Genomic DNA, 56,213 nt, shown 5'->3' with positions numbered 1-56,213 from the left:
AGACCGTCGCCGAGTTCGACGCGCTGCGGACGTCGACGACCGCCGCTGCGCCTCCTGGTGTCGACGAGCGGAGGCCTGTCGCGACCGTCCGCGTGACGGTGATCGCGTCGTTCGAGTGGTAGAGCGAGATGGCCCGGTCGACACAACGGTCGAGCACCGACCCGCTGACCACCACGTCGCGGGTCAGGTAGAGCAGCACCCCGGCCTCGGTGCCGCCGCCGTGCCCCCGGACGACGTTGTCGGTGACGAAGCCGGTCGCGCGTTCGGCGGCGTCGCCGACGGTCGAGCCGGCCCCTTTGACGACGATGCCAGCCCCGGGGGTGTCGAGGGTGATGCGCTCGACCGTGTTGCCGGCGACGACGAAGGCCGTCGGAGCGTGTCGGTACGACAGGTCGACCTCGTCACGACACGGCACGATCGAGATGCCCACGCGGCAGTCGCGCACCTTGTTGTCGCGGACGACGATGCGGTCGCCGGCGTGGGTGTCGATGCCCTCCCACGAGCGGACGCCGGTGACGACGTTGCCCTCGATCGTCAGTCGCGCCGAGCGACCGGTGACGGTCAGGGGCAGGGTGTCGTCGCGCGTCACGATGATGCCGTAGCTGTTGACGTAGGGCGACGGTTGGTGCACGTCGCTCACCGTGCACGCGCGCACGGCCCCGTCGACGCAGGTGCGCAGCAGCACTCCGGCATAGCCGACGTCGCCGATCTCGAGCCCGTGCACGACCAGGCCGCTCGTGTGCTCGGCTCTCACCCCGTCGTGCGCGAGCCCCGACAGGTGACCGCCGACCAGTCGTACGTCGTCGAGCGGGCGCTCGGCGGTGCCGACGACATCGATGCCGCGCCCCGCACCGGCCCGTCGACCACCGGGCCCCCGGACCACGGCGCCGACGACGTCGACGGCCGACGACGTCACGCGGACGACGCTGATGTCGGCCGTGGTGTCGAGGGCGCCTTCGCCGACGAACCGCAGGGTCATCGGTCGATCGAGTTCGAGGGGACGCGTGCGTCGCCACGGGCGGGTGACGACCAGTTCGCCGCCCGTCGGCACGAGAGCCAGCGCCTCGTCGAGGTCGGTGACGCCCGTGTCGTCGACGACCGTGTCGGGTGACGAGGTCACCTCGACGGCCCGGGCCGAGGAGGCGCGGATCGACGACCCGAGGCCCCCGAGGCTCGCCACGGCCCCCGTCACCAGCAGGCGTCGCCGGTCGAACGTCGGAGGCGTGGATCGACCGATCACCGCCCCGGCATGAGACATGTGGGCATGAGGCATGAAAGCACTATAGCTCAGCGTGGGCTGGTACCGGCGGTCGGGGAGCGGAGCGCCGGCGTCCCGCCCCCGCCGCGTCACCTCAGCTCGAATCGCCGCCCGGTCGGTACCACCCGGAGCGCGGGGCCACGGCGAGGACCAACGTGCCCAGGGCCAGGCCGTGCGAGAGCATCGCGGTGGTCAACGACGTGTTCGTCAGGGTGATGCTCGGCATGAGCATCACCATGGCCGCGGCCGTCAGGGGCAGCCCCCTGGCGGCCCAGTCGACGAATCGGAGGAAGGCCAGCAGCACGAGTCCGATGCCGATCACGCCGACGTGGCCGAAGTTGGCGAACCCGTCGGCGAAGAGGTTCGCGTTGGCTGCCACCGAGCCCCCGGGTTGCAGGTACTGCCCCACCTCGAGGGCGATGGACCGGTCGTAGGGCGAGTCGACCCACCAACGCAAGAAGCTCCGCCCGAACATCGCCGGCGGATTCTCGTCGAAGAAGTCGACGTAGACGCTCGTCAGCAGGCCGGGGGTGATCAAGAACCTCCGGGCGAAGAGAGACGTCCAGAGCAGTCCGCCCTGGAGTTCGTCGGCCAAGGCGGCGACGACCATGAGGACGACGGGGCCGACGACGTAGGCGAGACCGGTGCCACGGACGCGTCCGCGCCTGACGTGCGTCGCGAGCGCGATCACGAGGACGGCGGGGAACGAGAAGAGGATCGTCTTGAACCCGGTGCCCGAGTACAGCGCGAGCTGCCCGAGCACGCCGACGGCGATCAACGGCACGTTGCGGCGCGTCGTGCCGCGGGCCATGATCGCGGTGTTGACGACGTTGGCCTGGCTGCTGAGCAGGTAGCCGAGCAGGCCGTACGCCTGTGTCTCTTCTCGGTAGGCCGCCCGCACGTCGTAGACGTCGTCGAGGGCGACGAACGTCAGGGAGATGCCGGTCGTCGCAGCCATGACCCCGTAGGTCAGGGCCGAGTGCAGCCCGCAGATGCTCCAGAATGCCGTGCCGGGGGGCAGGCGCCGACGCGGGTCCGCCCCGGGGCGGGGTGCGAACGGGCTCGGCGAGGCGCCTCCTTTCGCGGCCTCGCGGGCATCGAGCAGACGGGTGCCGACGGTCGCGAGGCCGAAGCCCGCGGCGATCGTGGCACTCGCACCCAATGCCTCGGAGGCGCTGAGGTACCCGGTGTAGGCGCCCATCAGGACGGCCGGGGCCACTCCGACGACGAAGAGCACCCACAACACGACGTGCGAGACCCGCGCGGGTCGGCGCGGCAGCGTGACGGCGACCGCGCAGGCGAGCGCGGTGGTCGCGATCGTCAGCTGAGGAGGCGCGGCGCGGTACGTGAAGCCCGCGTAGGCGAACTGCACCGTGACGAGCTGCGCGTAGACCCAGTGCAGCGACAGCGCGTACACGACGGTGCCGGCGGAGATCATCAGGAGGTGCGCGACGAGACGACTCATCGTCTCGGACCGGTTCGAGGGCGACGAGAACGGAGACGGCGGGAGGTTCGCGGAGGACGACGACGCACGCCGGGTCGCCGGCGCGGGACGGGACCCACGCGCCGTCGTCATCGTGGCGCTCATGATCGCGCCCCGAGGACGGTGGGTGTCGGGCCGTCGCGCACCATCGCGGCATCGGTCGCTGCGTCGAAGGCGTCCGCGAGCCGAGCGGTGAGCAGGTCGAAGTCGTAGTGCGCGAGGACGTGTGCCCGCCCCCGGGCGCCCCTCTCGGCGCGCTCGGCCGGGGTCATCGCCGCGACGGCGGTGAAGGCGTCGGCGAGCCCGTCGACGTCCCCTCCGTCGACCCGCAGGCCCGCCCCCGAGTCGGTCACGGGGTCGTTCGGGACGGAGGCACCGAGCACGACCGGCTTGGCCAGCAGAAGGTACTCGAAGAACTTGTTGAGCGAGGTGCCGTGCCGGTACAGGTCGAGCGGCAGCAGGTTGGCCACGAGGCAGTCGGCGCGGCGGCCGATGGCCCGGGCCCGACGCTGCGACACCTGGCCCTCGAAGACCACGCGGTCGACATGGCGCCCGGCCGCGGCACGGCGTTCGAGGACCGGCCGCTCAGGGCCGGCTCCGACGAGGCGGAGCACGAGGTGCTCGCCGCCCGGCCGGCTCGCCGCCCGGTCGAAGGCGTCGACGACAGGGCCGAGGGCGTTCGCCGGGCCCATCGACCCGAGGTAGGTGATCTCGAACGGGGCGTCCGTCGAGAGCGACGACCGGGCACGGGCGACGGCCGTCGTGGGGTCGGCTCCGGCTGCCATGTCTCTCGTGTCGCCGTCTCCGTCGTGGTCGAGCTCGGGCGAGACGCCGTTCGGAACCCAGGTGAAGGGTGCGTGCAGGCCACGACCGGCGAGGTAGCGCCCGGCACCTTCGAGCGGAGACACGACGTGTGCCGCTCGGATCGTGCAGAGGCGCTCGAGCAGGGCGAGCACCCTCGTCACGGGTGACCGTCGACCGATCGCCCCGAACTGCACGAGCGTCTCGGGCCAGAGGTCGCGCGGCTCGTAGACGAACGGCACGCCCAGGCGGCGGGCCAGCACCGACCCCGCCCAGGCGGCCGGCGGGTGCACCGACGACCCCACGACGAGGTCGGGCCGGGGCAGGTCGCGCAGGCTCCCGGGCAGCAGGACCAGTGCGGTGAAGAGCAGGACGTCGAGGACCCTGGCGGCTCGGAACCGGGCGTACGAGACGCCCCGCAGCCAGACGAAGTCGTGGGTCGGACCGCGCCACCGCCGACGGAGCCGCCCGGGGCCGAAGCCCTGGCGGCCGCTCGGATGGTCGGTGCTCGCGGCGATCAGCACCGCCCGCCAGCCGTGATCGGTCAGGCGTCGGGCGAACTGCTCGTGTCGACCGCTGCGGCCGTCCCGCTCGTGGTTCGTGGCGTAGTGGTTCACCACCCAGACGATGCGTTCGCTCATCGGGCGGGCACCCCTCGCACGACGACGTCGTCGGTGACGTCGTGGACCACGCAGGCGCCGGCCCCGACGACGCTGCGCGCACCGACCGTCAGCTGCTGCAGCACCGTCGCCCCGGCGCCGATCATCGTGTCGGCACCGATGCGGACCGCGCCCGAGACGACGGCACCGGGGTTGATGCTGACGTGGTCGCCGACGACCACGTCGTGTCCGACGACGGCATTGGACAGCAGGTGATCGTGACGACCGAGCCGCACGTGCGTCGAGACGCGGACGCCGGCGCAGACGATCGTGCCGTCACCGATGAGCACGTCCGAGCCGAGCGTCGCCGCGGGGTGCACGAGAGCAGGGGCGGGTGCGGCCACCCTCACGAGGCGGGCGGCGAGACGGCGGCGCAGGGTGGGGTCGCCGACGGCGACGACCCAGGGAGTCGTCGAGCCGGACGACAGCCACCCGTCGAGGTCACCGAGGTGGGCGACCCCCGACCGGGCGAGTCGGTCGAGGTCGGCGGACGACGGGCCGTCGTCGACGACTCCCACCACCTCTCGCCCCGCCGCGCGGGCCACGTCGATCGTCTCGCGGCCCATTCCGCCGGCGCCGACGACGACCAGGCCGTCGGTCACGCCGCGACCCCGTCCGCGAGGGCGTCGACGCCGACGGATGCGCCGGGCCGGTCGGCGGCCTCGGCCGAGGTGCTCGATCCGTCGAACGGACGGCAGGTGACCTGGCCGGCATCGGTCACGCCGGTGCGGCGCAGGACGCAGCCGATCGTCCGCAGGACGATCTGCAGGTCGAGCAGGGGGCCACGCCGGTCGACGTAGTCGACGTCGAGGCGCAGTCGTTCGTCCCAGTCGAGCCCGTTGCGGCCGCTGACCTGCGCCAGGCCGGTCAGGCCGGGTCGCACGTCGTGCCGCCGGGACTGCTCGGAGTCGTAGAGCGGGAGGTAGCGCATCAGCAGTGGGCGAGGGCCCACCAGGCTGAGTCGTCCGGTCAGCACCCCGACCAGGCTGGGCAGCTCGTCGAGGCTGGTCGAGCGAAGCAGTCGCCCGAACGGCGTCAAGCGGTCGGCGTCGGTCACCAGGCCGGCCGCGGGGTCGACGTCGCGCATCGTCCGGAACTTGACGAGGGTGAACGGCTCACCGTGCAGACCGGGTCGCGTCTGACGGAAGAGCACCGGCCGACCGAGCCGCACGGCGACGGCGACGGCGACGCCCAGCACGACCGGCGAGAGCAGGACGAGGGCCGAGGAGGCGCAGGCCACGTCGACCATGCGCTTGGCCGTCTCGTACACGGCTCGCGCCTGCGGGCTGGGGTTCGGAACGGGGCGGCGGCTCGGCCTCATCGGGTTCTCCTCGGATTGTCGTGTGTAAAATGTTACGCGGTCGCTTCTCGGAAGAGAAGAGCAGCGCATGATATTTTTGTGCTGGCATTGAATGACGACATGTCGTATTCTGGTCATGACCCGAACCGGAGGACCAGATGCGACCGACAAGCCCTGCCCAGCCCGACCCGAGCCGAGAGGCGACCGACAGCACCGACGCGAGGCGCGCCTCCTGTGCTCCGACGGCCGACGTCGACGCAGCCGCGGTCGTCGGTGCCGGCACCCGCGTCTGGCACCTCGCACAGATCCGCGAGGGGGCACGCCTCGGCGACGACTGCATCGTCGGCCGCGGTGCCTACCTCGGTGCCGGGGTCGTGGTCGGCGACCGGTGCAAGATCCAGAACGACGCCCTCGTCTACGAGCCGGCCGAGCTGGGCGACGGCGTGTTCGTCGGCCCCGCCGTCGTCCTGACCAACGACCGCACCCCGCGAGCCGTCACGCCCGACGGTGCCCTGAAGGGCGCGTCCGACTGGGTGCCGGTCGGCATCCGGGTGGGCGACGGCGCCTCGATCGGGGCGCGTGCCGTCTGCGTCGCCCCCGTCACGATCGGTCGGTGGGCCATGGTCGCCGCCGGCGCCGTCGTCACGCGCGACGTGCCCGACCACGCTCTCGTCGCCGGCGTCCCCGCGCGCCGCATCGGCTGGGTGGGGCGTGCCGGTGCCCCCCTCGTCGCCGACGGCGACCTCTTCGTCTGCCCCGTCACGGGCACCCGCCACCGCGTCCACGGCGACGCCCTCCGAGAGGAAGACAGATGACTGCCACAACCCCCACGACCACGGGCGCGCCGCCCATCCCGGCGGCCCGACCGCTGATCGGCGACGACGAACGCCGTGCCGTCGACGCCGTCATGGCCAGCGGCATGCTCGCGCAGGGCCCCGAGGTCGCCGCCTTCGAACGCGAGTTCTCGGCCGAGCTGCTCGCCGACCGGCCCGCCGTCGCCGTGAACTCGGGCACCACGGCCCTGCACCTCGGGCTGCTCGCGGCGGGCATCGGGCCCGGCGACGAGGTGATCGTGCCGTCGTTCACCTTCGCGGCCACGGCGAACGCCGTCTGCCTCGTGGGGGCCACCCCGGTCTTCGCCGACATCGAGCCCCGGCACTACTGCCTCGACGTCGAGTCGGTGCGGTCTGCCCTGACCCCCCGGACGCGAGCCGTCATGCCGGTGCACCTCTACGGCCACCCGGCCGACATGACCGCCCTCACCGAGCTGGCCGACGAGCACGACCTGCTGGTGATCGAGGACGCGGCCCAAGCGCACGGCGCGACCTGGGCGGGGCGCCCGGTCGGCACGTTCGGCGTCGCGGGCGCGTTCAGCCTCTACCCCACCAAGAACATGACCTCGGGCGAGGGGGGCATGATCTCGGTCGTCGAACCCGAGGTCGAACGGCTGCTGCGGCTGCTGCGCAACCAGGGCATGGAACAGCGCTACGCCAACGAGGTCGTCGGGTTCAACGTCCGCATGACCGACCTGCACGCCGCCATCGGTCGGGTCCAGCTGCGCAAGCTGGCCGGCTGGACCGAGCGCCGGCGCGTCGCCGCGTCGCGCTTGTCCGCCGGCATCACGTCGCTCGAGACGCCGACGGTCGCGGCCGGGGCCACCCACGTGTTCCACCAGTACACGGTGCGGGTCCCCGACGACCGGGCGGGCTTCGCACGGGCGCTCGAGCTCGAGCACGGCGTGGGCACGGGCGTCTACTACCCGACCCCCGTGCACCGTCTGCCCTCGTTCGGCCTGGAGGTCGACCTTCCCGAGACCGAGCGTGCCGCCCGCGAGGTCCTCTCGCTGCCGGTGCACCCGTCGGTCACCGACGACGAGCTCGACCGCATCGTCGCCGCGGTCGAGACCGTCGCGGGAGCCGGCCGATGAGCGCCGCGCGACCCGTGCGCACCGGACTGATCGGCCTCGGCATGATGGGGCGTCACCACGCCCGCGTCCTGCGCCAGGTCGAGGGCGTCGAGTTGGTCGCCGTCGCCGACGCGTGCGGCGACCCCCACGGCGTCGCCGGCGACCGACCCTTCGTCGACGACGTCGAGGGCTTGCTGCGACTCGGCATCGACGCGGCGGTCGTCGCCGTCCCGACCGCCTACCACGAGGCCGTCGGCCTTCAGCTCGCCGAGGCCGGGGTGCACGTCCTGATCGAGAAGCCCGTCGCGCACGACGCCGCCGCGGGCGCCCGACTCGTCGACGCCTTCGAGACGCGCGGGCTCGTCGGGGCCGTCGGTCACATCGAGCGGTACAACCCGGCGTTGCAGTCGCTGCGGGCACGTCTCGAGGCCGGAGACGCGGGCGACGTCTACCAGATCGCCACGCGTCGCCAGGGGCCCTTCCCCTCGCGCATCGCCGACGTCGGCGTGGTGAAAGACCTGGCCACCCACGACATCGATCTGACCGCCTGGCTCGCCCGCAGCCCGTTCCGCAGCGTCTACGGGCAAGCCGCACACAAGAGCGGCCGGCCGCACGAAGACCTCGTCGCCTTCTCGGGCCGACTCGACGACGGCACCGTGACCAGCCACCTGGTCAACTGGCTCTCGCCGTTCAAAGAGCGGCTGACCGTCGTCACCGGGTGGCGCGGCTCGTTCGTCGCCGACACGCTGACGGCCGACCTGACCTTCTACGAGAACGCCACCGTCGACACCGCCTGGGACGCCGTCTCGGCGTTCCGAGGCGTCGCCGAGGGCTCGATGACGCGCTTCGCCCTGACCAAGCGCGAGCCCCTCGTGCTCGAGCACGAGGCCTTCCGTGACGCCGTCCGCGGCCAGGGGCCCGTCCGGGTCGTCACCCTCCGCGACGGTCTCGACACGCTCCGCGTCGCCGAGGCGGCCATCGAGTCCGCCGCGACGGGCCTGCCCGTCGACCCCCGCGCCTCCCTGATCCGGGTCTGACGGGCGCGACCCGTCCCCTCGCCGTCCGGCCCGACCCCCTTCCCTCCACGACCCCACACAGAGCAGGAACCCATGAACATCACCGTCATCGGACTCGGCAAGATCGGCCTCCCCCTGGCCGTGCAGTACGCCTCCTCGGGCCACACCGTCGTCGGCGTCGACGTCTCGTCGGCCGTCGTCGAACAGGTCGCCGCGGGCGTCGAACCCTTCCCCGGCGAGCACGACCTGGGCCGGCGCCTGCGCGACGTGGTCGCGTCGGGTGCCCTGCGGGCCACGACCGACTACGCCGACGCCGTGCCGGGCTGCGACGTCGCCGTGGTGGTCGTGCCCCTCTTCGTCGACGACGAGGCCCGACCCGACTTCGGCTGGATGGACCAGGCGACCGAGTCGCTCGCGGCGCAGCTCACCCCGGGCACGCTCGTCGCCTACGAGACCACGCTGCCGGTCGGCACCACCCGGTCGCGCTGGGCGCCCCGACTCGAGGCGGGCAGCGGCCTGCGCGAGGGCGTCGACTTCCACGTGGCGTTCTCGCCCGAGCGCGTGCTGACCGGTCGGGTGTTCGCCGATCTTCGCCGCTACCCCAAGCTGGTCGGGGCCCTGTCGCCCGAGGGGGCGCGCCGCGCGGTCGAGTTCTACGAGTCGGTGCTGCAGTTCGACGCCCGTGACGACCTCGACCGCCCCAACGGCGTCTGGGACCTCGGTTCGGCCGAGGCCGCCGAGATGGCGAAGCTCGCCGAGACGACCTACCGCGACGTCAACATCGGGCTCGCCAACGAGTTCGCGCGGTACGCCGAGACGGTCGGCGTCGACGTCGCCCAGGTGATCGAGGCGTGCAACTCGCAGCCGTTCAGCCACATCCACCAGCCCGGCATCGCGGTGGGCGGCCACTGCATCCCGGTGTACCCGCGTCTCTACCTCTGGAACGACCCCGACGCCGAGACCGTCCGCGTGGCCCGCGCCCGCAACGCGGCCATGCCGACGCACGCCGCCGGGTTGCTGCGTCGGGTGCACGGGCGACTCGCCGGCCAGACGGTCGTCGTCCTCGGCGCCGCCTATCGCGGCGGAGTGAAGGAGACGGCCTTCTCGGGGGTGTTCGACACCGTGGCCGCGGTGGCCAAGTGCGGGGCGCGCGTCCTCGTGCACGACCCGCTCCACGACGACGCCGAGCTCGCCGCACTCGGCTTCGAGGCGTACCACCGGGGCGAGCCGGCCGACGCCGTCATCGTGCAGGCCGACCACGCCGAGTACCGCACGTGGCGCGACTCCGACGTGCCGGGCGTGCGGTCGGTCGTCGACGGCCGACGTGTGCTCGACACCGCGCGCTGGCCGTCGGCCTTCGTCACCGCGATCGGCGACGGGACCATCACCGCGCGGCTCGAGCAGGCCGCCACCGCAGCGTCGGCGTGACCGCTGCCGAGTCGTCCGACGCCGTCGAGGCGTCCGACCCGCGACCCGGGGTGAGGCGCCGTCTGCGCGGTCGACTCGCACGGCCGGCCTCGCGCGTGCTGCTCGGCAGCGTGGTCGGTCAGGGTGCGGTGCTCGCGGCGTCCCCCCTGATCACCCGGTTCTACGGCCCGGGCGACCTCGGAGCGCTCGCCGTGGTGACGGCGCTCTCGAGCATCGTCGGGGCGGTCGCGCCGCTGGGTTGGGATCGCGCCGTCGTCGTGCCTCGGGCCGAAGGCGCCGCCCGGGCGGTCGTGCTGCTCGCCGTGATGAGCGTCGTGACCATCAGCGCGATCGCCGGGGTCGTCGCGTACGCCGGGCGACACGTCTGGGCGGAGGCGACGGGCACCCCGCTGCTCGTCGACGCCTGGTGGGTCTGCCCGGTCACCGTGCTCGCCGTCGCCCTGCAGCGCGTGGTGACGAGCAGCCTGGCCCGGCGCCGCGACTACGTGGCCCTCGGTCGTCGTTCGGCGCTGCAAGGTCTCGGGCAGGTGGCCTGCAACCTCGCCCTCGCGCCGCTCGGGGGATCGTGGGGGCTCGTGCTCGGGCTCGCGGTCGGCCGGGCCACCGCGCTGGTCGGCACCCGTCGCCGCCACGCCCCGGAACACTTGAGACCCCCTCACGCGACCGTCCGACCTCCGGGCCGTCGTCGGGTCCGGGGGCGTCTCGTGGGGGCCGTGGTGTCGCGTTACCGGCGCTTCCCGCTGGTCAGCACATGGTCCGGCCTGATCAACGTGATGGGGCAGCAGGCTCCGATGCTGCTGCTCGCCGCCCTGCACGGCTCACCGTCGATCGGGGCTCTGGCCCTGACCATGCGGGTGCTCGGCAGCCCGGTCGGCATCGTCGCCGACGCCGTCGCGTTGCAGGTCGACGGGCAGACGGGCGCGATCGTGCGACGTCGTGCGGGGGGCGTCGAAGCCTCGGTGCGTCGTGTGCTGCTGCCCCTCGCCGCTCTGGCGGTGGTCGGGCTCGTCGTCTGCGTCCTGGCGGCCCCCGTGACGTTCCCGGTCGTGTTCGGCGAGGCCTGGTCCGGGGCGGCGACCTCGGCGATGCTGTTGGCGCCCGCCTTCGGGGCGCAACTGGTCGCGTCCCCGGTGTCGCGCCTCCTGCCCCTCCTCGAACGGCAGGGCACCCAGCTCGCCTGGGACCTCGCGCGTCTCGTGGCCACCTCCGGGGCGATCGTCGGCTCGAGCCTCGCCGGTGCGACCGTGACGACGTCGATCGCCGTCTGGTCGAGTGCGTCCGTCGTCTCGTACGCGGTGATGCTCGGGCTCGTCGTCCGGGCCGCCCGGTGCGCCGACCGGCCCAGGGCGGCACACTGAGGTGATGCACACCTGGATCAAGATCTGCGGGCTGTCGACCCCCGAGTCGGTCGATGCCGCGGTGGCGGCGAGCGTCGACGCCGTGGGCTTCGTCCTCGCCGCCGGCAGCCCCCGCACGGTCGACGCCCGGACGGCCGCCCACCTCGTCGACGGGGTGCCCCCGACCGTCGAGACCGTCGGCGTGTTCCGCGGACAGCCGGTCGCCGAGGTGCTCGAGCTCGCTCGTGCCTCGGGGGTGACGACGGTCCAGCTGCATGGTGACGAGACGCCGGCCGACGTCGCCGATGTGCGGGCCGCCGGCTTCCGGGTCGTCCGCGCCGTGAGTGCGGCGGCGTACCTGGCCGAGGACGACGAACGGCGAGCGGCCTACGGCGAGGACGCCCTGCTGCTCGACGCGGTCGAGCCCGGTGCCGGAGCCACCTTCGACGGTGGACCGCTGCGTGCGTCCCCTCCGACCCGCGACTGGGTGCTGGCGGGAGGGCTCACCCCCGAGAACGTCGCCTCGCTCGTCGGACAGCTCGGCCCGGACGGCGTCGACGTCAGCTCGGGCGTCGAGTCCGCCCGCGGGGTGAAGGACGTCGGTCGCATCCGGGCATTCGTCGCGGCCGTGCGCGAGGCGGACGGCAACGGGCGGGCTGGGCGCTGACGGGCCGCGCCGGACGATCCGGCGCGGCCCCACACCGCACGGCACAGCCCGGCCCGGCCCCTCGTGGCCTGACGGCTCAGACCGCGGCGAGGGCCGACGTCGGCGGGATGCGGGCCGCGCGGGACGCCGGGTACAGGCCGCTCAGCCCACCGATGACGACGGTGGCGGCGAGCCCACCGCCCACGGCCCACACGGGGACGACGACCGGCCACCCCTGCGACACCGCGAAGACGGCCGTCACGGCACCGCCGATCAGCACTCCGGCCGTGCCTCCGAGCAGCGACAGCAGCAGCGACTCGACCAAGAACTGGTCGCGGATGTGCCGTCGTCGGGCGCCGAGGGCACGGCGCACCCCCACCTCGGCACGGCGTTCGAGCACCGTGATCACCATGGTGTTCGCGACGCCGATGCCGCCGACGAGTAGTGCCACGCCGCCGATGCCGAGCAAGAGGCCCGTGAACGAGGCCTCGGTGGCCTGCTGGGCGGCGAGGGCGTCGGACGGGCGGCTCACCGACACGCCCCGGGGGTCGGCCGGGTTGACGGCCCGGGCCAGCAGGTCGCGCACCGCGGTCACCGACTCGGGGTCGGCCCGCGCGTAGACCTGGGTCGGGTGCCCGTCGAAGCCGAACTGTGCCTCGGCCCCGGTGGCGGGGACGAACGCCGAGCTGTCGAGTTCGGGTGCCAGGGGCATCGGTGCGAGGATGCCCGCGACGGCCACCCAACGCCCGGCGATCCAGACCCTGGTCGTCGGCCGGACCTCGTCGATGCCGAGGGTGGCCGCGGTGGTGGCGCCGAGGACCACCTGGGGCAGGTCGGACGATGCCGCCCCGAACCAGGTGCCCGACACGAGCTCGGCGCGGAGGACCGACTGCAGATCGCCCTGCACCGCGTCGAGCGAGATCCCGCCGGACGCGCCGGCGGGCACGCGGTCGCTCCGGTAGACGTTCTGCCCCGTGATCCGGCCGATGGCCGCGGCCTCGTCGATGTCGTCCCGGTGCTGCAGGACCGGCACGGTGTCCTTGGGCAGGGGCACGGTGTCGCCGGTGAACGTCTCACCGGGCTGCACCTGCAGCAGGTTCGTGCCGAGGCCCGACAGGACCCGGTCGAGGGCCGCCTGGCTCGACGACGAGATGCCGACCACCGCGATCATGGCCGCGATGCCGATCGCGATGCCGAGGGCCGAGAGCACCACCCGGGTGGGCCGGGTCCGTAGGCCGAACACCCCGAGCCCGAGCAGGTCGCGGGGCGAGACCCGTCCCGTGCGGCGACGGTCTCGGGCCGCGCGCGTGCTCACGAGGCGACCCGCGCGGACTGCGCCGCCGCGCCTCCGGCCGGTGGGGGAGCGGCGCTGACGACGCCGTCGCGCACGTGCACCCGACGAGGCAGCGAGGCCGCGAGGGCGAGGTCGTGGGTGATGACGACGATCGTCGTGCCACCCGCGTTGAGGTCGTGCAGCAGCTGCAGCACGGCCGCCCCCGACGTCGAGTCGAGTGCCCCGGTCGGTTCGTCGGCGAGCAGCAGGGTCGGTTCGCCGACGATGGCCCGGGCGATGGCGACCCGCTGCTTCTCACCGCCCGACAGTTCGTGCGGACGATGGTCGAGACGGTGACCGAGACCTACCTTCTCGAGGGCGACGCGGGCACGGGAGACACGCTCGCGCCGGGGCACCCCGGCGTACAGCAGACCGTCGGCGACGTTCTCGGTCGCCGTGGCGCCGGCGGCGAGGTGGAAGTGCTGGAACACGAAGCCGATGTGGTCGGCCCGGAGGCGCGACACGTCGTCGTCGGACAGCTCGCCGATGTCACGACCCGCGACCCGTACCGTGCCCTCGGTGGGACGGTCGAGCGTGCCCATCACGTTGAGCATGGTCGACTTGCCCGAACCGCTCGGCCCGACCACGGCGACGAACTCGCCCCGGCGCACGACCAGGCCGGCGTCGTCGAGGGCCGCCAGGTCGCCGTACCGCTTGGTGACAGCGGCCAGTTCGAGCACGATCTCGTCGCCACCCGCGCCGGGGGACGAGGAGGCGCGGGCCGCCTCGTCCACGCCCGTCACGGTCGTCGGGGCGCTCACGACGGCACCACGACCTCGTCGCCCTCGGCGATGCCGTCGCCCGAGACCTCGACGCGTCCCTCGGCGAAGAAGCCGGTCGTGACCGGCACCTGGCGAGTGGTGCCGTCCGGCTCGACGACCTCGAGGGCGTACCCGTCGTCACCGGCGACCAGGGCGGTGACGGGGACCGACAGCACCCCCTCGCGCCGTTCGCCCTCGACGACGAGGTCGACGGTCGTCGCCGTCGTCACACCGTCGGGCAGCGGGGCGTCGAGACGAACCAGGACGGTGACCTTGCCGTCGTCGTCACCCCCGCCGCCCTCGCCGTCGCCCTTCGCCGGTGGGGTGTCGACGGCCTGCACCGTGCCCGGCACCCGGGTGCCGTCGGGCAGGCCCACCTGCACCGCGCCTCCGGTGGGGAATCGGACCTGGTCGCCGGCCTGCACCGTCGCCGTGGCGACGAGCGTCGTGGCGGTGTAGCCGTAGACCGGCTGACCCGCCGGGTCGCCGACACGGCCTCGCAGGGCGCCGACCCGGATGTCGCCCGGGACGAACGCGATCTCGGAGGACCCGAGTGTGCCGGTCTGCTCGAGCTTGCGGTCCTTCTGCCAGCGGACGACTGCCCGCCTGGTCGCGGCGTCGAACCGGTCGTCGTCGGCGACCTCGTAGCCGAGGGCGCGCAGGTTGTCTTTGAGCTGGTCGACGTCGGCCCCACGTTGCCCCTGTTCGAGGGTGCGCCACAGAGGGACGTCGCCGTGCATCGACCGGACCGGTACCTCGTCGACCGAGTACAGCGTGCCGTCACGAGCGATCACGTCGCCGAAACCGGGAAGCCAGGTGACCGTGCCGGCCCCGGCCGCCGTGAGTGGCACCGGGGTGCCGTAACCCAGGCTGCCCGGGACGCGCTTGCCATCGACGAGGTCGCCTTTCGAGACCGGCGTGGCGATGCGGTTCGCCGCGGCGGCGGAGGCTGCGGCGGGGCCCTCGGACGTCTCGGACGCCGTCGTGCACCCGGCCAGGGTCGCCGTGCAGGTCACCGCGGCCACGGCGAGCCAGGCCCAGCGAGCGGGTCGGCGGCTCATTTGCTGTCACCTTCGACGCCGAATTCGGCATCGCACGCCGTGAAGGCCGCCGCCGTGGGGTCGGATTGGTCGGTGCTCATCTTCTCGGTGAAGAAGCCGTCCACCGGGTCGGGGAAGTCGTCGAAGCCTTTGTCTCGCATGCACTGCGCGACCTTGAGGGAGGCCTTCTGCCGCTTCGCCGTCGTGGCGGGATCCACCTCTCCGGACCCGGCCAGGTCGCCGCCGACCCCGTCGGCGCACGTCTGGAAGTCCTTCGCGTACTCGTCGGCGTCGACTCCGTCCGGCGGAACGATGACGATGCCCTTGCTGATGTCGGGGTCGTCGACGTCGTACCCCGCTGCGCGGAGGCACTGGCCCAACTGCGCAGAAGCGCTGCGTGAGTCACCCGAGGGCGACGCTTCCGGTGAGTTGCGGTCGGAGGTCGTGCAGCCGGCCAGCAGGCCGGTCACGAGCAGGGTCGCGCCGGTGAAGCCGAGGGCGAACCGGGAACGGGGGTCAGAGGTGATGCGGATCATGGTCGTCGTCTTTCGTCGAGGTCGAGGTCGAGGTCGAGGTCGAGGTCGAGGTCGAGGTGGTGGGGTGGTGAGGTCGGAATGCGGGGTGGCGCGGTCGGTATGTCAGCGCGACGCCTTGAGGCCGACCTCGGCGACGCAGGCGTCCGTGGCGGCTAGATAGGACGGGTCGTTCTCGTACGCCTCGTCGGGGAACCAGACGCCGTCGACCGGGTCCTTGACGTCGGTGAACCCTGCTGCTCGGAGACATGCCGTGAGCTTCAGCAGCTGGTCGTCGTTGTCGGAGTTCGACCCGCCTGGGTCGCCGGGAATGGCGAGGGACGTGCCTTCTGAACAGGTCGCGACGACCTGGGCGAAGATGTCGGCCTCGTCGACGGAGAGCCCGTCGGGCTGCCGGAAGGTGCCGACCCCGACGAAGTCGGAGTCGTCGACGTCGTAGCCCTTGTCCCGGACGCACTGGCCGACCTTCGCCGTGTCGCCGGCACGAGGTGAGCTGCCATCGGACGTGTCGGGGCTCGTGCTGCAGCCGGACAGCAGGACGGGCACGAGAGCGGCGGTGGCCAGTGCAGTGAAGACGGTGCCGCGGGAGGCACGCGAGCGGGGGAGCGGGCCGGTCGGCCGGTGGAGGAGGGGCATGGCGATTCCTTTCGTCAGGACGACACCAAGTTCACCTGCCAGGACGTTTCCTCGACGTATCCCGAGACGTTATACCCACGAAACGTCAGATGAAGTAATATCAAATCCGGAGTTTCGACGGGTTTGACGGAAGGATCGACATGCGCGTGCTCGTGGTGGACGACGAGAGGGCCCTCGCCGATCTGGTCGTGTCCGGTCTGGCCCGCCAGGCGATGGCCGTCGACGTCGCCTATCGCGGCGACGACGCCGACGAGATGCTCGCGGTGAACGACTACGACGTCGTGGTGCTGGACCGCGACCTGCCCGGTCTGCATGGCGACGTGGTCGCCCGGCGCGTGGCCGAGAGGGGTGACAGCACGCGCATCCTGATGCTCACCGCGGCCGGCGACCTGCCCGATCGCGTCGCCGGTCTCGAGCTCGGAGCGGACGACTACCTGCCCAAGCCGTTCGACTACCCCGAGCTCGTGGCGCGGGTGCGGGCCCTGGCGCGTCGCACGGGTCCGGCAACACCGCCCGTGCTCAGGGCAGGCGATATCGTCCTCGACATCGCGCGGCACACGGCGACCCGATCAGGCCACGACCTCGGGTTGTCGACGAAAGAACTCATGGTGCTCGAGGTGCTCATGGCGGCCGACGGACGCATCGTCAGCGCCGAAGACCTGCTCGAGAAGGTGTGGGACGTCAACATCGACCCGTTCACGAATGCGGTTCGCGTCACCGTCAGCAAGCTGCGACGCAAGCTCGGGGTGCCCGACCCGATCGTGACCGTGCCCGGCCGGGGGTACCGGCTGTGACGCGGCCGCTCCAGGCGTTCTCGTGGCGACCGTCATGGGCCCGACCTCGGAGCTGGAGCATCGGCGTCCGGGTCGCCGTCACCTTCGCGCTGGTCTCGGCGGGGCTCTGCGCCTTGGTGCTGGCGGGCGTGGCGTGGGCGACGAGCCATGGTCTGAGTCAGGAGATCGCAGTCTTCGACTACGGCAACTGCTCTGGCACCCCGCTCGACGTCGGGGACGACCTCTCGCCCTGTCCCGTCTCCGCGGCATCCGGGGCCGCTGAAGACGTCGCGGTGGCGCCACAGGGTCTGGCGTCTGGTGAGGCGGTGGCGGGGGCCCCTGAGCTCATGGACGACAGCCCGGACGTGGTCGCGTTCACGGCCGTCGCCGACGTGGCGGACTTCGCCCGAGGGCAACAGATGCTGTGGTCGGTGATCGGTACGGTGGTCGCGGCGCTCGCCGCCGGGGGCATCGGGCTGTTCATGAGCCGCCGCATGCTGCGGCCGCTCGAAGACGTGGTCGCGACGACCCGACGGGTCACCGCCAGCACGCTGCACGAACGCATCGCCCTCGACGGCCCGCGAGACGAGATCGCCCAGGTCGCCGACACCATCGACGACCTGCTCGACCGGCTCGAGGCCTCGTTCGAGTCACAACGCCGATTCGTCGCCTACGCGTCGCACGAGCTGCGGACGCCCCTGGCCGTGCAACGCGCCGCTCTGCAGATCGGACTCGACGACCCGGCCACCGCCGACGTGCCGGCCATTCGCGATCAGCTGCTCGAGATGAACCGGCGCGGCGAGCACCTCGTCGAAAGTCTGCTCACGCTCGCCACGGCCGACCGCGGGCCGGCCATGTCCGCTGAAGCAATCGACCTGCGTGAGGCGACCGAACGAGTCGCGACGGGTCTCGCGGACGCGGCACGCGCCTCCTTCGTGACCGTCCGCGTCGAGATCGCGGCGGGGGCGACCGTCCGAGCCGACGAAGTCCTGCTGCATCAGTTGATCCGCAACCTCGTGGCGAACGCGATCGAGTACAACGAGCCGGGGGGCTGGGTCCGCGTGGCCGACGAACAGGGTGCGCTGCTCGTGGTCGAGAACACCGGGCGACGGGTGTCCGACGAGGCCGCGGCGACCCTCACGCGGCCGTTCGTCCGCGCCGACGGCGACGATCGGCGCTGCGTCAGCGCACCGGCCACCCCACACAGCGGTCTCGGACTCGCGATCGTGGCGTCGATCGCCCGGGCTCACGGGTGGACGGTCGAGGTGCGGCCTCGCGAGAGCGGCGGCCTGCGGGTCGTCGTGCGCTGAGCGCGGTGGCGGGTCTGGTCGACCCGCCACCGTCGCGGGTCAGCTGCGGCGGAGCACCAGCTCGTCGAGGGGGAGGCGGGTGCGCTCGGCGACCTCGCGCTCGGCCAGCGCCTCGGCCAGCTTGTCGGCCTCGTCGACCACGCCGACGGCCGTCACCGTGACGGGCTCGAGGTTGTCGGTCAGCTCGAAGGCGGCGCGGACGACGTCGAAGTCGACGCCGGCCATCTGGTGGGTGTGGAACCCCTCGGCGTGGGCCTGGACGGTCAGGTGCGCGATGGCCTGGCCGAGGTCGTAGCGGGCGAACGGACGGGTCTCGCCTTCGACCGTCGAGGTCTCGGCGATGCCGACGATCAGGGCCGAGGCCTTGTCGGCCCAGGCGGCGTTGAAGCCGACGAGCGCGCCGACGAGCGTGTCGAAGTCGGCGGTGCCGCGGCGGGCCACGACGAAGCGGCGGGGCTGCTGGTTCGACGCCGAGGGGGCCCAACGGGCGGCCTCGAGCAGGGCGTCGAGCTGGCCGTCGCTGATCGTGGCGGTGGCGTCGAACGAGCGGGGGCTCCAGCGCTCGTCGAGCAGGGGCACGAGCGGCACGCGCGTCTCGGCGGTGCGGCGGGTGGAGGGGGCGGTGGTCTCGGAGATCGACATCGTGACTGCTTTCCGGGGGGACGGGACGGGACGAGGAGGCGCGTCGTCGGGCCGCCGCTCGGGTCAACCCGTGCTCGCCGCGCGGGATTCCCGGCCCACGGGCATCGGCCTGCCAGGCTGCCGGGCGCGGGCATGGCGCACGGGACACGGGGCGCTTGCCGCGGGGCGCGTGCCCGGCGGTCAGGCGAGCATCGCGCGGAGGTCGTCGACGAAGCGGTCGACGTGCTCGTCGCGGGTGTCGAACGAGCACATCAGCCGCACCTCGCCGGTGGCGCGGTTCCAGTCGTAGAAGTGGTGCGCCGCCCGCATCGGCTCGACGACCGCCGGGGGCAGCACGACGAAGACGGCGTTGGCGTCGACCGCCTGCGTGATCGTCACGCCCGGCAGGTCGGCGAGGCCCGCGGCCAGGCGGGTGGCCATGGCGTTCGCCTGGGTCGCGGACCGCCGCCACAGGTCGCCGTCGAACATCGCGAGGAACTGCGCCGAGACGAAGCGCATCTTCGAAGCCAGCTGCGCGTCCATCTTGCGGAGGTAGACCAGGCCGGCCCGCGCCTCCTCGGTGAAGGTCACGACCGACTCGCCGAGCACGAGGCCGTTCTTCGTGCCGCCGAACGAGACCGAGTCGACGCCGGCGTCGCGGGTCAGCTCGCGGAGCGACACCCCGAGTGCGGCGGCCGCGTTCGCCAGGCGGGCGCCGTCGAGGTGCACCCGCATGCCGAGCGAGTGCGCGTGGTCGGTGACCGCCCGGATCTCGTCAGGGGTGTAGACCGTGCCGAGTTCGGTGCTCTGCGTGATGGTCACGGCCAGGGGTTGCGGTCGTTGCTGGTCGCCCCAGCCGTGGGCCTGCCGGTCGACGAGTTCGGGCGTGAGCTTGCCGTCGGGGGTGGCCACGGTCAGCAGCTTGATGCCGCCGAGTCGTTCGGGGGCGCCGCCCTCGTCGGTGTAGACGTGGGCCGTCGTCGCGCAGATCACCGCGGCCCACCGCGGGGTGAGCGCCTGCAGGGCGGCCACGTTGGCGCCCGTGCCGGTGAGCACGGGGTCGATGGAGGCTCCCTCACCGAAGGTGTCGACGACGACCTCGGCGAGGCGGCTCGTGTAGGGGTCGGCGCCGTACGAGCCGACGTGGCCGCCCGCGGCGTCGACGATCGCCTGCAGCACCTCGGGGTGCGCCCCGGCGTAGTTGTCGCTGGCGAACGTGTGGGCGGCGGGGTCGTGGAGGCGGGTCACCAGGCCATCTTGCCGCGTCGGTCCGCAGCGCTCCGCCCGGCTCGCCCGACACCGTCGCCCGGGGGCCATGACGATCGCGGCGAGATCCGCCTGTGATATTTACTCATGCGTAGGTCACGTGTAACATTCCACTGTACCGATGAAGCAGGGAGCCTCATGACCAGTCGCATCAACCTCTCCGCCCCCGACGTGGGCGCCCTCGAGCGCGACGCCGTCGACCGGGCGATGCGGTCGGGCTGGGTCGCCCCCCTCGGGCCCGAGGTCGACGCGTTCGAGCGTGAGATCGCCGCCCGGGTCGGGGTCGCCGCGGGCGTCGCCGTCTCGTCGGGCACCGCCGCGCTGCACCTCGGCCTCCGAGGCATCGGCGTCGGGCCCGGCACGACGGTGGTCACGTCGACCTTCACCTTCGTGGCGACGGCGAACGCCGTGGTGCACGCCGGGGCCCGGCCTTTCTTCGTCGACTGTGACCCGATCACCGGCAACCTGTGCCCCGACCTGCTCGACGAGGCCCTCGCCGGCCTGGCGGCCCGTGGGCATCGCGTCTCGGCCGTCCTGCCGGTCGACATCTACGGTCGGGTCGCCGACCTCGACCGCATCCAGGCGGTCGCCGACCGGCACGGGGTGCCGGTGCTGTGCGACAGCGCCGAGTCGCTCGGTGCCACCGCCGGCGGTCGGGCGGCCGGGTCGTTCGGCCGGGCGTCGGCGGTCTCGTTCAACGGCAACAAGATCATGACGACGTCGGGCGGGGGCATGCTGCTGACCGACGACGTCGAGCTCGCCGACCACGCCCGTCACCTGGCCTGCCAGGCGAGGCTGCCCGTCGCCCACTACGAGCACGCCGAGATCGGCTACAACTACCGACTCAGCAACGTCCTCGCCGCCCTGGGGCGCGCCCAGCTCACCCGCCTCGACGACATGATCGCCCGGCGCCACGCGGTCCGCCGACGCTACGTCGACCTCGTCCGCGACCTCGACGGCGTCACCGTGCTGCACGACGGCCACGACGAGACCGACAACGCCTGGCTCACGTCGCTGGTCTTCGACGACCCCGCCCGGGTGCACTCGGTCGGTCGTGCCCTGGCCGACGCCGACATCGAGACCCGTCGGCTCTGGAAGCCCATGCACCAGCAGGCCGTGTTCGCGGGCGCGGGCCGTCTGGTGTCGGGCGCCGCCGAACGCCTCTTCGACCACGGGCTCAGCCTGCCGAGCGGGTCGGGCCTCACCGACGACGAGGTGAGCCGCGTCGTCGACGTCCTGCGTCCGGCGCTGGAGTCCGCTCGCGACTGACCCGCCCGGCCGACCCGGCTCGGTGCCCGCGCCGCGATGGGACAGGATGGACGCCATGGGTGGAGTGCTGATCGGGTTCGCGATCATCGGGGTGGTCATCGCGACGGGCTACGTCGTCGGCCGGCTCGACCTGCTCGGCGCCTCGGGGCACCAGGTTCTCTCGAGGCTCGTCTTCTTCGTCCTCACGCCCTGCCTGCTGTTCTCGACGATCTCGCAGGCCGACGTCCACGTGCTGTTCTCGCGCCTCCTGGTGGTGTCGGCCCTGGCGTCGTTGGTGGCCGCCGTGATCTCGGTCGTGGTGTTGCGGTTCGTGCTGAAGCGCGGCACGGCCGAGACGACGATCGGCACCATGGGTGGCGCGTACGTCAACGCGAACAACATCGGCCTGCCGGTGGCCACCTACGTGCTGGGCAGCGCCACCTTCGTCGCGCCCGTGCTGCTCTACCAGCTGCTGGTGCTGACCCCTGTCGTCCTGGCGGTGATGGACACCGTCACGAACCGGGGCAGCAGCCTTGGTCGCACCATCGCCCGTCCGTTCACCAACCCGCTGCTGATCGGCTCGGCCCTCGGGGTCGTCGTGGCGGTCACCGGGCTCGAGATCCCCGCCGCGGTGATGGAGCCGTTCACGCTCGTCGGAGGCGCCGCCGTGCCGGTCGTGCTGCTCTCGTTCGGCATGTCGCTGCACGGGTCGACCCCGTTCCAGGCGGGGCAGGGGCGTGCCGACATCGCCGTGGCGGTCGTGCTGAAGCTCGTCGTCATGCCGGTGACAGCCTGGCTGCTCGGGGCCTTCGTGTTCGACTTCGACCGCGACGAGTTGTTCGTGGCCGTCGTGCTGGCCGGGCTGCCGTCGGCCCAGAACGTCTTCAACTACGCGCAGCGGTACCGCACGGGAGTCGTCGTCGCCCGTGACACCGTGCTGGCGACCACGATCCTGTCGGTGCCCGTCCTCGTGCTCGTGGCCGCCCGGCTGGCCTGAAGCCACGGCACGCCCTGGCGCCCTCGCGCCCTCGCGCCGCGGCACGCCCTGGCGCCCTGACGCCGCGGCACGCCCGCGGGGCCGGGCCCCGCGGGTCAGAAAATCATCGGGCGGTCGTCGTCCAGCTCGGTCTCGAGGTCGAGGTCGACGACGACCGGCACGTGGTCGCTCGGGGCGTCGCCCTTGCGTTCGTCACGGTGGATGGCCACCGACGTGACGAGGTCGTCGAACGGCTTGGACCCGAGCACGAAGTCGATGCGCATGCCCTCGTTCTTCGGGAACCTCAGCTGCTTGTAGTCCCAGTACGTGTAGCCCTCGGGCAGGCGGGAGCGGACGACGTCGGTCAGCCCGACCTCGTCGAAGCGGAAGAAGGCGTCGCGCTCGGGCTGGCTCACGTGCGTGTGCCCCTCGAAGACCGACACGTCCCACACGTCGGTGTCGAGCGGCGCGACGTTCCAGTCGCCCATGAGGGCCAGGGGCTGGTCGGGGCGGGCGGCGAGCCAGCCCTCGGTCTCGTCGGCCAGCTTGGCGAGCCAATCGAGCTTGTAGTGGTAGTGCGGGTCGTCCAGTTCGCGGCCGTTGGGCACGTAGAGGCTCCAGAGGCGGACGCCCTCGACGGTGACGCCGATCGCGCGCGCCTCCTTGGGCTGGTCGGGCCCTTCGGCCCCCTTGGCGAAGCCCGGCTGCGACGGGAACGTGATCTCGACGTCCTCCATCGGCAGGCGACTGGCGAAAGCCACGCCGTTCCACTGGCTGAGGCCGTGCAGTTCGACCTCGTAGCCGGCGTCGCGGAACGCGTCGTAGGGGAACTGCTCGGGCTTGCACTTGATCTCTTGCAGGCCGACCACGTCGACGTCTTCGCGCACGAGCCAGTCGACCACGCGCCCGACGCGGGCTCGGACGGAGTTGACGTTGTAGGTCGCGACGCGCATGCCCCCCACGGTACCGGCCCGGCCGCCCGGGCCGACCGGCCGGGTCCGTACCCCGATCGGATGATTCGTTGCCCAAAGGGCAGCGAAAACCTTACCCTCGCGTCGTTGAACGGGTATGACTGTCCTCATGTCGGATGAGAGATGCAGAGTTCCGGGCGAGCGCGGCCGCGGTCGGCCGAGTCGGTACGTGGGGACGCCGGGGGTCGACCCGGTGCACATCGAGCGGTACCCCGGCCGGTCGTCGGCATCCGTCGACGCCCGCCTCGCGGCCCTGGCGGCGCGTCACGTCCTGCGCTACGAGGACTTCTTCGTGCCCCCGGGCGCCTGGTCCGAGCTGCACCACCTCACGCAACGCCGCCTGAACTACCATGGGTGACCGTGACCGACGCACGAACGCAGCTCATCGACTACATCGGCTCCGAGGCCGTCTTCCACGGTGACTTCACCCTGACCAGCGGCAAGAAGGCGACGTACTACATCGACCTCCGCAAGGTCAGCCTCGACCACCGGGTCGCACCGCTGATCGGTCGGGTCATGGTCGACCTGATCGCCGAGGTCCCCGACGTCTTCGCCGTGGGCGGCCTGACGATGGGCGCCGATCCCATCGCGGCGGCCGTGCTGCACCAGGGGGTGGCGCTCGGCAAGGACTACGACGCCTTCGTCGTCCGCAAAGAGCCCAAGGACCACGGTCGCGGCAAGCAGGTCGAGGGCCCCGACCTGGCGGGCAAACGCGTCGTCGTCCTCGAAGACACCTCGACCACCGGCGGTTCGCCGCTTGCCGCCGCCAAGGCCCTCGAGGCCGTCGGTGCCGAGATCGCCGCCGTCGCCGTGGTCGTCGACCGCAGCACCGGTGCCCGAGAGGTGATCGAGGCGGCGGGGTACCCCTACTACGCCGCCATCGGGCTGGAAGACCTCGGGCTGGCGCCGTGACCGACGACCGGCGCGACGACGAGGGCGACACCGGCCGCGAGCCGGACGACGCCAGCGACTGGCTGGCCGCGCAGTTCGACGGGTCGACCGACGATGTCGTCGACGAAGGAGGCGCGGGTCGCGACGGCGACGCAGCCCCCGAACCCGACGCCCCCGCCCGCGGCGACGACCCCGCCCGGGGCGACGACCTGCCGCCGACCCAGGCGATCCCCGTCACGGACCTGCCCGAGTTCCGTTCGGCGGACGACGACGGGGCGGACGACGCCCGCTCGGGCGACGCCTCGGAGTCGACGACGGCCCTGCCCTTCGTCGTGCCGGAGACCCCGGCCGGTTCGCCGCCGCCCAAGACCTCCGGCCACCCCCAGGCCCTCGACCTGGGTGCGCTGCGAGGAGCGGTCGAGCCGCCTCGGCCCCCGTCGTCGGTGCCCGTCCCGGACGAGCCGGCCGTCGTCGAGGGCGAGGGGGACTCCGATCCCGCGGACGCCGACCCCGGGTTCGCCTCAGATCGCGTGACCGCGTCCAGCCAGGAGGCCGCGTCCGACGGCGAGGCTGCGTGGGACCGCCAGCCCGCGTCGGACCGCGACCCCGAGACCGACGGGGCGGCTGAGCCGGGGCCCTTCACGGCCTTGATCTCGGCACCACGGTCGGAGGCGTCCTCACCCCGGACCTTCGACTGGGACGCTCTGCCCGAGCCCGAGCCCGAGCCCGAGCCCGAGCCCGAGCCCGAGCCCGAGCCGCAGGCTGAGTTCGAATCCGAGCCGCAGGCTGACTTCGAGTCGGAGGTCGAGTTCGAGTCGGAGCCCGTGGCGCAGGCCGAGCGTGAGTCAGCGCCGGCGCCGGAGCCGGAACCGCAGGCCGAGCCTGCACTCGACGAAGCCGACCCAGAGCGTGCGCCCGAGCCCGAGCCCGAGCCCGAGCCTGAGCCCGAGCCCGAGCCGAGGACTGCGGTCTTGCAGCAGCCCGAGCCCGAGGCCCGGTTCTCGGATGACGAGGTCGAGCGGGCGGAGCCCGTCGCAGCGACGGCCGTCGCAGCGGACCCGACGCCGGGCCCGACGCCGGCCGAGACTGCCGACCCGACGCCCGCCGAGACCGCCGACCAGACGCCGGCTGCCGACGCGCCGTGGTGGGTCGAGGAACACCACGAGATGACCCGCCGTGAACGCCGCCTGGCCGAGGCCGCGGCGGCCGCAGCGGCTGCCGCCGGGGGAGCCGTGCCCGGAACGACGGGTGCACCTCCGCTCGTCGGTCCGTCGCCCGTGCCGCCGGCAGGCCCGTCGACCGTTGCCCCCGCAGGTCGCGGCGACGCCGTCGAGCCCCCCGTCGAGCCCGCCGACCGTGAGCCGACCTTCACCGAGATCCTCGGGGTCGTGTCGCCCGGGGCGGACCGCCCCCGGGCGACCGACGAGCCCGATCCCGATCCGCAGCACGCCGCCCCGGTGGCGGGTGCCTGGTCGCTCTCCGGCTCGGGGACCGTGTCCGACGACGTGGCCGCCGCTCCAGGCGACGCGGGCGCGACCTCGGACGACATCGCCGCCGGGCTCGACGACAGCCGTGTCGATCCCGGCGTCGCCGACGACGGGCGCGACGTCCACGACCTCGACGGCGACGACGTCGACGACGACGACGACGAGGTGACCACCGCGACCGGGCTGTTCGCGCCTCCTCGGTCCGCGGTCGACGACCGCCCCGACGCCGAGGGCACGACCCAGGTGCTGCCGGGCCTGTCGGCCTCGGTCGCGGGCTCCGAGACCGGCACGTCCGGGCAGCGCGCCGCCGCCTGGCCGACGCCCGAGCGGCCTCGGCGCGAGGTCGGCGGTGCCGGGGTGTTCGTCCCGCAGACGCGGCCGGCCGACGTGCCCGCCGCGCGTCCCGCCCGAGGGTCGGGTCTCGCCGACTGGGTCGGTCAGCACAAGGTCCTGGTCGCCGTCGGCGCCGCGCTCGTCATCGTCCTGCTGCTCGTCGCCCTGTTCTTCATCTCGAGGTCGCTCTTCGCCTCCACCGACGACCTGACGACCGACCCGTCCGCGGCCTCCGCCCCCACCGCCGCGCGCACGGTGACCGCCGTCCCGGCCGAGCCGGCCGCCGAGGTCACCCCCGCCGGCCCGCTCGCGGCGGGCACCCACTCGTACGCCGACCTGCAGGGCGGCGAGTGCTTCTCGACGTTCGAGTCGGCCTGGCAGCAGGACTACGAGGTCGCCGACTGTGCCCAGCCGCACGTCGCGCAGCTGACGCGCCTGGGCACCCTCGACGGCGACGCCTACCCGGGTGCCGACGTGCTGCAGAGCCAGATGAACCTGCTCTGCACGGGCTCGGACGCCCTCGACCGGCAGGCCGCGGCGGCCTACCCCGACGTCCAGCTGCTCGCGAGCTACCCCGCCGATGCCGACGCGTGGGCGGCGGGCGACCGCACCTACTCGTGCTTCGTCAACCGCAGCGGCGGTGAGGCGCTGACGACCAGCCTCGTCGCGACCACGGCCGCGGGCTGAGCGCTCGACGCGACTCGCGCCTCCTGGTCGTCACGGCACCCCACGGGGTGCCGACCGCGTCGCGGGGTCAGGCCTCGGACGGCACCACGTCGGACTCGACAGGTTCGCTGCGCACGAGTTCGTGCACGCCCGAGAGGATCTCGTTCGGGCGGAAGGGGTACCGGTCGATCTCGGCCTGGTCGCTGATGCCCGTCATCACGAGGATCGTGTGCAGGCCGGCCTCGATGCCCGCCATGATGTCGGTGTCCATCCGGTCGCCGATCATCGCGGTGTTCTCGCTGTGGGCGCCGATGCGGTTCATCGCCGAGCGGAACATCATCGGGTTGGGCTTGCCGACGACGTAGGGGTCTCTGTTGGTGGCCTTCGAGATCATCGCCGCGATCGCGCCGGTGGCGGGCAGCACGCCGTCGGCGCTCGGGCCCGTGGCGTCGGGGTTGGTGACGATGAAGCGCGCACCGCCGAGGATCAGCCGCACGGCCTTGGTGATCGAGTCGAACGAGTAGTTGCGGGTCTCGCCGACGACGACGTAGTCGGGGTTGGTCTCGGTCATGATGAACCCGGCCTCGTGGAGGGCGGTCGTCATGCCGGCCTCGCCGATGACGAACGCCGAGCCGCCGGGCATCTGCGACCGGCAGAAGTCGGCCGTCGCCATGGCGCTCGTCCAGATGCGCTCTTCGGGCACGTGCAGGCCCGAGGCCCGCAGCCGGGCGGCGAGGTCACGCGGCGTGAAGATCGAGTTGTTCGTCAGCACGAGGTAGGGCGTGCCCTCGTCTTGCCACTGCTGGATGAGCTCGGCGGCCCCGGGCAGCGCGTGGTTCTCGTGGACGAGCACGCCGTCCATGTCGGTCAGCCAGCATTCGACGTCTTCGCGTGCACCCATGCGGTCACCTTAGCGAGGTGCTCTGCGAGCCGAGGAGGCGCGGGTGGCGCCGGTGGAGAACGCCTACCCTGGTCGGGTGCCCCAGGACGACGACCGCGCCCCCGACCCGACCGCCCCGTCCGACCCGCCCGAGCCGACCGTCGACCCCGAGCACGGCGTCGGCCCCTGGCCCGGCGGCGAGGCCGCGTGGCCCGAGGGCGACCACTGGGACCACGATCTGCTGCGCGACGGCGACCGGCGCAACGTGATCGACCGCTACCGGTACTGGACGATGGAGGCGATCGTCGCCGACATCGACGCGCACCGGCACCCCTTCCACGTCGCGGTCGAGAACTGGCAGCACGACATGAACATCGGCTCGATCGTCCGCAGTGCGAACGCCTTCGCGGCCGACACCGTGCACATCGTCGGGCGTCGCCGCTGGAACAAGCGGGGCGCCATGGTGACCGACCGCTACCAGCACGTCGTCCACCACCCCGACGTGGCCACGTTCGTCGCGTGGGCCCGGGGCGTCGGCCTGCCGATCCTCGCGATCGACAACGTCGAGGGGTCGGTACCGATCGAGACCTACGCCCTGCCCGAGCGGTGCGTGCTGCTCTTCGGGCAAGAGGGGCCGGGGCTCAGCCCCGAGTCGATCGCCGCGGCCGACGCCGTGATCGAGATCTCGCAGTTCGGGTCGACCCGCAGCATCAACGCCTCGGCCGCCGGCGCGATCGTCATGCACGAGTGGGTGCGGCAGCACCGCTTCTGACGTCGCCCTGGGCCCACGGCCGGTGTCGGTCGTCGGTCGTCGCCGATAGCGTGGTCGCCATGTCCTCCACGAACCTGCTCGGCGTGCCCGAGACCCGGCTGCCCGCCGAACCCACCGTCGTCGCCGACCTCGAGACGCTGACCACGGCCGAGGTCGTCACGGCCCACCCCACGTCGTCGCTGGCCTGGGCCCTGCTGAGCGACGAGGCCGCGGCCCGGGGCGCCGACCTCGAGGCCTACGCGTACGCCCGCGTCGGCTACCACCGCGGGCTCGACGCGCTGCGCAAGGCCGGCTGGCGCGGGCATGGGCCGGTGCCGTGGTCGCACGAGCCCAACCACGGCGTCCTCCGGTCGCTCTTCGCCCTCCGCCGGGGCGCGTCGGCCATCGGCGAGGTCGACGAGGTCGAGCGCCTGACGACCTTCCTCGACGACGCCGACCCGAGCGTGCTGCCGACGCTCGAGGCACAGGCGGGCTGACCGCCCACGCCGTCGAGGACGCAGGAGGCGCGGGTCGGGTGACCCGCGCCTCCTGCGTTCCCGGTGGCGGTCGCCGCCACCCCGCGGCTCAGCCGATCAGCGACGGTCGCAGGTCGCGCAGCGTGCGGGCCCGTGTCATGCGGGCCGTGGCGACCCCGGTGAGCACGAGGGCGCCGAGCAGCCAGGCCGCGAGCACGCCCGCGTCGCCCCAGGCTGCCGCCGTGCTGCCGCCGTACATCACCTGGCGCAGGCCGTCGGTGGCGTAGCTCATCGGCAGCACGAAGTGCAGGGCGGCCAGGGGCGCGGGCAGGGTCTGCCACGGGAAGGTGCCCCCGGCCGTGACGAGCTGCACGACCATCAGCACGAGCCCCAAGAACTGCCCGACGCTGCCGAGCCAGACGTTGAGCGTCATGATGATCGCCGCGAACGCCGCCGAGGCCAGGGCCATCAGGCCGATCATGCCGAGCGGGTGCGCGACCTCGAAGCCGAGCGCCTGCGTGACGATGAGGTAGAGCGCGACCATCTGCACGACTCCCAGCACGACGGGGGCCAGCCAGCCGGCCAGCGAGATGCGCACGGGGGCCTTGACGGCGGTGATCGCCCGCTTCGAGATCGGCTTGACGATCAAGAAGAGCGCGTACATGCCGATCCAGGCCGCGAGGCTGATGAAGAACGGTGCGAGGCCCGCGCCGTAGGTGCCCGCACTGGTCAGGGCGTCGTCCGTGACCGAGACCGGGTCGCTGATCGCGCCGGCCTGGTCGTCGCGCGTCTGCTCGGTGCTCGCGGGGATCTCGCCGAGGCCGCTCTGCAGGCCGTCGCGCAGCTGGGTCGTGCCGGTGTCGAGGCTGACGACGCCGTCGCGCAGGGTGGTCGACCCCGTGCTCAGGGTGTCGAGCCCGGTCGCGAGGGTCGAGGCGCCCGAGGCGGCGCTCGCCGCCCCCGTGGCCAGCTGCGACGACCCGGCGGCGGCCGACGAGATGCCCTGCGTCAGGGCCGGGGTCGCGGCGGCCAGCGTCGCGGCACCGGACGAGACCTGGTCGGCACCCGCGGCGAGCTGCCCGACCTGGGTGTCGAGGCCCTGGAGCTGCGCGTTCGCGTCCTGCAGGGCGGTGGTCAGCGAGTCGGTGGCGGGGGCGAACGTCGCGGCGATCTGCTCGATCTGCTCGGGGGTGTAGCCCTGTTCGGTCAGGGCCGCGGCGATCTGCTGCCGGGCCTGCTGCTGCGCGGCGGGCAGGGCGGCGGCCGCGGCCGCACTCGTCGAAGCCGCGTCGGCGACCCCGGTGGCCAGCGCGTCGTTGCCGGCCGCCACCTGGGCGGCGCCGTCGGCGAGGGCCTGGGTCTGGGCGGGGAGGTCGGAGGTCTGGCTCTTCAGGGTCTGCAGCCCCGTGTCGAGGGTCGACGCCCCCGAGCTGAGCTGACTCGTCCCGTCGGCGAGGCTGTGCGCGCCGCCGGCCGCGTCCGCCGCGCCGTCGACCAGCTGGTTCGCCCCGGCGACCGCCGAGCCGGTGCCCGCGACGAGCTGGTTCGCCCCGTCGACCGCGCTGCCGAGGTTGGTGCGGACGTCGGCGAGGCCGACCAGCAGGCGACTCGCGGCCTCCTTGCCGACCTTCTCGGTCACCGAGGCCCGGATGGTCTTGGCCGCCTGCTCGGCGATGGTCGACGACAGGTAGCTGTTCGCGTCGCTCGTCGCGAGGGTGATCCGGGCGCGCGTCGGGTCGTCGCCGCTCGCCGAGGTCAGGTCGTCGCTGAAGTCCTTCGGGATGGTGAAGGTGAAGTCGTAGGTCTGGTCGCGGAGGCCGGCCGCGGCCTGCGCAGCCGACACGACGTGCCAGTCGAAGTCGCCGCCGTCGGTGATCTGGTCGGTGACCTGGTCACCGTAGTTCACGGCCTCGCCGTCGACCGTCGAGCCGGCGTCGGCGTTGACCAGCGCGGCGGGGATGTGGTCGAGCTTGTCGTAGGGGTCCTGGTTGGCCCAGAGGTACAGGCCGCCGTACAGCAGCGGCACCGTCATCAGCGCGACGAGGGCCAGGCGGGCGAGCGGGGTGGCGGTGAGGCGCTGCAGCTCGGAACGGACGAGGGCGAGGATCTTCACGGCTGGTCGCTTTCGACGGTGGTGTCGGGGGAGGTGGCGACCGCGGTGTCGTCGGGGGAGGCAGGAGGCGCGGCATCGGTCTCGGCGTCGGCGTCGGCGTCGGCGTCGGCGTCGGACGCGGGCGCGATCGCGGAGTCGCCAGCGGCGTCGGTCTCGATCGGTGCGGCGGGTGCGGCCGGGGCGAAGTCCGGCGTCGGCAGCGACTCGATCGTGGCGAGGGCGGCGAACCCGGTGATGGTCAGCACGGTGTAGTCGCGGCCGACGAGGTCGTGCACCACCGAGAGCCACGCCGCGACGTCGCCGCCGTGCCGCTCGGGGGTCGTCACGACGAGGCCGCGCACCTCGGGGCGCAGCACGGCCAGCTCGCAGAGCAGGCGCACGCGCAGCTCGGTCGGCAGGGAGCCCAGGCGGGTCCGTTCGTGCTCGCGCAGGCCGATCTCGTCGAGCAGCAGGCGTGCCGAGGCCTTGTCGGAGCGCAACCCGGCCAGGGCCAGTTCTTCGCGGGCCACCTGCACGACCGTCAGGGCCGCGAACGGCTCGGCCACGCTCGGGGTGTCGACGAGGGCGAAAGAGGCGCGGATCGCCGCGTCGTCCGACCGGCCGTCGACCGTCACCCGACCGCTCTCGGGGTGCATCCGGCCCCCCGCGACGAGGGCCGCGAGGGTGGGCGCGTTCTCGGTCTCGACAGCGACGAAGCCCGGCGCCCACCGGTCGGCGACCACGCTGAGCGCGGGCAGGGCTGCGCCCGGACCCTCGCCGATCGCGACGTCGTGCAGTTCGAGTCTCATGCCGGGTCTCCGGTGGGTGAGGTGGTGGCGGCGCTCGCCGGGACGACCGAGGAGGCGCGGGCCGGGTGGTCGACGGACGCGCCGGTCGCCGGCTCGGGCGGGAGGGCGAGTTCGGGCGTCGAGGCGACGAGCCGGCCGGCGGTGCGCCAGTCGAGCCCCACGACGCCGAGCACGGCGAGCATGACGAGCCGGTGGCCCTCGGCCCGGCTGAGCCGCTGGGTGGTCGCCTCGTCGAGCACCGACAGGGCGGCGCCCTCGACGAGGTGCGCGAGGGTGCGCGGAGCGATGTCGTCACGCATGCGCCCGGACTCGACGCCGCGGCGCACGACGTCGCGGACGGCCTTTCGCAGCGGGGCGAGGGCCTCGCCGACCTCGTGGGCCATGGGCCCGCGCACGGTCAGCTGGGCCATGACGCGCACGTGCTCGACCTCGGCCCAGAGGCGGGCGGCGAGCGAGGCGAGCTGGACGACGGGGTCGGCGATGGGGGCCGGGCGGGCGGCGATGCCGATGCGGGCGGCACCGCGCAGGCTGACCTCGCGGACGAGGTCGTCGCGGGTGGCGAAGTGGCCGTAGACCGAGCGGCGCGAGAGGCCGGCCTCGGCGGCGATGGCCTCGAGCGACACGGCCGGGTCACGGTTGAGCAGCAGTGCGGCGGCGGCGATCAGTGCGTCGCGGTTGGCGGCGGCGTCGCGTCGCGGCGCGCGGGTGGCGCGCCCGGGGGCGGCTCCCACGGAGGCGGCGCCCACGGGGGCAGCGCCCACGGGGGCATCGGCATCGGACATGCCCTCATCGTACGATCTTGCACACCCCTGTGCAAGTTATCGGGACGTGACCGATCGATCAGCGCGGGCGGGGCAGGGTCGCTCGCAGCGCCTCCTCGTAGGCGTCGCAGACCGACTGCCAGGTGTAGGCGTCCGCGGCGCGGGCCAGGGCGGCGGCGCTCAGGCGCTCCTGCTCGACGGGGTCGTCGAGCAGGGCGGTCACGGCCGCGGCGATGGCCGCGGGCTCGGGCGCGACGAGGGTGCCGGCGCCGTCGAGCACCTCGCGGTTGTAGACCGTGTCGCGGGCGACGACGGGGGCCCCGGCGAACATGGCCTGCACCAGGGCGGGGTTCGTGCCGCCGACGCTGTGACCGTGGAAGTACGCGCCGGCGTGCTGCCAGAGCGCGTGCAGGCGGTCGTCGTCGCTGACGTGGCCGAGCCAGGTCACGCGGTCGTTCTCGTCGGCCAGGCGACGCACGAGGTCGTCGAGTTCTCCGCCGTATCCGGTCGAGCCGACGATCACGACGTGGTGGCGTTCGGCGACGGTGCGGGCCGCCTCGACGAACTCGACGACGGTGTTCTCGGGCACGAACCGGGCGACGACCAGAGCGTAGCCGCGGTGCGTCTGGCCGGGCTCGACCGGCAGCTCACGGACGGGGTCGCCGCCGTAGGGGATGAACAGGCCCTCGACGCCGAAGTCGGCCTGCCAGCGCCGCACGATCTCACGGGCGTCGCAGATCAACCCGTTCGCGAACCGGGCGCTGGCCTTGGCCCCCAGGCGGAACACCGTCTTAGCGGCCCGGCCCCACTTCGCGCGCTCCCACTCGATTCCGTCGACGTTCACGAGCACGGGGATGCCCCGCAGCCTCAGCAGCGGCAGCCAGAACCCGTTCGCGACGTTCATCACGAGCGCCGCGTCGGGGCGTCGCACGAGCGCATCCAGCACGGCGGTCAGGCCGTAGCTCAACGTGCTGAGCGACTTGCTCTCGACGCCCTTCGTCAGGCGCGACACGACGCGGCGGTCGCGGGCCGGGTCGTCGTCGCGGGTCGAGCCGTCGCGACCGTAGACCGTGACGTCCCAGCCCGCGTCCACCAGGGCGGGGGCGATGCGACGGACGGCGGTCTCGAAGCCTCCGTAGTAGCTGGGGTAGCCGCGGGTGCCGATCACGGCGACGGAGGGGCGGCCGGAGCTGCGGCGGGGGCGTGCGGGCATTCGGGTGTCCGTTCGGTCGGGGTGCTCAGCACGCTAGCGCACCCCGGCGCGGCGGCGACGAGACGCGACATGCCGCCCGCGTCCGAGGACGGGGCGGCATGTCGCGACGGGTGGGAACCGAGGGGTCAGCGGGCGTTCATGAGGTGCTCGAGGGCGAGCTGCTGCAGGCGCACGAAGCCGTAGCCGTGACCGCCGAAGTGGGCGTCGGCGTCGAAGTCCTCGTACGAGGCACGGTCGGCGAGCAGCTGCTCGTAGCCCTCACCGTCGGCGAGGGTGTTCACCGACAGCTCGGCGACCTGGCTGGCGACCAGCGCCTCCTGCACCTCGGGGTCGGCGCGGAACGCCTGCGCGCGCTCCTTGAGCAGCAGGTACATGCGCATGTTGGCCGCCGCGCTCTCCCACACGCCCTCGATGGTCTCGGTGCGCGAGGGCTTGTAGTCGAAGTGGCGCGGGCCGTCGTAGGTCGGGCCGCCCTGGGGCGAGCCGTGCTCGAGCAGGTCGACGAGCGAGAAGGCGTTCTGCAGGTCGCCGTGGCCGAAGACGAGGTCCTGGTCGTACTTGATGCCGCGCTGGCCGTTGAGGTCGATGTGGAAGAGCTTGCCCTGGTAGAGCGCCTGGGCGATGCCGGCCGTGAAGTTCAGCCCGGCCATCTGCTCGTGGCCGACCTCGGGGTTCACGCCGGCCATCTCGGGGTGCTCGAGCGTCTCGATGAAGGCGATCGCGTGGCCCAGGGTCGGCAGCAGGATGTCGCCGCGGGGCTCGTTGGGCTTGGGCTCGATCGCGAAGCGCAGGTCGTAGCCCTTGTCGAGCACGTACTGCGAGAGCATGTCGACGCCCTCCTTGTAGCGCGAGAGGGCGGCCTGCACGTCTTTCGCGCTGTCGTACTCGGCACCCTCGCGGCCGCCCCACATCACGAAGGTCTTCGCCCCGAGCTCGGCGGCGAGGTCGATGTTGCGCAGCACCTTGCGCAGCGCGAAGCGGCGGACGCCGCGGTCGTTCGAGGTGAAGCCGCCGTCCTTGAAGACCGGGGCGCTGAACAGGTTCGTGGTGACCATGGGCACGACGATGCCGGTCGCGTCGAGCGCGCCCTTGAGGCGGTCGATCTGCTTCTGGCGTTCGGCGTCGGTCGATCCGAAGGCGAAGAGGTCGTCGTCGTGGAAGGTCAGGCCGTACGCGCCCAGGCGGTCGAGGTTCTCGACGGCCTCGACCACGTCGAGCTGGGGGCGCGTGGGTCCGCCGAAGGGGTCCGAGCCGTTGTATCCGATCGTCCAGAGGCCGAACGAGAACTTGTCGTCGCGGGTGGGGGTGGTCGCCATGGTGTCTCCTCATCGTCGAGTGCGTTTGTTGCGAGTACGAACATATCCGCGTGCGGCCTGTCTGGCAAGGGGGCGATCGCGTCCGTTCCGAGATCGCCGCCCCGCGTACCGTGGACCCGTGCCGGGCAGGCGCCCGGCGACGAGGGGAGCGGACATGACACGGACGGCACTCGTCGTACGCGGCGGCTGGCCCGGCCACGATCCGGTGGGCGCGACCGACCTCTTCGTGCCCTTCCTCGAGCGGGCCGGCTTCGACGTCGACCTGCGAGACGGCCCCGACGCCTACGCGGACGCCGCGCTGATGGCCGGCGTCGACCTCGTGCTGCAGTGCGTCTCGATGGGCTCGATCGAGCCCGAGGCCACCGCGGGCCTGCGGGCCGCCGTCGCCGCGGGCACCGGCCTGGCGGGCTGGCACGGGGGCGTCGTCGACTCGTTCCGCGCGGACGCCGACTACCTGCACCTGGTCGGGGCCCAGTTCGCCGCACACCCCGGCCGCCCCGCGGGCGAGCGACGGCACGACGGTCACGACGCCTTCGTGCCGCACACGATCCGGTTCACCGAGGCCGCCCGCGACCACCCGATCACCCGCGGCCTCACCGACTTCGAGCTCGTCACCGAGCAGTACTGGCTGCTGCACGACGACCTCCTCGACGTGCTGGCCACGACGACCCGGGAGGCGCGGGTCGGCGACCCCTGGAGTCGTCCCGTCACCTCGCCCGCCGTCTGGACGCGCCACTGGGGCCGCGGTCGCATGGCGGTCGTCACACCGGGGCACTCGGTCGACGTGCTCGAGCACCCGACGGTGCGGACCCTGGTGGAGCGCAGCCTGCTCTGGGCGGCACGCGACGGTACGGCCGTGCGCGACGGCTCGACCGTGCGCGACGACGCGGTGGCGTCGGGTGGCGACGCAGCACCGGGCGACGGTCGTCGGCCGGGCCGCTAGCCTCGGTCGAGAACCCAGGAGGCACGAGACGATGGCAGACCCCACGCCGGCGCCGACCGCCACGCCGTCCCCGTCGCCCGACCTCGGGGCACGCTTCGACCGCGTGCGTCGGGCCAACCTCGCGACCGTGCTCGCGCTCGTCCACGTCGACGGGCCCGCGTCCCGGTCGGCCCTGACCCAGACGACCGGGCTCAACCGGTCGACGATCGCGGCCCTGGTCGGTGAACTGGTCGAGCTCGGGCTCGTCGTCGAGAGCGACCCCGTCGGCAGCAACAAGGTCGGGCGCCCGAGCCCGGTCGTCACCCCGAGCGCGCGGGTCGTCGCCCTGACCGTCAACCCCGAGATCGACGCCGTCACGGTCGGCGTGGTCGGCCTCGACGGCGCCGTCCAGCACCGGGTGCGACACGAGACCGTCGACGTGCCGACGGCGTCCGACGCCGCGCGCGTCGCGGCCGCCGTGATCGCCGACCTCCGGGCAGCGACGCTGGCGCCCGACGTGCGGCTGGTCGGGGTGGGGGTCGCCGTGCCGGGCCTGGTCGACGCCGCCGGGGGGGTCGTGCGTCTCGCCCCGCACCTCGGGTGGGTCGACGAACCGTTCGCCGCCGTGCTGGCCTCGGCCACCGGGCTGCCCACCGAGGCGGCCAACGACGCGTCGCTCGGCGCGATCGCCGAGGGCCGCTTCGGGGCGGGCCGCGGCGTCGACGACCTGGTCTTCCTGAACGGCGGTGCCAGTGGCGTCGGCGGAGGGGTCCTGCTCGGCGGCCGGCCCATGACCGGCGTCGGCGGTTACGCCGGCGAGATCGGCCACACCCTGGTCAACTCGGCCGGTCGGGTGTGCCACTGCGGAGCCGTCGGGTGCCTCGAGACCGAGGTCGGTCAGGCCCGGTTGCTCGCCGTCACCGGGCTCGACCGCGGTCAGGCCGACCGGCTCGACGCGGCGCTCGCCGGTGCCGAGCCCGGGTCGCCCGTCGCGGTCGAGGTCCGACGACAGATCGACTTCCTGGCCGTCGCCCTGCGCGGCGTCGTCAACGCGTTCAACCCCGAGTTGATCGTGCTCGGGGGGTTCCTCGGGTCGCTGCACGCGGCCGACCCCGACCGCCTGGCCGAGCGGGTCCGCTCGCAGTCCCTGCCCGGCGCCCGAGACGGCGTCCGGCTCGTCCGCGCTGCGCTCGGTGCCGACCGTCTGACCATCGGCGCCGCCGAGCTCGCCTTCGCGTCGGTGCTGGCCGACCCGGCCTCCGCCGCCCGCGCCTCCTGACCCGTCCGCGCCTCCCGACCCGGCCGCGCCTCCTGGCCCGGCCGCGCCTCCTGGCCCGGCCGCGCCTCCTGGCCCGGCCGCGCCTCCTGGCCCGGCCGCGCCTCCTCTGCCCGCGCCCCCGGCCCGCATCCCGCCACGAAGTAAACGGTCCGCCACGGAATTGCGTGGCGGACTGTTTATTTCGTGGCGGCTAGGCGCCGAGACCTGCAGGCAGGCAGGCAATCGGGCGGCACCACCCGCCGCGCTCAGGCGTGTGTGTGCGGCTCCGAGTTCGCCCACACCGACGCGGCGGCGACCCCGGCCAGCTCGACGCTGCCGACCGCCCGGTCGTGGGCGTCGGTCAGGACGACCTGCAGCGATCCGGCGTAGTCGCGGCGCTCGCCGACCCGCACGTGGGCGCCGACCCGCAGGTCGAGCGAGCTGAGGTAGCGCAGCAGTTCGGGTTCGTCGTCCGAGACGCGCACGACGAAGCCGCACTCGCCCTCGACGAAGTCGCCCAGCGGGTGGGCGGGCGGTCGCACGACCGTGCCGTCGGCCGCCGGGATGGGGTCGCCGTGCGGGTCGGCCGTCGGGTGCCCGAGCTCGACGTCGAACCGGTCGAGCAGCCGGTCGCTGACCGCGTGCTCGAGCACCTCGGCCTCGTCGTGGACCTCGTCCCAGCCGTAACCCAGCCGTTCGACGAGGTACGTCTCGATCAGGCGGTGCCGCCGGACCATCGAGACCGCGATGGCCCGACCCTTCTCGCTGAGCGCGATGCGCCGGTAGGGCTCGTAGTCGAGGTAGCCGTCGCGGTCGAGCTTGCGCAGGTTGCCCGAGACGGTCGAGGCGCTGACCCCGAGGGTGGCGGCGATCTCGTTGGTCGAGATGCCGGAGTCGGCAGCCTCGTCCGCCCACTCCTCGGCCTTCCAGATGACCTTGAGGTAGTCCTCGGCCATGGTCGTGCGCGTGCTGGCCGGGTCGCTGGGCATGGCCCGATCCTATGCGGCGCGCCCCGCGCCTCCTGCCCGGACCGTTCCCCTCGCGGCACCCGCGCCTCCTGCGCCGCGGTGGCCGCCGGTCACGGTCGCGGCAGCGAACCCAGCCCCTGCGCCGCCCGGTAGCGCTCGCCGACGGCGGGTCGCAGGTCGGACTCGAAGGAGGCGCTGGTCGCCGGAGCCCAGGTCGGTCGCGTCCCCGAGAGGGCCCAGCCCGCCTGCCGTGCCGCTCCGTCGGCGACGTACTCGCCGGGTTCGGGCACGACGACCGGCAGGTCGAACACCTGGCGGGCGACGGCCTGGACCGCGGGGTTCAGGGCGGCCCCGCCGATGATGAGCACCCGGCTGGCCTCGACCCCCTGTCGGCGGACCGCGGCGGCGCCGTCGGCCAGGGCCGACAGCATGCCCTCGACGGCGGCCCGGGCCAGGTTCTCGCGGGTCGAGCCGGCGAGGGTCAGGCCCGAGAGCGTGGCCGTGGCGTCGGGCAGGTCGGGGGTGCGCTCGCCCTCGAAGTAGGGCACGAGCGTGACGCCACCGGCGCCCGGTTCGGCCGCGAGCGCGAGCCGGGACAACTCGTCGTGGTCGACGCCCAGCAGTCCGCCGATCGACGACAGCACGCGGGCGGCGTTCAGCGTGGCGATCAGCGGGAGGTAGCCGCCGGCGGCGTCGGCGAAGCCGGCCACCGTGCCGCTCGGGTCGGTGACGGGCCGGTCGGTCACCGCGAACGCCGTGCCGCTGGTGCCGATGCTGATCACGAGGTCGCCGACGGTGGCGTCGAGCCCGAGCGCGGCACCGGCGTTGTCGCCCGCGCCGGCGCCCACCACGATGCCGGCCGGGACCGCCCCGTTCGCGACGGTCGTGCCCGCGGCCACGTCGGCCTGCAGCACGCGCGGCAACACGACGAGCCCGTCGGCACCGGCGTCGGCACCGGCCTGCCGGGCGCCGACGGCCTCGCGAGCCGCGCGACCGAAGGCGTGCTCGAACAGGTCGAGGTCGTAGCCCTCGTCGGCGGGGCTCCAGTACGAGGTGCCGCTGGCGTCCGAGCGGTCGGTGACCAGGGCGTCGAGGTCGGGACCGAGCGGGCTCTCGTCGGCGGGGCCGAAACCGAGGAGGCGCCAGGTCAGCCAGTCGTGCGGCAGGGCGACCGCAGCGACTCGCGCCGCGGCCTCGGGCTCGGCGTCGCGCAGCCAGCGCAGCTTCGTCGCGGTGAACGAGGCGACGGGCACCGACCCCGTGCGCCGGGCCCAGGCGTCCGCGCCGAGCTCGGCGATCAGGTCGCGGGCGGCCGGGGCGCTGCGGGTGTCGTTCCAGAGCAGCGCGTCGCGGACGACGCGGCCGTCGGCGTCGAGGGCGACGAGCCCGTGCTGCTGCCCGGCGACCGAGAGGGCCGCGACGTCGTCGAGACCGCCGGCGTCCTCGATCGCCGTGAGCAGCGCCTCCCACCAGGCGGCCGGGGGCACCTCGGTGCCTCCGGGGTGCTTGGCCGACCCCTGTCGGACGAGTTCGCCCGTCGAGAGGTCACGGACGACGACCTTGCAACTCTGCGTGGACGAGTCCACTCCGGCCACCAGGGTCGTGGTGGGGGTCTGTTCTGTCGTCACGGGCAACTCCTCTTCGAGTCTCGGATCAGTGGCATCGCGGTCGATGCGCGCAGGCGTTCACGGGGTGGGATCGAGCAGCTCGATCAGCGCCTCGGCAAGCGTAGTGTCCACGATCAGGTGCGTGACGAATCCGGCGTGGGCCGACGCGACGACGGCCTCGGCCCGGCCGGCCCCGTGCGCGACCGCGATCACCTGCGGGGTGCGGGCCAGCTGGTCGAACCGGACGCCGATCAGTCGGTCGTCGAGGGACGTGGTCACCGGTCGGCCCGCGGCGTCGAAGAGTCGACCCGAGATCTCGCCGACGGCTCCGGCGGCGTCGGCCTCGTCACGGTCGGCGGCCCCGACCTTCTCCCAGACGCTCGATTCGCCGCGCCGCCAGCCGCCCACGGCGACCACGGCCAGGTCGAGGTGGTCGGCCCGTTCGAGTGCCTCGGCGATCTCGGGCTGTCGCATCAGATCGCGGGCGGTCGAGGCCTTGTCGACGACCAGCGGGGCGTGGATCGGCATGGTGGTGATCTCGGGCGAGGAGCCCAGGGTGCCGATCACCTGGGGCAGGGTGCCCGACCCGACCACCTGCAGGGCGCCGGCCAACTGGACGATCGTGCACGGAGGGAGGTCGGGCATCGATCGTGCGGCGAGGTCCATCGTGCGCGACCACGAGATGCCCACGGTGGTCCGGGGGCGCAAGGTGTGGGTCAGTGCCGCCATGACGGCGATCCCGATGCGTTCTCCTGCCTGCTGCCCGGTCGTCCCGGTGACGTCGACGACCTGGACGCGTTCGATGCCGAGCAGGCGGGCGAGGTCGTCGTCGCGCGACGGGCGTCGTGGGTCGTTGATCTCGATCGAGACGACGCCGTGGTCGCGGGCGCTGCGCAGCAGTTTCGCGACCTGGAACCGGCTGAGGCCGAACCGGGCCGCGAGGTCGACCTTCGAACGGTCGTCCACGTAGTAGGCGCGAGCCAGGTCGGCCATCAGGATCCGCTGATCGCGGTCGGGGCCGGGCACGTGACGCTCCATGGGGCTGCTTTCTCGAGGTGGTGCTCATTCTGTCTCATCTGAGCCCCCTTGCACATCTGTCGAGCGCATGTCAGACTCCTGCACATCTGAGGAGGCGCGCTCATCTGAGCGCCGATCATCGCCTCGCCGACGCACCGCTCGATCACGACCAATGGAGGTCCCGTGAGATCAGTCAACCGAGCCAGCAAGCTCACGATCGCGATGTCGGTGGGCGTCGCAGCAGCCCTCGGGCTCAGCGCCTGCGGAGGGGCCGGCGGCTCGTCGGCGTCCGGCGGTGACCAAGAGGTCAACGTGCTGATGGTCAACAACCCGCAGATGATCGACCTGCAGAAGCTGACCGCCGACTCGTTCACGAAGGACACCGGCATCGAGGTCAACTACACGGTCCTGCCCGAGAACGACGTCCGGGCCAAGATCAGCCAGGAGTTCTCGAGCCAGGCAGGTCAGTACGACGTCGCGTCGCTGAGCAACTACGAGGTGCCGAGCTACTCGGCGAACGGGTGGCTCACGCCCCTCGACGACACCGTCGCGGCGTCGAGCGACTTCGACCAGAGCGACATCCTCGAGCCCATGACGAAGGCGCTGACGGGGGAGGACGGCAAGCTCTACGCCGAGCCCTTCTACGGCGAGTCGTCGTTCCTCATGTACCGCACCGACGTCTTCGAGAAGGCCGGCGTGACGATGCCCGAGAACCCCACCTGGCAAGAGGTCGCCGACCTCGCCGCACAGGTGGACGGCGTCGAGGACGGCATGAAGGGCATCTGCCTGCGCGGCCAGCCCGGCTGGGGGCAGATCTTCGCCCCGTTGACCACGGTGGTGAACACGTTCGGTGGCACCTGGTTCGACGAGGACTGGGACGCCCAGGTCGACAGCCCGGAGTTCGCCGCGGCGGTCGACTTCTACGTCAAGCTCGTCCAGGAACACGGCGAGTCCGGCGCCCCGCAGGCCGGCTTCACCGAGTGCCTCAACAACCTGCAGCAGGGCAAGGTCGCCATGTGGTACGACGCCACCAGCGCCGCCGGCAGCCTCGAGGCCGACGACTCGCCCGTGAAGGGCAAGATCGGCTACGCCGCCGCGCCGGTCGTCGAGACCGACAGCTCGGGCTGGCTCTACACCTGGGCCTGGGGAATCCAGAAGGCAGGCAAGAACCAGGACGCCGCCGCGAAGTTCGTCGAGTGGGCTTCGAGCAAGGAGTACGAAGAGCTCGTCGCCGAGAAGATCGGCTGGTCGAGCGTCCCGGCCGGCAAGCGGGCCAGCACCTACGACAACCCTGACTACCAGGCCGCTGCCGCGCCCTTCTACCAGCAGACCGAGGACGCGATCACGAGCGTCGACCCCGACAACCCCGGTGTGCAGCCCCGCCCGGCACCCGGCATCCAGTTCGTCGCCGTGCCCGAGTTCGCCGACATGGCCACTCAGGTCTCGCAGGACGTGAGTGCCGCGATCGCCGGCCAGCAGACCGTCGAGGAGGCGCTGTCCACCGGGCAGGGACTGGCCGAGAAGGTCAGCGAGAAGTACCAGGAGTAGCCATGACCGCCACCGTCGAAGCACCGGCTCCACACGAGCCCCGGCCCTCGGCCCCGGGCTTCCGCACCCCTCGCAAGGATGCGGCAGCCCTGGCCAGGGCCGGGGCGTGGGCCCGCCGGGCCCCGCTGCTGCCCGCCCTGATCTTCGTGATCGCCGTCACGCAGGTGCCGTTCGTCATCACGATCATCGTGTCGTTCGTCAGCTGGAACTCGCTGTACCCGAACGACGTCGCCTTCGGCGGCCTCCAGAACTACGTGAACGTCTTCACCGACGCCAACATGAGGGCATCGGTCGTGACGACGATCGTCCTGACCGTGACCGTCGTGCTCGTGAGCCTGGTGCTCGGGATGGTCGTCGCGATGCTGCTCGACCGCAGCTTCTTCGGTCGTGGCGTGGTGAGGACGATCATGATCGCGCCGTTCCTCGTCGTGCCCGTCGCGGCGGCGCTCGTCTGGAAGCACGCCCTGTTCAACCCCGAGTACGGCTTGTTCAACGGTGCGCTGACCTGGTTCTTCGGTCTCTTCGGGGCCACGGCCCCGCAACCGGACTGGATCACGAACAACCCGCTGATCGCGGTCGAGGCCGCGCTGATCTGGCAGTGGACGCCGTTCATGATGCTGATCCTGCTGGCCGGGCTGCAGAGCCGCCCCCTCGACGTCATCGAGGCCGCCCGGGTCGACGGGGCGTCCGGGTGGCAGGTGTTCCGCTTCATGACGTTGCCGCACATGCGTCGCTACCTCGAGCTCGCGGCCCTGCTCGGTTCGATCTACATCGTCCAGAACTTCGACGCCGTGTTCACCATCACCTCGGGCGGACTCGGCACCGCGAACCTGCCCTACACGATCTACCAGCAGTTCTTCCAGGCGCACGACTACGGCGCGGCCTCGGCTGCCGGTGTGGTCGTCGTGATCGGGACGATCGTCATCGCGACCTTCGCCCTGCGCAGCGTCTCCACGCTTCTCAAGGAGGAGAACCGATGACCGCACCGACCCTGGACCGACCCGCGACCGTGGTGCCCCGGAGGTCCCGGCCGACCCGCGCCTCCTCGGCTCCCGGCGTGCTGGCCGGCCGCAGTCGCCGCGGCCGGGCCGGCAGCGCCGTGCTCGGACTCGTCGCCTGGCTCGTCGGCCTCGCGTTCTTCGCGCCCGTCGCCTGGATGGTCCTGACCAGCCTGCACAGCGAGACCGACGCCGCGACCAATCCCCCCTCGATCCTCGCGCCGTTGACGCTCGACGGCTACGCGAACTTCTTCGGGGCGAACTCGGGGGCCAGCCCCTGGCCGCCGCTCATCAACAGCGCGTCGGCGTCGATCCTGTCGACGCTGCTGGTGCTCGTGTTGGCCCTCCCGGCCGCGTACGCGCTGAGCATCCGGCCCGTGCAGAAGTGGTCCGACGTGATGTTCTTCTTCCTCTCGACGAAGATGCTGCCGATGGTGGCCGGGCTGCTTCCGATCTACCTGATCGCGTCCCGCCTCGGCGCCCTCGACAGCGTCGGGCTGCTGATCGTGCTGTACACGTCGATGAACCTGCCGATCGCGATCTGGATGCTGCGGTCGTTCCTGTCCGAGATCCCCGTCGAGATCCTCGAGGCCGCGGCGATAGACGGAGCGAGCCTGCCCTCGATCTTCCGCCGCATCATCGTGCCCATCTCGGGCCCCGGACTGGCCGCCACAGCCCTGATCTGCTTCATCTTCAGCTGGAACGAGCTGCTGTTCGCCAGCGTGCTGACCAGCACGCAGGCGTTCACGGCCCCGGTGTTCCTCACGAGCTTCGTCACGAGTCAGGGGTTGTTCCTCGCCCAGGTCTGCGCCGCCGCCGTCGCCGTGTCGTTCCCGGTGCTCGTCGCCGGCTTCGCCGCTCAGGACAAGCTCGTCCAAGGGCTCTCGCTCGGCGCCGTCAAATGACCCGCGCCCCCTCGTCACCGCCGACCGGCCGTCGGCACCGCCCGCACCGCCCGCACCACGTCAGGAGAACCTCATGACCGACACCCACGCCCCCGTCACCCCCGTCGTGCTGTCGCCCGACACGCTCGACGCGGTCGCCACCACCGGCGTCGCCGTGCCGGGCTACGACCGCACCGGCCTCACGGCCGGCATCGTCCACTTCGGCGTCGGCGGGTTCCACCGCGCGCACCAGGCGATGGTGATCGACCGTCTGCTCGCCGCGGGCGAGGCCCGGGACTTCGCGATCTGCGGAGTCGGCGTGCTCGAGCAGGACCGCCGCATGAAAGAGGTGATGGACGCCCAGGGCGGCCTCTACACGCTCGTCCTGAAGCACCCCGACGGGCGCCGTGAGGCCCGGGTGATCGGCAGCATCGTCGAGTACCTGCTCGCGGTCGACGACCCCGAGGGCGTCGTCGAGAAGATGGCCTCGCCCGAGACGAGGATCGTGTCGCTCACCGTGACCGAGGGCGGGTACAACTTCCACCACGTCACGGGCGAGTTCGACGAGACGAACCCCGCCGTCCGCTCCGACCTCGAGGCGGTCGCGGCGGGCGGCTCCCCGCACACGACCTTCGGCCTCGTGACGGCGGCCCTGCAGCGTCGTCGTGAGCGAGGCATCGAGCCGTTCACGGTGATGTCGTGCGACAACATCCCCGGCAACGGGCACGTGGCGAAGAAGATGTTCTCGGCCTACGCCGCACTCGTCGACCCCGAGCTGGCGACGTGGATGCGCGAGTCCGTCTCGTTCCCGAACTGCATGGTCGACCGCATCACCCCGGTCACGAGCGACGACGACCGTGCCGAGGTGCGCGAGGGCCTCGGCATCGACGACGCCTGGCCCGTCGTCGCCGAGCCGTTCTTCCAGTGGGTGCTCGAAGACGACTTCCCCCTCGGGCGGCCGCCGTACGAGGACGCCGACGTGCAGCTGGTCGACGACGTCGAGCCCTACGAGTTCATGAAGCTGCGCCTGCTCAACGCCAGCCACCAGGGGCTCTGCTACTTCGGCTACCTCTCGGGGTACCGCTACGCGCACGAGGCCACGACCGACCCGGCGATCGCGGGCTTCCTGCGGGACTACATGGACCTCGAGGCCACGCCCACGCTGCCCGAGGTGCCCGGCATCGACCTCGACGACTACAAGGCGACCCTGATCGAGCGGTTCCAGAACCCCGAGGTGCGTGACACCCTGGCGCGCCTGTGCGCCGAGTCGAGCGACCGCATCCCCAAGTGGCTGCTGCCCGTCGTGCGCGAGAACCTCGCGGCCGGCGGCGACGTGCGGCGGTCCGCGGCGATCGTGGCCAGCTGGGCGAGGTACGCCGAGGCGGTCGACGAGCAGGGCGACCCGATCACCATCGTCGACCGGCTCGCGGACCGGCTGACCGCGGCGGCGCTGACCCAGCGAGACGACCGGCTGGCCTTCCTCCGCGACCGCGAGGTCTTCGGCGACCTCGTCGACGACGATCGCTTCACCTCCGCGTACCTCGACGCCCTCGACCAGCTGATCGCCGACGGGGCGCACGCGACCGTCGAGCGCCTCGCGGCGCTGCCCCGGGGCTGAGACGCGAGCCCAGGAGGCGCGGCGCGGGTCCTCGAGACCGGCGCCGCGCCTCCTCGGCGTGCGTCCCGCGACCGCCACCGGGCGGGCCGGACGCGGCTGCCGGTAGACTCAAGTGCACCTCACCCGGTGCGTTCCCCCGACGTGAGGAGAAACCCGTGCCAGCAGTGGTGATCATCGGAGCCCAGTGGGGCGACGAGGGCAAGGGCAAGGCCACCGACCTGTTGTCGAGCCGCATCGACTACGTCGTGAAGTTCAACGGCGGCAACAACGCGGGCCACACGGTGGTGATCGGCGACCAGAAGTACGCGCTGCACCTGCTGCCCTCCGGCATCCTCTCGCCCGGCGTCACGCCCGTCATCGGCAACGGCGTCGTCGTCGACATCGAGGTGCTCTTCGACGAGCTCGACGCGCTGATCGCCCGCGGCATCGACGTCTCGCGGCTGCGGGTCAGCGCCAACGCGCACGTCATCACGCACTACCACCGCACCCTCGACAAGGTGACCGAGCGGTTCCTGGGCAAGCGCCAGATCGGCACGACGGGTCGCGGCATCGGCCCGACCTACGCCGACAAGATCAACCGCGTCGGCATCCGCGTGCAAGACATCTTCGACGAGGGCATCCTGCGACAGAAGGTCGAGGCGGCCCTCGACCAGAAGAACCACCTGCTGGTCAAGATCTACAACCGCCGCGCGATCGAGGTCGACGAGGTCGTCGAGTCGCTGCTGTCGTACGCCGAGCGCCTCAAGCCGATGGTCGCCGACACCGCGCTCGAGATCCACCAGGCGCTCGAGGCCGACAAGACCGTGCTGTTCGAGGCGGGTCAGGCGACCATGCTCGACGTCGACCACGGCACGTACCCGTTCGTCACCTCGTCGTCGGCGACCGCCGGCGGGGCCTCGACCGGTTCGGGCATCGGCCCGGGCCGCATCGAGCGGGTCATCGGCATCGTCAAGGCGTACACGACTCGCGTCGGTGCCGGTCCGTTCCCGACCGAGCTGTTCGACGCCTCGGGTGAGTTCTTGCGGGCCAACGGCTTCGAGTTCGGCACGACCACGGGTCGCCCGCGCCGCTGCGGGTGGTACGACGCCCCCATCGCGCGCTACACGGCCCGCATCAACGGCGTCACCGACTTCGTGCTCACCAAGCTCGACGTGCTGACCGGCCTCGAGACGATCCCGGTCTGCGTGGCGTACGACGTCGACGGCGTCCGTCACGACGAGGTGCCCGTCTCGCAGAGCGACTTCCACCACGCGACGCCGATCTACGAGGAGTTCCCCGGCTGGAGCGAAGACATCACCGGTGCGCGCGAGTTCGACGACCTGCCGAAGGCCGCCCGAGACTACGTGCTCGCCGTCGAGGCGATGAGCGGCGCCCGCATCTCGGCCATCGGCGTCGGCCCCGGCCGCGACGCCATCGTGCAGCGTCACGACCTGCTCGGCTGAGCCGCGCTACCACACACACCCGCCACCGAGCCAACTCCCAGAATCTAGGTATGGTCTTCTCCTCATGACACTCGACATCGCCTACACCGCCATCGCCCACGCCACCGGCGGGGGTCGTGACGGCCACGTCCGCAGCGAAGACGACCGACTCGACTTCGACACGCGTCCGCCGAAAGAGCTGGGCGGTTCGGGCGAGGGCACCAACCCCGAGCAGCTGTTCGCCGCGGGCTTCGCCGCCTGCTTCCTCAGCGCCATGCACGGCGCGGGCAAGAAGCTCGGCGTCGACACCACCGGCGCCGAGGTCTCGGCGAGCGTCGGCATCGGCGGCAACGGCGAGGGCGGGTTCGGCCTCGCCGTCGAACTCGACATCTACACGCCGAACGTCGAGCCCGAGCGTCGTCAAGAGCTCGCCGACGCGGCGCACCACGTGTGCCCGTACTCGAACGCCACGCGCGGCAACGTCGAGGTCACGCTGACGCTGGTCGACTGACCACGCCCGGCCGGCCCGGCCGAGAAGGAGGCGCGTCCTGCGAGAGCGGGACGCGCCTCCTTCGTCCGTGGGCGGTCCGTCGGCGGCCCCGTCGCCGGGGTCGCCGATAGGGTCGGTGCATGGCACTCGACAGTCCTCTCGGGGCGGACAGCCCCCTCAGCTCGGCCGACCAGGGCGCGATCGACGAGCTCTCGGGCATCCGTCAGAGCATCGACAACATCGACGCCGCGCTCGTGCACATGCTCGCCGAGCGGTTCAAGTACACGCAGTCCGTGGGCCTGCTCAAGGCGGCGGCGGGCATGCCGGCCAGCGATCCCGAGCGCGAGCGCGTGCAGATCCAGCGCTTGCGCCGCCTGGCCGAAGAGGCCCAGCTCGACCCGGCCTTCGCCGAGTCGTTCTTGAACTTCATCGTCGCCGAGGTGATCCACCACCACGAGCGCATCGCTGCCGGCGACGACCTCGGCACGGGCCGGTCGTGACCGACGCCCGGGCGGACGCCCCGCAGCGGCTCTACGTCGGGTCGTACACGGCGGTCAGCGGCGGCCACGGCACCGGCATCACGGTGCTCGAGCGCTCGCGATCCGACGGGCGCTGGCAGGCCGGGCAGGTCGTCGAGGCCGACGACCCGTCGTTCCTCGTCGTCACCGAGGGGGCGCTGCACGCCGTCGCCGAGACGACCGAGGGGCGCGTGCTGTCGTACACGATCGCGGCCGGCCGGCTGGTCGAGGCCGGCGTCGCCGCCTCCGGTGGGGCGTCGCCGTGCCACATCGCGCACGACCGGGCTTCGAACGCGCTGCTCGTGGCGAACTACGTCGGCGGCACCTTCGGCGTGCTGAGCTCCGAGGCCACCGACCCCGCACGCGTCACCGCGACGGTGGCGCTCCCGGCGGGTTCGGGCCCGGTCGCCGACCGTCAGGGCGGGCCGCACGCCCACCAGATCGTGCCGACCCCGTGGGGCACGCACCTCGTCAGCGACCTGGGCACGGACCGGCTGATCGAGATCGCCGTCGACACCGTGACGCTCGAGCCGTCGGTCGTCGCCGTCCACCCGATGCCCGCCGGTTCGGGCCCCAGGCACCTCGACCGGCTCGGCGACGACCTGCTCGTCGTGGGCGAGCTCGACGCGCGCCTGTACGTGGTCCGTCGTCAGGGTGACGAGCTCGTCGTCGCGTACTCGGTCCCCGTCGTCGAGGGCGAGCCGAACGAGCAGGGCGACCTCCCGTCGCACCTCGCCGTGCACGGCTCGCGCGTGTACGTCGCCACCCGGGGCCGCGACACGATCAGCGTGCTCGAGGCGTCGGTCGACGCCGAGGGCGGCTCGGACGGTGCCGAGCCCTCGCGGCTCCGCCTGGTCGGCCAGGTGCCCTGCGGTGGTGCGTGGCCCCGCCACTTCGCCATCGCCGACGGGCTGCTCTACTGCGCCAACCAGGGGTCCGACACCGTCTCGGTGCTGCCCCTCGACGACGCGACCGGCCTGCCCGGTGCCCCCGTCGACCTGTTCACGACCGGCAGTCCCGCCTGCATCGTCGCCGTCTGACCGCCGAGGGCACGAGAAGCCCACAAGGAGCCCCCTCGTCAGCAGGGGTCTCGGCTCTCGCGAGGCGTCGGGCGGGCCGGGCCTGCAGGAGGCACGGGTCAGCTCCGCGGCACGAGCCGCTGCAGCACGGCGATGACGTCGTCGATCGACGCGTCGTGCCGCGGGTCGCCACCCGAGTCCACCGGTGAGAACGGTCGCGGCGTGAAGTAGAGCCCGTCCGACACGAGCGACACCACCCGGGCGACCGCGGGGTCGCCGACGGCGTCGAGCACGACCTGGTGCCAGCGGGCCTGCATCGCGGTCAGGGCCTCGAGGGCTCGCGGGTGTCGGCCGCTGGCCGCCAGGTTCGAGACGGCTGTGATGCAGCGGTCGAGCGGGTCGTCGGCGGGGATGGTGGCCGGTGACGACGTGCGGACGAAGTAGTCGACGACCCCCTCCGGCGCGCTGGTCATCGCGGCCACGTCGTCGTCGAGCAGGGTCGTGAGCCGGTCGACGAGGCCGTCGACCAGGGCCTCCCGCGTCGGGAAGTGGTACAGCAGGCCGCCCTTCGAGACGCCGGCGGCGGCGGCCACGGCGTCGAAGGTCGCGGCGCGCTCGCCCTCGTCGACGACGAGCGTCTCGAACGTGTCGAGCATCGATCCTCGGGCTGACGGTCGGGGACTCATTCTGTTACTGTACCGTCTGGACGGTGTAACTGTACCGTCCGGACGGTCAGCGCCCGCGCCTCCTGCCCCCGGCGGGCGGTCGGCGCACGCGGCGCCCACCAGCCGACCGTCCCGCCAGGCACCCCACCGGACCGATCTCGAGAGAGCACCATGACCCGCCCCGTCCCCGTCCCGACCACCACCCCGACCGGCGTCCCGCCCCGCGCCGGGCGGCGACAGTGGGCCGCACTGGTCGTCCTGATGCTGCCGGTGCTGCTCGTGTCGGTCGACAACACGGTGCTGAGCTTCGCCCTGCCCGAGATCTCGACCGCCCTGCAGCCGAGCGCCGCGGGGCAGCTCTGGATCGTCGACGTGTACTCGCTCGTCCTGGCCGGCCTGCTGGTGGCGATGGGGTCGATGGGCGACCGCTTCGGTCGTCGCAAGCTGCTGCTCATCGGGGCGAGCGGCTTCGCCGTCGTCTCGGTGCTCGCGGCCTTCTCGACCAGCGCCGAGCAGTTGATCGCCGCCCGCGCCGTGCTGGGCTTCTTCGGGGCCATGATCATGCCGGCGACGCTGTCGCTGCTGCGCAGCACCTTCCTCGACCGCGAACAGCGTCGCCTCGCCATCGCCGTCTGGGCGTCGGGATTCGCCGCAGGGTCCGCCCTGGGGCCGATCGTCGGCGGCGTGCTGCTCGAGCACTTCGCCTGGGGCTCGGTCTTCCTCATCGCCGTGCCCGTGCTCGTTCCGCTCGTGATCGCGGGCCCGCTGCTGCTGACCGAGAGCCGCGACCCCGACCCCGGGCCGGCCGACCCGCTGTCGGTCGTGCTCTCGCTGGCGGCGATGGCACCGGTCGTCGCGGCGATCAAGCTGCTCGCGACGGACGGCCTCGTCTGGCCGGTCGTCGTGCTGGCGGTGGTCGGCGTCGGCTCGGGCTGGCTGTTCGTCCGCCGTCAGCTCGCCCGCCCCCGCCCGTTGCTCGACGTGCGCCTCTTCACCAACCCCGTGTTCGCCGGGTCGGTGATGGTCAACCTTCTCGCCGTCGTGGCGCTCGTGGCCTTCTTGTTCTTCACGACCCAGCACCTGCAGCTCGTCGTCGGACTGCGTCCGCTGCAGGCCGCGATGACGCTCGTCCCCGGCCTCGTCGTCATGATCCTCGCCGGCCTCGGCGTCGTGCGGGTCGTCCGATGGCTGCGCCCGCGCACCATCGTCGCGATCGGTCTGGCGTCGGCCGCCCTGGCCTACGCGGCGGTCTTCGCGACCGGTGCCGGAGCCCCGGTCGTCGTCTTCGTCGTGGCCTTCGCCTTCGTCGGTCTCGGCGTCGGAGCGGCCGAGACGATCTCGAACGACCTCATCATCGCGGCCGTGCCGCCGAACCGGGCGGGGGCGGCCTCGGCGGTGTCCGAGACCGCCTACGAGGTCGGTGCCGTGCTCGGCACCGCCGTGCTCGGCAGCATGCTGACCGCGATCTACCGCGGAGCCCTGGTCGTGCCGGAGGGGGTGCCGACCGAGGTCGGCGAGGCCGCCCGAGAGACCCTGGGAGGCGCGGTGGTGGTCTCGTCCGGGCTGCCCGACGACCTCGCGACGTCCCTCCTGCACGCCGCGACCGACGCCTTCGACCAGGGGCTCGTCGTCACGGCCGGCGTCGGGGCACTGGTGATGGTCGCCGCGGTGGTGGTCGCGCTCACGACCCTGCGCCGCGCCTCCTCGGCCGACTGAGGCCCCGCGTCGACCGGCACGCCCCGGTCCCGGGCCGACCGGCCACCGCGGTTCGCGTCGACCGGGCCACCCCGGCACGGGTGGACCGGCACGTCCCTCCGGGCCCCGCGGCCGCCGTGGCCGCGGGTAAAGTGTGGCGAGCCCCCCGAGACGCCAGGAGAACCATGCCCCGCACCGTCAGACTCGCCGCCATCCCCGGAGACGGCATCGGCCCCGAGGTCGTCGCCGAGGCGCTGAAGGTGCTCGAGGTCGCGGCAGGTGACGACGCGACGTTCGACGTGACGACGTTCTCGCTCGGTGCCACCCGCTACCTCGAGACGGGCGACATCCTCACCGACGCCGACCTGGCGGCCGTGGCGTCGCACGACGCGATCCTGCTCGGTGCCGTGGGGGGCGACCCGCGCGACCCCCGCCTGGCCGGGGGCATCATCGAGCGCGGTCTGCTGCTGAAGCTGCGTTTCGCGCTCGACCACTACGTGAACCTGCGGCCGACCAAGGTGTACCCGGGCGTGCCGTCGCCGCTCTCCTCGCCCGGCGAGGTCGACTTCGTCGTCGTCCGCGAGGGCACCGAGGGGCCCTACGTCGGCAACGGAGGCGCGCTGCGGCAGGGCACGCCGCACGAGATCGCGAACGAGGTCAGCGTCAACACGGCCTACGGCGTCGAGCGCGTCGTGCGGTTCGCCTTCGAGGAGGCCCGCAGCCGCCGGGGTCGACTGACCCTGGTGCACAAGACCAACGTGCTCGTGTTCTCGGGCAGCCTCTGGCAGCGCACCGTCGACGCCGTCGCGACCGAGTACCCCGACGTGACGGTCGACTACCAGCACGTCGACGCGGCCACCATCCACCTGGTCGTCGACCCGGCCCGGTTCGACGTCATCGTCACCGACAACCTCTTCGGCGACATCCTCACCGACCTCGCCGGCGCCATCAGCGGCGGCATCGGCCTCGCGGCCTCGGGCAACGTCAACCCCGACGGGGCCTTCCCGAGCATGTTCGAACCGGTGCACGGTTCGGCGCCCGACATCGCCGGCCAGCAGAGGGCCGACCCGACGGCGGCGATCCTGTCCGTCGCGCTGTTGCTCGAGCACCTGGGCCTGCCCGAAGCGGCCGCCCGCGTCACCCGGGCCGTCGACGGCGACATCGCCGACCGGGCGTCGCGCGACGCGTCGCTGCCGGCCCGCCGCACCGCCGAGATCGGCTCGGCGATCGCCGACCGCGTCCGCACCCCGTCCCCGTCTGCCTCCGCCTGAAGGGCATCATGACCACCACCGACCACGTCTCCGCCCCGACCGACGACCCGGCCGACTTCCCGTTGCAGTTCGAGCTGACGCCGTCCGAGACGGCCCGCGACGACGCCGAACGCGAGACCATCCTCAGCGACCCCGGCTTCGGCAAGCACTTCACCGACCACATGGTCACGATCGAGTGGACCCTCGCCGACGGGTGGCACGCGGCGTCCGTGCACCCGTACGGACCGCTGCAGCTCGACCCGTCCGCCTCGGTGCTGCACTACGCCCAAGAGATCTTCGAGGGCATGAAGGCCTACCGCCACGCCGACGGCTCGGTCTGGTCGTTCCGGCCCGACGCCAACGGTCGTCGCCTGCAGCGCTCGGCCCGCCGTCTCGCGCTGCCCGAGCTCAGCACCGACGACTTCGTCGAGTCGGTGCGCCAGCTCGTGCGGGCCGACCTCGACTGGGTGCCGTCGGCGCCCGAGACGAGCCTGTACCTGCGGCCGTTCATGATCGCCACCGAGGCCTTCCTCGGCGTCCGGGCCGCGCACGAGGTGTCGTACCACGTGATCGCGAGCCCGGCCGGGGCCTACTTCAGCGGCGGTGTCTCTCCCGTCTCGATCTGGCTCACCACGAACTACGCCCGCGCCGGCAAGGGCGGCACCGGGGCCGCCAAGACCGGCGGCAACTACGCGTCGTCGTTGCTGCCGCAGCAAGAGGCGTACGAGAACGGCTGCCAGCAGGTGCTGTTCCTCGACTCGTCCGAGAGTGCCTACATCGAAGAGCTCGGCGGCATGAACGTCGTGCTCGTGAAGAAGGACGGCACCCTCGTCACACCCGACAGCGACTCGATCCTCGAGGGCATCACGCGCGACTCGATCCTCGAGTTGGCCGAAGCGCGGGGCCACCGGGTCGAACGTCGACGCGTGACGATCGACGAATGGCGTGACGGCGTCGAGTCCGGCGACATTGTCGAGGTCTTCGCCTGCGGCACGGCCGCGGTCGTCGTCCCCATCGCCGAGCTCAAGGGCGAGGGCATCCACATCGGTTCGCCCGCCGCGTCCGGCGGCGAACTGACCATGTCGCTGCGTGACGAGCTGACCGACATCCAGTACGGCCGCCGTCCCGACGTCCACGGTTGGATGACTAGGCTCGACGCGTGAAGATCGCCCGTTTCGCCACGCCCGGAGAAGACCCCCGTTACGGCATCGTCGACGAGCGCGAGCTCATCGTCCTCGCTGGCGACCCGATGTACAGCGGGTACGAGACCACGGGCGAGCGCGTGTCGCTGCGGCAGGCGAAGCTGCTCGCGCCGGTCATCCCGCGCTCCAAGGTGGTGGGCGTCGGCCTGAACTACCAGGACCACGCCGACGAGCTCGGTCAGTCCGCGCCCGAGGCCCCGATCCTGTTCCTCAAGCCGAACACGACGGTGATCGGCTTCGGCGACTCGATCCAGTTGCCGCCCGACGTGGGGCGCGTCGACTTCGAGGGCGAGCTCGCCATCGTCATCGGCTCGATCGCCAAGCGCGTGAAGGCCGAGGACTACCAAGACGTGGTGTTCGGCTACACCGTGGCCAACGACGTCACGGCCCGCGACGTGCAGAACGCCGACGGGCAGTGGACCCGTGCGAAGGGTTACGACACCTTCCTGCCTCTCGGGCCCTACATCGAGAACGAGTTCGACTGGACCGACGCGACGATCGAGACCCGCGTCGACGGTGAGGTCATGCAGCGCGAGTCGACGATGCAGATGATCCACAAGATCCCCGAGCTGATCGAGTACGTCACCGAGGTCTTCACGCTCCTGCCCGGCGACGTCATCCTGACCGGCACGCCCTCGGGCATCGGCCCCTTCACGTCGGGCCAGACCGTCGAGGTCGCGATCTCGGGCCTCGGTTCGTTGATCAACCCCGCCAAGAACCGGGTCTAGGCCCGTCCGGTGAGCCCCTCCGCCGTCTCCTCGCCCTCGCGCGCGCAGTCGGTGCCGGGGCTCGTCGTCGCCGGGGCCGCCTACGGGGTGGCCTGGGTGCTGCACCTCCTGCTGCCGGCGGTGCCGGTGCTCACCTGGTGCGTCCTGCTCGGCATCGTCGTGGCCCAGGTCCGGCCCCTCCGCCCGCGACTCGACGGCAGCTGGAAGCCCGGACTCACCCTCGCGGCCAGACGTCTGCTGCGCATCGGGGTCGTCCTGCTCGGTCTGCAGCTCAGCCTGGTCGACGTCGCCGGCCTCGGCTGGGTGACGATCGTCGCCGTGGTCGCGATCCTGGGGCTGACCTTCGGAGTCACCTACGTGCTCGGCCGGTGGGCCCGGCTCCCCGGCGACCAGCCGCTCCTGTTGGCCGCCGGCTTCTCGATCTGCGGAGCCTCGGCCGTCGGGGCGATGAGCGCGGTGACGCGCGACCGCGGCAAGGACGCCGCGACCCCCGTCGCCCTCGTCACGCTCTTCGGCACCCTCGCCATCGCGGTCCTGCCCGTGATCGGCGGGTGGGTCGGCCTGACCGAGCTCGAGTTCGGTGCCTGGGTGGGGGCGAGCGTGCACGACGTCGGTCAGGTGGTGGCCACCGCGCAGACCGCCGGCGCCGCGGCACTCGCGGTCGCGGTGATCGTCAAGCTCACGAGGGTGTTGATGCTCGCGCCGATCGTCGCGATCACCTCGTCGGTCGTCCGCCGGCAGGGCGCCGACGGCGGAGCACGCCCGCCGGTCGTCCCGCTCTTCGTCGCGGGCTTCGCGGCCCTGGTGCTCGTCCGAACGCTGGTCCCCCTTCCGGAGGCGCTGCTCGCGACGGCGGGCACGGTCCAGTCGGTCCTGCTCGGGCTCGCACTCGTCGGCCTGGGGTCGAGCATCCGCCTCGAGGCCCTCGTCCGCACCGGTGGCCGCGCGGTGCTCGTCGGCCTGGCGTCCTGGATTGTCATCGCGTCGGTCTCGCTCGGGGCGGTGCTCGTTCTGCCGTTGGGCTGAGAACCCCGTACTTCCGGGCTTCCAGACCGCGACACGCCCGGGATGCACGGAGGTTTGGTCACACCCGCCAGGTCGTGTGTAAAGTAATCACTCGTCACCCCAAAGGTGCGGCGGAGCGAAGCTCCTCCGGCCTCAAGCGGGACCAGCTTCCAAGTCCTCGAGTTGCTTCACAGCCTCGGACCAAGCGAGTTGCGAACACTGAACAAGATGATGTAGAGTTACGGCTCGTTCCGCAAGGGACTTCGGCACGATCTCGACATCGTCGAACAGTGCAAAAAGGTTATACATCTGCCCAGGGCAAAAGTCTTCCAAGGCTGGGTCCCCGGTGCGTTTGGTCCTTGAGAACTCAACAGCGTGCACATTGTCAAATGCCAAATTATACCCTGGCATTGCTTGTGGCTT

The 56,213-nt window shown here is 72.5% G+C and carries 54 protein-coding genes (1 of these 54 running past the window's edge); 30 read left to right on the top strand and 24 right to left on the bottom strand.

What is annotated here, in order from left to right:
• The 5 genes from ITJ55_RS12545 to ITJ55_RS12525 all read right to left on the bottom strand — a co-directional run.
• Positions 1-1,273: the 5' portion of a right-handed parallel beta-helix repeat-containing protein gene (locus ITJ55_RS12545; protein ID WP_194595712.1), read on the bottom strand. Its footprint begins 167 nt before the window's first position; the window shows 1,273 of its 1,440 coding nt (coding positions 1-1,273); its start codon is at positions 1,271-1,273; its stop codon lies off the left edge, out of view.
• 79 nt (positions 1,274-1,352) lie between these two features.
• Complete coding sequence (locus tag ITJ55_RS12540; protein WP_194595711.1) at positions 1,353-2,723, bottom strand: hypothetical protein; 1,371 nt, start codon at positions 2,721-2,723, stop codon at positions 1,353-1,355.
• A gap of 119 nt (positions 2,724-2,842) precedes the next feature.
• The gene (locus ITJ55_RS12535; RefSeq protein ID WP_194595710.1) at positions 2,843-4,183 is read right to left on the bottom strand and encodes a glycosyltransferase family 4 protein; all 1,341 of its coding nucleotides are present in this window, start codon (positions 4,181-4,183) and stop codon (positions 2,843-2,845) included.
• Positions 4,180-4,803: a NeuD/PglB/VioB family sugar acetyltransferase gene (locus ITJ55_RS12530; RefSeq protein ID WP_194595709.1), complete on the bottom strand. Its 624-nt coding sequence runs from the start codon at positions 4,801-4,803 to the stop codon at positions 4,180-4,182. Before ITJ55_RS12530 ends, ITJ55_RS12535 begins: the two co-directional genes overlap by 4 nt.
• Complete coding sequence (locus ITJ55_RS12525; RefSeq protein WP_228498513.1) at positions 4,800-5,522, bottom strand: sugar transferase; 723 nt, start codon at positions 5,520-5,522, stop codon at positions 4,800-4,802. Before ITJ55_RS12525 ends, ITJ55_RS12530 begins: the two co-directional genes overlap by 4 nt.
• Before the next feature lie 137 nt (positions 5,523-5,659).
• On the opposite strand from ITJ55_RS12525, the gene ITJ55_RS12520 reads away from it, so the two are divergent.
• The 6 genes from ITJ55_RS12520 to ITJ55_RS12495 all read left to right on the top strand — a co-directional run bounded on the left by ITJ55_RS12520 (position 5,660) and on the right by ITJ55_RS12495 (position 11,855).
• Positions 5,660-6,316 carry an acyltransferase gene (locus ITJ55_RS12520; RefSeq protein WP_194595708.1) on the top strand — a complete coding sequence of 219 codons (657 nt, stop codon included), beginning with the start codon at positions 5,660-5,662 and terminating at the stop codon, positions 6,314-6,316.
• Positions 6,313-7,428, top strand: coding sequence for a DegT/DnrJ/EryC1/StrS aminotransferase family protein (locus ITJ55_RS12515; protein WP_194595707.1), 1,116 nt, complete (start codon positions 6,313-6,315; stop codon positions 7,426-7,428). Before ITJ55_RS12520 ends, ITJ55_RS12515 begins: the two co-directional genes overlap by 4 nt.
• Positions 7,425-8,444 (top strand): Gfo/Idh/MocA family protein, encoded by a 1,020-nt coding sequence (locus ITJ55_RS12510; RefSeq protein WP_194595706.1) that lies wholly within the window; start codon positions 7,425-7,427, stop codon positions 8,442-8,444. The genes ITJ55_RS12515 and ITJ55_RS12510 overlap by 4 nt, the downstream gene beginning before the upstream one ends.
• Positions 8,445-8,516: 72 nt before the next feature.
• Positions 8,517-9,851, top strand: coding sequence for a nucleotide sugar dehydrogenase (locus ITJ55_RS12505; RefSeq protein ID WP_194595705.1), 1,335 nt, complete (start codon positions 8,517-8,519; stop codon positions 9,849-9,851).
• Positions 9,848-11,209: an oligosaccharide flippase family protein gene (locus ITJ55_RS12500; RefSeq protein WP_194595704.1), complete on the top strand. Its 1,362-nt coding sequence runs from the start codon at positions 9,848-9,850 to the stop codon at positions 11,207-11,209. The genes ITJ55_RS12505 and ITJ55_RS12500 overlap by 4 nt, the downstream gene beginning before the upstream one ends.
• Positions 11,210-11,213: 4 nt before the next feature.
• Positions 11,214-11,855: a phosphoribosylanthranilate isomerase gene (locus ITJ55_RS12495; RefSeq protein ID WP_194595703.1), complete on the top strand. Its 642-nt coding sequence runs from the start codon at positions 11,214-11,216 to the stop codon at positions 11,853-11,855.
• A 76-nt stretch (positions 11,856-11,931) separates the two neighbouring features.
• On the opposite strand, the gene ITJ55_RS12490 is transcribed toward ITJ55_RS12495, so the two are convergent.
• The 5 genes from ITJ55_RS12490 to ITJ55_RS12470 all read right to left on the bottom strand — a co-directional run bounded on the left by ITJ55_RS12490 (position 11,932) and on the right by ITJ55_RS12470 (position 16,137).
• Positions 11,932-13,149, bottom strand: a complete 1,218-nt coding sequence (locus ITJ55_RS12490; RefSeq protein WP_370544157.1) for an ABC transporter permease — start codon at positions 13,147-13,149, stop codon at positions 11,932-11,934.
• Entirely contained in the window at positions 13,146-13,850 is a 705-nt protein-coding gene (locus tag ITJ55_RS12485; protein ID WP_370544189.1) for an ABC transporter ATP-binding protein, read from the bottom strand. The genes ITJ55_RS12490 and ITJ55_RS12485 overlap by 4 nt, the downstream gene beginning before the upstream one ends.
• Before the next feature lie 74 nt (positions 13,851-13,924).
• Complete coding sequence (locus tag ITJ55_RS12480) at positions 13,925-14,989, bottom strand: peptidoglycan-binding protein (RefSeq protein WP_194595702.1); 1,065 nt, start codon at positions 14,987-14,989, stop codon at positions 13,925-13,927.
• Complete coding sequence (locus ITJ55_RS12475; RefSeq protein WP_194595701.1) at positions 14,986-15,438, bottom strand: hypothetical protein; 453 nt, start codon at positions 15,436-15,438, stop codon at positions 14,986-14,988. The genes ITJ55_RS12480 and ITJ55_RS12475 overlap by 4 nt, the downstream gene beginning before the upstream one ends.
• Before the next feature lie 168 nt (positions 15,439-15,606).
• Positions 15,607-16,137, bottom strand: coding sequence for a hypothetical protein (locus ITJ55_RS12470; RefSeq protein WP_194595700.1), 531 nt, complete (start codon positions 16,135-16,137; stop codon positions 15,607-15,609).
• Positions 16,138-16,277: 140 nt separating this feature from the next.
• Here ITJ55_RS12470 and ITJ55_RS12465 point away from each other — a divergent pair, with 140 nt between their 5' ends.
• Both ITJ55_RS12465 and ITJ55_RS12460 read left to right on the top strand, forming a co-directional pair.
• Positions 16,278-16,931: a response regulator transcription factor gene (locus ITJ55_RS12465; RefSeq protein ID WP_194595699.1), complete on the top strand. Its 654-nt coding sequence runs from the start codon at positions 16,278-16,280 to the stop codon at positions 16,929-16,931.
• Between the two features lie 326 nt (positions 16,932-17,257).
• On the top strand, positions 17,258-18,220 hold the full coding sequence (locus ITJ55_RS12460) for a HAMP domain-containing sensor histidine kinase (RefSeq protein ID WP_194595698.1): 963 nt from the start codon (positions 17,258-17,260) through the stop codon (positions 18,218-18,220).
• A 39-nt stretch (positions 18,221-18,259) separates the two neighbouring features.
• Here ITJ55_RS12460 and ITJ55_RS12455 read toward each other — a convergent pair whose 3' ends face one another.
• Both ITJ55_RS12455 and ITJ55_RS12450 read right to left on the bottom strand, forming a co-directional pair.
• A complete protein-coding gene (locus ITJ55_RS12455) occupies positions 18,260-18,862 on the bottom strand; it encodes a nitroreductase family protein (protein ID WP_194595697.1) in 603 nt (200 codons plus the stop codon).
• A gap of 180 nt (positions 18,863-19,042) precedes the next feature.
• Positions 19,043-20,089 (bottom strand): low specificity L-threonine aldolase, encoded by a 1,047-nt coding sequence (locus ITJ55_RS12450; RefSeq protein ID WP_370544156.1) that lies wholly within the window; start codon positions 20,087-20,089, stop codon positions 19,043-19,045.
• 156 nt (positions 20,090-20,245) lie between these two features.
• Here ITJ55_RS12450 and ITJ55_RS12445 point away from each other — a divergent pair, with 156 nt between their 5' ends.
• Both ITJ55_RS12445 and ITJ55_RS12440 read left to right on the top strand, forming a co-directional pair.
• On the top strand, positions 20,246-21,376 hold the full coding sequence (locus ITJ55_RS12445; RefSeq protein ID WP_194595695.1) for a DegT/DnrJ/EryC1/StrS aminotransferase family protein: 1,131 nt from the start codon (positions 20,246-20,248) through the stop codon (positions 21,374-21,376).
• 55 nt (positions 21,377-21,431) lie between these two features.
• Complete coding sequence (locus ITJ55_RS12440) at positions 21,432-22,352, top strand: AEC family transporter (RefSeq protein ID WP_194595694.1); 921 nt, start codon at positions 21,432-21,434, stop codon at positions 22,350-22,352.
• A gap of 95 nt (positions 22,353-22,447) precedes the next feature.
• Here the strand turns inward: ITJ55_RS12440 and ITJ55_RS12435 are convergent, their stop codons facing one another.
• Positions 22,448-23,284: an exodeoxyribonuclease III gene (locus ITJ55_RS12435; protein ID WP_056260938.1), complete on the bottom strand. Its 837-nt coding sequence runs from the start codon at positions 23,282-23,284 to the stop codon at positions 22,448-22,450.
• A 211-nt stretch (positions 23,285-23,495) separates the two neighbouring features.
• Between ITJ55_RS12435 and ITJ55_RS12430 the strand changes: the two genes are divergently transcribed.
• Genes ITJ55_RS12430 through ITJ55_RS12420 form a run of 3 tightly spaced genes read left to right on the top strand, consistent with a single transcriptional unit; the run spans position 23,496 to position 26,700 of the window.
• Positions 23,496-23,660, top strand: a complete 165-nt coding sequence (locus ITJ55_RS12430) for a hypothetical protein (RefSeq protein ID WP_194595693.1) — start codon at positions 23,496-23,498, stop codon at positions 23,658-23,660.
• A 2-nt stretch (positions 23,661-23,662) separates the two neighbouring features.
• The gene (pyrE, locus tag ITJ55_RS12425) at positions 23,663-24,214 is read left to right on the top strand and encodes an orotate phosphoribosyltransferase (RefSeq protein ID WP_194595692.1); all 552 of its coding nucleotides are present in this window, start codon (positions 23,663-23,665) and stop codon (positions 24,212-24,214) included.
• Complete coding sequence (locus ITJ55_RS12420; protein ID WP_194595691.1) at positions 24,211-26,700, top strand: hypothetical protein; 2,490 nt, start codon at positions 24,211-24,213, stop codon at positions 26,698-26,700. The genes pyrE and ITJ55_RS12420 overlap by 4 nt, the downstream gene beginning before the upstream one ends.
• Before the next feature lie 67 nt (positions 26,701-26,767).
• Here the strand turns inward: ITJ55_RS12420 and ITJ55_RS12415 are convergent, their stop codons facing one another.
• Positions 26,768-27,580: an HAD-IIA family hydrolase gene (locus ITJ55_RS12415; RefSeq protein ID WP_194595690.1), complete on the bottom strand. Its 813-nt coding sequence runs from the start codon at positions 27,578-27,580 to the stop codon at positions 26,768-26,770.
• Positions 27,581-27,656: 76 nt separating this feature from the next.
• On the opposite strand from ITJ55_RS12415, the gene ITJ55_RS12410 reads away from it, so the two are divergent.
• Together ITJ55_RS12410 and ITJ55_RS12405 are read left to right on the top strand one after the other, a co-directional pair.
• Positions 27,657-28,331 carry an RNA methyltransferase gene (locus ITJ55_RS12410; protein ID WP_194595689.1) on the top strand — a complete coding sequence of 225 codons (675 nt, stop codon included), beginning with the start codon at positions 27,657-27,659 and terminating at the stop codon, positions 28,329-28,331.
• A gap of 59 nt (positions 28,332-28,390) precedes the next feature.
• Positions 28,391-28,807 (top strand): DUF3151 domain-containing protein, encoded by a 417-nt coding sequence (locus ITJ55_RS12405; RefSeq protein ID WP_194595688.1) that lies wholly within the window; start codon positions 28,391-28,393, stop codon positions 28,805-28,807.
• A gap of 88 nt (positions 28,808-28,895) precedes the next feature.
• Here the strand turns inward: ITJ55_RS12405 and ITJ55_RS12400 are convergent, their stop codons facing one another.
• From ITJ55_RS12400 to xylA, 5 genes are all read right to left on the bottom strand, one after another.
• Positions 28,896-30,899 (bottom strand): YhgE/Pip domain-containing protein, encoded by a 2,004-nt coding sequence (locus ITJ55_RS12400; RefSeq protein ID WP_194595687.1) that lies wholly within the window; start codon positions 30,897-30,899, stop codon positions 28,896-28,898.
• Positions 30,896-31,687 carry a hypothetical protein gene (locus ITJ55_RS12395; RefSeq protein WP_194595686.1) on the bottom strand — a complete coding sequence of 264 codons (792 nt, stop codon included), beginning with the start codon at positions 31,685-31,687 and terminating at the stop codon, positions 30,896-30,898. The genes ITJ55_RS12400 and ITJ55_RS12395 overlap by 4 nt, the downstream gene beginning before the upstream one ends.
• Entirely contained in the window at positions 31,684-32,469 is a 786-nt protein-coding gene (locus ITJ55_RS12390; RefSeq protein WP_194595685.1) for a TetR/AcrR family transcriptional regulator, read from the bottom strand. The genes ITJ55_RS12395 and ITJ55_RS12390 overlap by 4 nt, the downstream gene beginning before the upstream one ends.
• A 58-nt stretch (positions 32,470-32,527) precedes the next feature.
• A complete protein-coding gene (locus tag ITJ55_RS12385; protein WP_194595684.1) occupies positions 32,528-33,661 on the bottom strand; it encodes a glycosyltransferase in 1,134 nt (377 codons plus the stop codon).
• Between the two features lie 125 nt (positions 33,662-33,786).
• Positions 33,787-34,977: a xylose isomerase gene (xylA, locus tag ITJ55_RS12380; protein WP_194595683.1), complete on the bottom strand. Its 1,191-nt coding sequence runs from the start codon at positions 34,975-34,977 to the stop codon at positions 33,787-33,789.
• Positions 34,978-35,131: 154 nt separating this feature from the next.
• On the opposite strand from xylA, the gene ITJ55_RS12375 reads away from it, so the two are divergent.
• Positions 35,132-35,920, top strand: a complete 789-nt coding sequence (locus ITJ55_RS12375) for a ThuA domain-containing protein (protein WP_194595682.1) — start codon at positions 35,132-35,134, stop codon at positions 35,918-35,920.
• A 31-nt stretch (positions 35,921-35,951) separates the two neighbouring features.
• Positions 35,952-37,178 carry an ROK family protein gene (locus ITJ55_RS12370; RefSeq protein ID WP_194595681.1) on the top strand — a complete coding sequence of 409 codons (1,227 nt, stop codon included), beginning with the start codon at positions 35,952-35,954 and terminating at the stop codon, positions 37,176-37,178.
• 245 nt (positions 37,179-37,423) lie between these two features.
• Here ITJ55_RS12370 and ITJ55_RS12365 read toward each other — a convergent pair whose 3' ends face one another.
• From ITJ55_RS12365 to ITJ55_RS12355, 3 genes are all read right to left on the bottom strand, one after another.
• The gene (locus ITJ55_RS12365) at positions 37,424-38,146 is read right to left on the bottom strand and encodes a metal-dependent transcriptional regulator (protein WP_194595680.1); all 723 of its coding nucleotides are present in this window, start codon (positions 38,144-38,146) and stop codon (positions 37,424-37,426) included.
• 89 nt (positions 38,147-38,235) lie between these two features.
• Positions 38,236-39,753, bottom strand: coding sequence for an FGGY family carbohydrate kinase (locus tag ITJ55_RS12360; protein WP_194595679.1), 1,518 nt, complete (start codon positions 39,751-39,753; stop codon positions 38,236-38,238).
• A 57-nt stretch (positions 39,754-39,810) separates the two neighbouring features.
• On the bottom strand, positions 39,811-40,770 hold the full coding sequence (locus tag ITJ55_RS12355) for a sugar-binding transcriptional regulator (protein ID WP_194595678.1): 960 nt from the start codon (positions 40,768-40,770) through the stop codon (positions 39,811-39,813).
• Between the two features lie 201 nt (positions 40,771-40,971).
• Here ITJ55_RS12355 and ITJ55_RS12350 point away from each other — a divergent pair, with 201 nt between their 5' ends.
• The 8 genes from ITJ55_RS12350 to ITJ55_RS12315 all read left to right on the top strand — a co-directional run bounded on the left by ITJ55_RS12350 (position 40,972) and on the right by ITJ55_RS12315 (position 49,266).
• A complete protein-coding gene (locus tag ITJ55_RS12350; RefSeq protein WP_194596034.1) occupies positions 40,972-42,297 on the top strand; it encodes a sugar ABC transporter substrate-binding protein in 1,326 nt (441 codons plus the stop codon).
• A gap of 2 nt (positions 42,298-42,299) precedes the next feature.
• Positions 42,300-43,277, top strand: coding sequence for a carbohydrate ABC transporter permease (locus ITJ55_RS12345; protein ID WP_194595677.1), 978 nt, complete (start codon positions 42,300-42,302; stop codon positions 43,275-43,277).
• Positions 43,274-44,200 (top strand): carbohydrate ABC transporter permease, encoded by a 927-nt coding sequence (locus ITJ55_RS12340; protein ID WP_194595676.1) that lies wholly within the window; start codon positions 43,274-43,276, stop codon positions 44,198-44,200. The genes ITJ55_RS12345 and ITJ55_RS12340 overlap by 4 nt, the downstream gene beginning before the upstream one ends.
• Positions 44,201-44,273: 73 nt before the next feature.
• Complete coding sequence (locus ITJ55_RS12335; protein ID WP_194595675.1) at positions 44,274-45,797, top strand: mannitol dehydrogenase family protein; 1,524 nt, start codon at positions 44,274-44,276, stop codon at positions 45,795-45,797.
• Between the two features lie 155 nt (positions 45,798-45,952).
• The gene (locus ITJ55_RS12330) at positions 45,953-47,239 is read left to right on the top strand and encodes an adenylosuccinate synthase (RefSeq protein WP_194595674.1); all 1,287 of its coding nucleotides are present in this window, start codon (positions 45,953-45,955) and stop codon (positions 47,237-47,239) included.
• Positions 47,240-47,303: 64 nt separating this feature from the next.
• On the top strand, positions 47,304-47,729 hold the full coding sequence (locus tag ITJ55_RS12325; protein ID WP_194595673.1) for an organic hydroperoxide resistance protein: 426 nt from the start codon (positions 47,304-47,306) through the stop codon (positions 47,727-47,729).
• Between the two features lie 119 nt (positions 47,730-47,848).
• A complete protein-coding gene (locus ITJ55_RS12320) occupies positions 47,849-48,208 on the top strand; it encodes a chorismate mutase (RefSeq protein WP_056260672.1) in 360 nt (119 codons plus the stop codon).
• Positions 48,205-49,266 carry a beta-propeller fold lactonase family protein gene (locus tag ITJ55_RS12315; RefSeq protein ID WP_194595672.1) on the top strand — a complete coding sequence of 354 codons (1,062 nt, stop codon included), beginning with the start codon at positions 48,205-48,207 and terminating at the stop codon, positions 49,264-49,266. The genes ITJ55_RS12320 and ITJ55_RS12315 overlap by 4 nt, the downstream gene beginning before the upstream one ends.
• A 98-nt stretch (positions 49,267-49,364) precedes the next feature.
• Here ITJ55_RS12315 and ITJ55_RS12310 read toward each other — a convergent pair whose 3' ends face one another.
• Positions 49,365-49,901 (bottom strand): TetR/AcrR family transcriptional regulator, encoded by a 537-nt coding sequence (locus ITJ55_RS12310; protein ID WP_228498511.1) that lies wholly within the window; start codon positions 49,899-49,901, stop codon positions 49,365-49,367.
• A 180-nt stretch (positions 49,902-50,081) separates the two neighbouring features.
• Between ITJ55_RS12310 and ITJ55_RS12305 the strand changes: the two genes are divergently transcribed.
• The 5 genes from ITJ55_RS12305 (at position 50,082) to ITJ55_RS12285 (ending at position 55,811) form a co-directional block, all read left to right on the top strand.
• Positions 50,082-51,626, top strand: a complete 1,545-nt coding sequence (locus tag ITJ55_RS12305; RefSeq protein ID WP_194595670.1) for an MFS transporter — start codon at positions 50,082-50,084, stop codon at positions 51,624-51,626.
• Positions 51,627-51,790: 164 nt separating this feature from the next.
• Entirely contained in the window at positions 51,791-52,876 is a 1,086-nt protein-coding gene (locus ITJ55_RS12300) for a 3-isopropylmalate dehydrogenase (RefSeq protein WP_194595669.1), read from the top strand.
• 8 nt (positions 52,877-52,884) lie between these two features.
• A complete protein-coding gene (locus ITJ55_RS12295) occupies positions 52,885-54,018 on the top strand; it encodes a branched-chain amino acid aminotransferase (protein ID WP_194595668.1) in 1,134 nt (377 codons plus the stop codon).
• Positions 54,015-54,785: a fumarylacetoacetate hydrolase family protein gene (locus tag ITJ55_RS12290; protein WP_194595667.1), complete on the top strand. Its 771-nt coding sequence runs from the start codon at positions 54,015-54,017 to the stop codon at positions 54,783-54,785. The genes ITJ55_RS12295 and ITJ55_RS12290 overlap by 4 nt, the downstream gene beginning before the upstream one ends.
• A gap of 9 nt (positions 54,786-54,794) precedes the next feature.
• Positions 54,795-55,811 (top strand): putative sulfate exporter family transporter, encoded by a 1,017-nt coding sequence (locus ITJ55_RS12285; RefSeq protein WP_194595666.1) that lies wholly within the window; start codon positions 54,795-54,797, stop codon positions 55,809-55,811.
• A gap of 132 nt (positions 55,812-55,943) precedes the next feature.
• Here ITJ55_RS12285 and ITJ55_RS16055 read toward each other — a convergent pair.
• Positions 55,944-56,213 (bottom strand): hypothetical protein (locus ITJ55_RS16055; RefSeq protein WP_228498509.1); only part of this gene is annotated, 270 nt, incomplete at its 5' end.

Origin of the sequence: Frigoribacterium sp. VKM Ac-1396 (assembly GCF_015350895.1) — a bacterium.
Classification (GTDB): domain Bacteria; phylum Actinomycetota; class Actinomycetes; order Actinomycetales; family Microbacteriaceae; genus Frigoribacterium.
This window is presented reverse-complemented; position numbering and strand designations above follow the sequence as displayed.

Coding starts and splice junctions, on each gene's coding strand:
- ITJ55_RS12350 (WP_194596034.1), top strand. CDS start 40,972: ATGTCGGTGGGCGTCGCAGCAGCCCTCGGGCTCAGCGCCTGCGGAGGG.
- ITJ55_RS12365 (WP_194595680.1), bottom strand. CDS start 38,146: ATGCCCAGCGACCCGGCCAGCACGCGCACGACCATGGCCGAGGACTAC.
- ITJ55_RS12535 (WP_194595710.1), bottom strand. CDS start 4,183: ATGAGCGAACGCATCGTCTGGGTGGTGAACCACTACGCCACGAACCAC.
- ITJ55_RS12510 (WP_194595706.1), top strand. CDS start 7,425: ATGAGCGCCGCGCGACCCGTGCGCACCGGACTGATCGGCCTCGGCATG.
- ITJ55_RS12385 (WP_194595684.1), bottom strand. CDS start 33,661: ATGCCCGCACGCCCCCGCCGCAGCTCCGGCCGCCCCTCCGTCGCCGTG.
- ITJ55_RS12505 (WP_194595705.1), top strand. CDS start 8,517: ATGAACATCACCGTCATCGGACTCGGCAAGATCGGCCTCCCCCTGGCC.
- ITJ55_RS12415 (WP_194595690.1), bottom strand. CDS start 27,580: ATGGGTGCACGCGAAGACGTCGAATGCTGGCTGACCGACATGGACGGC.
- ITJ55_RS12320 (WP_056260672.1), top strand. CDS start 47,849: ATGGCACTCGACAGTCCTCTCGGGGCGGACAGCCCCCTCAGCTCGGCC.
- ITJ55_RS12520 (WP_194595708.1), top strand. CDS start 5,660: ATGCGACCGACAAGCCCTGCCCAGCCCGACCCGAGCCGAGAGGCGACC.
- ITJ55_RS12370 (WP_194595681.1), top strand. CDS start 35,952: ATGGCAGACCCCACGCCGGCGCCGACCGCCACGCCGTCCCCGTCGCCC.
- ITJ55_RS12340 (WP_194595676.1), top strand. CDS start 43,274: ATGACCGCACCGACCCTGGACCGACCCGCGACCGTGGTGCCCCGGAGG.
- ITJ55_RS12335 (WP_194595675.1), top strand. CDS start 44,274: ATGACCGACACCCACGCCCCCGTCACCCCCGTCGTGCTGTCGCCCGAC.
- ITJ55_RS12480 (WP_194595702.1), bottom strand. CDS start 14,989: ATGAGCCGCCGACCCGCTCGCTGGGCCTGGCTCGCCGTGGCCGCGGTG.
- ITJ55_RS12525 (WP_228498513.1), bottom strand. CDS start 5,522: ATGAGGCCGAGCCGCCGCCCCGTTCCGAACCCCAGCCCGCAGGCGCGA.
- ITJ55_RS12455 (WP_194595697.1), bottom strand. CDS start 18,862: ATGTCGATCTCCGAGACCACCGCCCCCTCCACCCGCCGCACCGCCGAG.
- ITJ55_RS12435 (WP_056260938.1), bottom strand. CDS start 23,284: ATGCGCGTCGCGACCTACAACGTCAACTCCGTCCGAGCCCGCGTCGGG.
- ITJ55_RS12495 (WP_194595703.1), top strand. CDS start 11,214: ATGCACACCTGGATCAAGATCTGCGGGCTGTCGACCCCCGAGTCGGTC.
- ITJ55_RS12390 (WP_194595685.1), bottom strand. CDS start 32,469: ATGTCCGATGCCGATGCCCCCGTGGGCGCTGCCCCCGTGGGCGCCGCC.
- ITJ55_RS12325 (WP_194595673.1), top strand. CDS start 47,304: ATGACACTCGACATCGCCTACACCGCCATCGCCCACGCCACCGGCGGG.
- ITJ55_RS12375 (WP_194595682.1), top strand. CDS start 35,132: ATGACACGGACGGCACTCGTCGTACGCGGCGGCTGGCCCGGCCACGAT.
- ITJ55_RS12355 (WP_194595678.1), bottom strand. CDS start 40,770: ATGGAGCGTCACGTGCCCGGCCCCGACCGCGATCAGCGGATCCTGATG.
- ITJ55_RS12460 (WP_194595698.1), top strand. CDS start 17,258: ATGGACGACAGCCCGGACGTGGTCGCGTTCACGGCCGTCGCCGACGTG.
- ITJ55_RS12515 (WP_194595707.1), top strand. CDS start 6,313: ATGACTGCCACAACCCCCACGACCACGGGCGCGCCGCCCATCCCGGCG.
- ITJ55_RS12310 (WP_228498511.1), bottom strand. CDS start 49,901: ATGCTCGACACGTTCGAGACGCTCGTCGTCGACGAGGGCGAGCGCGCC.
- ITJ55_RS12465 (WP_194595699.1), top strand. CDS start 16,278: ATGCGCGTGCTCGTGGTGGACGACGAGAGGGCCCTCGCCGATCTGGTC.
- ITJ55_RS12440 (WP_194595694.1), top strand. CDS start 21,432: ATGGGTGGAGTGCTGATCGGGTTCGCGATCATCGGGGTGGTCATCGCG.
- ITJ55_RS12295 (WP_194595668.1), top strand. CDS start 52,885: ATGACCACCACCGACCACGTCTCCGCCCCGACCGACGACCCGGCCGAC.
- xylA (WP_194595683.1), bottom strand. CDS start 34,977: ATGGCGACCACCCCCACCCGCGACGACAAGTTCTCGTTCGGCCTCTGG.
- ITJ55_RS12445 (WP_194595695.1), top strand. CDS start 20,246: ATGACCAGTCGCATCAACCTCTCCGCCCCCGACGTGGGCGCCCTCGAG.
- ITJ55_RS12305 (WP_194595670.1), top strand. CDS start 50,082: ATGACCCGCCCCGTCCCCGTCCCGACCACCACCCCGACCGGCGTCCCG.
- ITJ55_RS12395 (WP_194595686.1), bottom strand. CDS start 31,687: ATGAGACTCGAACTGCACGACGTCGCGATCGGCGAGGGTCCGGGCGCA.
- ITJ55_RS12345 (WP_194595677.1), top strand. CDS start 42,300: ATGACCGCCACCGTCGAAGCACCGGCTCCACACGAGCCCCGGCCCTCG.
- ITJ55_RS12470 (WP_194595700.1), bottom strand. CDS start 16,137: ATGCCCCTCCTCCACCGGCCGACCGGCCCGCTCCCCCGCTCGCGTGCC.
- ITJ55_RS12300 (WP_194595669.1), top strand. CDS start 51,791: ATGCCCCGCACCGTCAGACTCGCCGCCATCCCCGGAGACGGCATCGGC.
- ITJ55_RS12405 (WP_194595688.1), top strand. CDS start 28,391: ATGTCCTCCACGAACCTGCTCGGCGTGCCCGAGACCCGGCTGCCCGCC.
- ITJ55_RS12540 (WP_194595711.1), bottom strand. CDS start 2,723: ATGAGTCGTCTCGTCGCGCACCTCCTGATGATCTCCGCCGGCACCGTC.